This is a genomic window from Spiroplasma culicicola AES-1 (genome assembly GCF_000565175.1).
GTDB lineage: Bacteria > Bacillota_I > Bacilli_A > Mycoplasmatales > Mycoplasmataceae > Spiroplasma_A > Spiroplasma_A culicicola.
Map to the genome: position 1 here is coordinate 1,095,756 of NZ_CP006681.1, position 57,671 is coordinate 1,153,426.

The 57,671-nt window shown below is 27.2% G+C and carries 55 protein-coding genes and 1 riboswitch (2 of these 56 cut by a window edge); of the genes, 4 read left to right on the forward strand and 51 right to left on the reverse strand.

The features are described from left to right. Positions 1 to 55 carry the final stretch of an ABC transporter permease gene (locus SCULI_RS05575; RefSeq protein ID WP_025363557.1) on the forward strand. Its footprint begins 1,715 nt before the window's first position, so the window shows 55 of its 1,770 coding nt (coding positions 1,716–1,770); its start codon lies off the left edge, out of view; it ends in the stop codon at positions 53 to 55. 52 nt (positions 56 to 107) lie between these two features. On the opposite strand, the gene SCULI_RS05085 is transcribed toward SCULI_RS05575, so the two are convergent. From SCULI_RS05085 to SCULI_RS05095, 3 genes are read right to left on the reverse strand one after another with little or no spacing between them, the layout of a single operon-like run. Then, complete coding sequence (locus SCULI_RS05085; protein ID WP_025363558.1) at positions 108 to 461, reverse strand: carboxymuconolactone decarboxylase family protein; 354 nt, start codon at positions 459 to 461, stop codon at positions 108 to 110. A 57-nt stretch (positions 462 to 518) separates the two neighbouring features. Next, the gene (locus tag SCULI_RS05090) at positions 519 to 2,756 is read right to left on the reverse strand and encodes a S8 family serine peptidase (protein WP_025363559.1); all 2,238 of its coding nucleotides are present in this window, start codon (positions 2,754 to 2,756) and stop codon (positions 519 to 521) included. A gap of 2 nt (positions 2,757 to 2,758) precedes the next feature. Next, entirely contained in the window at positions 2,759 to 3,703 is a 945-nt protein-coding gene (locus tag SCULI_RS05095; RefSeq protein WP_025363560.1) for an ATP-binding protein, read from the reverse strand. 202 nt (positions 3,704 to 3,905) lie between these two features. On the opposite strand from SCULI_RS05095, the gene SCULI_RS05100 reads away from it, so the two are divergent. Next, positions 3,906 to 4,367 (forward strand): peroxiredoxin, encoded by a 462-nt coding sequence (locus SCULI_RS05100; RefSeq protein ID WP_025363561.1) that lies wholly within the window; start codon positions 3,906 to 3,908, stop codon positions 4,365 to 4,367. 55 nt (positions 4,368 to 4,422) lie between these two features. Here SCULI_RS05100 and pepF read toward each other — a convergent pair whose 3' ends face one another. The 10 genes from pepF to SCULI_RS05150 form a co-directional block, all read right to left on the reverse strand. Next, positions 4,423 to 6,195, reverse strand: coding sequence for an oligoendopeptidase F (pepF, locus tag SCULI_RS05105; protein ID WP_025363562.1), 1,773 nt, complete (start codon positions 6,193 to 6,195; stop codon positions 4,423 to 4,425). 126 nt (positions 6,196 to 6,321) lie between these two features. Then, positions 6,322 to 7,656: a M17 family metallopeptidase gene (locus SCULI_RS05110; protein WP_025363563.1), complete on the reverse strand. Its 1,335-nt coding sequence runs from the start codon at positions 7,654 to 7,656 to the stop codon at positions 6,322 to 6,324. A 48-nt stretch (positions 7,657 to 7,704) separates the two neighbouring features. Beyond that, positions 7,705 to 8,298 carry a GIY-YIG nuclease family protein gene (locus tag SCULI_RS05115; protein WP_025363564.1) on the reverse strand — a complete coding sequence of 198 codons (594 nt, stop codon included), beginning with the start codon at positions 8,296 to 8,298 and terminating at the stop codon, positions 7,705 to 7,707. Positions 8,299 to 8,341: 43 nt separating this feature from the next. Continuing rightward, positions 8,342 to 9,736 (reverse strand): hypothetical protein, encoded by a 1,395-nt coding sequence (locus tag SCULI_RS05120; RefSeq protein WP_025363565.1) that lies wholly within the window; start codon positions 9,734 to 9,736, stop codon positions 8,342 to 8,344. 1 nt (position 9,737) lies between these two features. Further along, positions 9,738 to 10,679: a hypothetical protein gene (locus SCULI_RS05125; RefSeq protein ID WP_025363566.1), complete on the reverse strand. Its 942-nt coding sequence runs from the start codon at positions 10,677 to 10,679 to the stop codon at positions 9,738 to 9,740. An 87-nt stretch (positions 10,680 to 10,766) separates the two neighbouring features. Beyond that, positions 10,767 to 11,954, reverse strand: coding sequence for an elongation factor Tu (tuf, locus tag SCULI_RS05130; protein WP_025363567.1), 1,188 nt, complete (start codon positions 11,952 to 11,954; stop codon positions 10,767 to 10,769). A 121-nt stretch (positions 11,955 to 12,075) separates the two neighbouring features. Next, positions 12,076 to 14,145, reverse strand: coding sequence for an elongation factor G (gene fusA / locus SCULI_RS05135; protein WP_025363568.1), 2,070 nt, complete (start codon positions 14,143 to 14,145; stop codon positions 12,076 to 12,078). Positions 14,146 to 14,169: 24 nt separating this feature from the next. After that, a complete protein-coding gene (gene rpsG / locus SCULI_RS05140; RefSeq protein WP_025363569.1) occupies positions 14,170 to 14,637 on the reverse strand; it encodes a 30S ribosomal protein S7 in 468 nt (155 codons plus the stop codon). A 61-nt stretch (positions 14,638 to 14,698) separates the two neighbouring features. Then, positions 14,699 to 15,118 carry a 30S ribosomal protein S12 gene (gene rpsL / locus SCULI_RS05145; protein ID WP_025363570.1) on the reverse strand — a complete coding sequence of 140 codons (420 nt, stop codon included), beginning with the start codon at positions 15,116 to 15,118 and terminating at the stop codon, positions 14,699 to 14,701. Between the two features lie 126 nt (positions 15,119 to 15,244). After that, a complete protein-coding gene (locus tag SCULI_RS05150; RefSeq protein ID WP_025363571.1) occupies positions 15,245 to 16,000 on the reverse strand; it encodes a hypothetical protein in 756 nt (251 codons plus the stop codon). Between the two features lie 80 nt (positions 16,001 to 16,080). On the opposite strand from SCULI_RS05150, the gene SCULI_RS05155 reads away from it, so the two are divergent. Beyond that, positions 16,081 to 17,220: a hypothetical protein gene (locus SCULI_RS05155; protein WP_148294476.1), complete on the forward strand. Its 1,140-nt coding sequence runs from the start codon at positions 16,081 to 16,083 to the stop codon at positions 17,218 to 17,220. 176 nt (positions 17,221 to 17,396) lie between these two features. Here SCULI_RS05155 and SCULI_RS05580 read toward each other — a convergent pair whose 3' ends face one another. From SCULI_RS05580 to SCULI_RS05175, 4 genes are all read right to left on the reverse strand, one after another. Then, entirely contained in the window at positions 17,397 to 17,714 is a 318-nt protein-coding gene (locus SCULI_RS05580; RefSeq protein ID WP_025363573.1) for an ArsR/SmtB family transcription factor, read from the reverse strand. Between the two features lie 55 nt (positions 17,715 to 17,769). After that, positions 17,770 to 17,964, reverse strand: coding sequence for a hypothetical protein (locus SCULI_RS05165; RefSeq protein WP_025363574.1), 195 nt, complete (start codon positions 17,962 to 17,964; stop codon positions 17,770 to 17,772). 120 nt (positions 17,965 to 18,084) lie between these two features. Then, positions 18,085 to 18,516, reverse strand: a complete 432-nt coding sequence (locus SCULI_RS05170) for a MepB family protein (protein ID WP_038648166.1) — start codon at positions 18,514 to 18,516, stop codon at positions 18,085 to 18,087. Continuing rightward, positions 18,516 to 18,995, reverse strand: a complete 480-nt coding sequence (locus tag SCULI_RS05175; protein ID WP_025363576.1) for a hypothetical protein — start codon at positions 18,993 to 18,995, stop codon at positions 18,516 to 18,518. The genes SCULI_RS05170 and SCULI_RS05175 overlap by 1 nt, the downstream gene beginning before the upstream one ends. 143 nt (positions 18,996 to 19,138) lie before the next feature. On the opposite strand from SCULI_RS05175, the gene SCULI_RS05180 reads away from it, so the two are divergent. Further along, positions 19,139 to 20,149: an alpha/beta hydrolase gene (locus SCULI_RS05180; protein ID WP_038648169.1), complete on the forward strand. Its 1,011-nt coding sequence runs from the start codon at positions 19,139 to 19,141 to the stop codon at positions 20,147 to 20,149. A 15-nt stretch (positions 20,150 to 20,164) separates the two neighbouring features. On the opposite strand, the gene nrdE is transcribed toward SCULI_RS05180, so the two are convergent. From nrdE to metG, 34 genes are all read right to left on the reverse strand, one after another. Next, the gene (gene nrdE, locus SCULI_RS05185) at positions 20,165 to 22,309 is read right to left on the reverse strand and encodes a class 1b ribonucleoside-diphosphate reductase subunit alpha (RefSeq protein ID WP_025363578.1); all 2,145 of its coding nucleotides are present in this window, start codon (positions 22,307 to 22,309) and stop codon (positions 20,165 to 20,167) included. 10 nt (positions 22,310 to 22,319) lie between these two features. Further along, entirely contained in the window at positions 22,320 to 22,775 is a 456-nt protein-coding gene (nrdI, locus tag SCULI_RS05190) for a class Ib ribonucleoside-diphosphate reductase assembly flavoprotein NrdI (protein WP_025363579.1), read from the reverse strand. Positions 22,776 to 22,778: 3 nt separating this feature from the next. Then, a complete protein-coding gene (nrdF, locus tag SCULI_RS05195) occupies positions 22,779 to 23,801 on the reverse strand; it encodes a class 1b ribonucleoside-diphosphate reductase subunit beta (protein ID WP_025363580.1) in 1,023 nt (340 codons plus the stop codon). Between the two features lie 143 nt (positions 23,802 to 23,944). Then, a riboswitch (cobalamin riboswitch) is annotated at positions 23,945 to 24,114 on the reverse strand. Between the two features lie 127 nt (positions 24,115 to 24,241). Then, positions 24,242 to 24,640, reverse strand: coding sequence for a MerR family transcriptional regulator (locus tag SCULI_RS05200; protein WP_053230343.1), 399 nt, complete (start codon positions 24,638 to 24,640; stop codon positions 24,242 to 24,244). Further along, positions 24,615 to 25,604: an aldo/keto reductase gene (locus tag SCULI_RS05205; protein ID WP_025363582.1), complete on the reverse strand. Its 990-nt coding sequence runs from the start codon at positions 25,602 to 25,604 to the stop codon at positions 24,615 to 24,617. The genes SCULI_RS05200 and SCULI_RS05205 overlap by 26 nt, the downstream gene beginning before the upstream one ends. Before the next feature lie 88 nt (positions 25,605 to 25,692). Further along, the gene (locus SCULI_RS05210; protein WP_148294477.1) at positions 25,693 to 26,388 is read right to left on the reverse strand and encodes a hypothetical protein; all 696 of its coding nucleotides are present in this window, start codon (positions 26,386 to 26,388) and stop codon (positions 25,693 to 25,695) included. A gap of 35 nt (positions 26,389 to 26,423) precedes the next feature. Next, complete coding sequence (locus SCULI_RS05215; RefSeq protein WP_025363584.1) at positions 26,424 to 28,955, reverse strand: hypothetical protein; 2,532 nt, start codon at positions 28,953 to 28,955, stop codon at positions 26,424 to 26,426. 17 nt (positions 28,956 to 28,972) lie between these two features. After that, on the reverse strand, positions 28,973 to 31,186 hold the full coding sequence (locus SCULI_RS05220) for a hypothetical protein (protein WP_025363585.1): 2,214 nt from the start codon (positions 31,184 to 31,186) through the stop codon (positions 28,973 to 28,975). 97 nt (positions 31,187 to 31,283) lie between these two features. Next, on the reverse strand, positions 31,284 to 31,796 hold the full coding sequence (locus tag SCULI_RS05225) for an L-threonylcarbamoyladenylate synthase (RefSeq protein ID WP_053230344.1): 513 nt from the start codon (positions 31,794 to 31,796) through the stop codon (positions 31,284 to 31,286). Between the two features lie 131 nt (positions 31,797 to 31,927). After that, positions 31,928 to 33,223, reverse strand: a complete 1,296-nt coding sequence (locus tag SCULI_RS05230; protein ID WP_025363587.1) for a hypothetical protein — start codon at positions 33,221 to 33,223, stop codon at positions 31,928 to 31,930. A gap of 11 nt (positions 33,224 to 33,234) precedes the next feature. Continuing rightward, on the reverse strand, positions 33,235 to 34,053 hold the full coding sequence (gene prmC, locus SCULI_RS05235) for a peptide chain release factor N(5)-glutamine methyltransferase (RefSeq protein ID WP_025363588.1): 819 nt from the start codon (positions 34,051 to 34,053) through the stop codon (positions 33,235 to 33,237). Then, positions 34,053 to 35,141 carry a peptide chain release factor 1 gene (prfA, locus tag SCULI_RS05240; RefSeq protein ID WP_025363589.1) on the reverse strand — a complete coding sequence of 363 codons (1,089 nt, stop codon included), beginning with the start codon at positions 35,139 to 35,141 and terminating at the stop codon, positions 34,053 to 34,055. The genes prmC and prfA overlap by 1 nt, the downstream gene beginning before the upstream one ends. Positions 35,142 to 35,151: 10 nt before the next feature. Then, the gene (locus tag SCULI_RS05245) at positions 35,152 to 35,745 is read right to left on the reverse strand and encodes a thymidine kinase (protein WP_025363590.1); all 594 of its coding nucleotides are present in this window, start codon (positions 35,743 to 35,745) and stop codon (positions 35,152 to 35,154) included. A 34-nt stretch (positions 35,746 to 35,779) separates the two neighbouring features. Further along, positions 35,780 to 36,733: a DHH family phosphoesterase gene (locus SCULI_RS05250; RefSeq protein WP_025363591.1), complete on the reverse strand. Its 954-nt coding sequence runs from the start codon at positions 36,731 to 36,733 to the stop codon at positions 35,780 to 35,782. A gap of 11 nt (positions 36,734 to 36,744) precedes the next feature. Continuing rightward, a complete protein-coding gene (locus SCULI_RS05255; RefSeq protein WP_025363592.1) occupies positions 36,745 to 38,604 on the reverse strand; it encodes a P-loop NTPase family protein in 1,860 nt (619 codons plus the stop codon). 91 nt (positions 38,605 to 38,695) lie between these two features. Beyond that, entirely contained in the window at positions 38,696 to 38,977 is a 282-nt protein-coding gene (gene rpmE, locus SCULI_RS05260; protein ID WP_025363593.1) for a 50S ribosomal protein L31, read from the reverse strand. 76 nt (positions 38,978 to 39,053) lie between these two features. Next, on the reverse strand, positions 39,054 to 39,881 hold the full coding sequence (locus SCULI_RS05265) for an SPE_1075/MLC_0560 family membrane protein (protein WP_148294478.1): 828 nt from the start codon (positions 39,879 to 39,881) through the stop codon (positions 39,054 to 39,056). Between the two features lie 46 nt (positions 39,882 to 39,927). Further along, on the reverse strand, positions 39,928 to 40,107 hold the full coding sequence (locus SCULI_RS05270) for a helix-turn-helix domain-containing protein (protein WP_025363595.1): 180 nt from the start codon (positions 40,105 to 40,107) through the stop codon (positions 39,928 to 39,930). Positions 40,108 to 40,137: 30 nt separating this feature from the next. Continuing rightward, the gene (fba, locus tag SCULI_RS05275; protein ID WP_025363596.1) at positions 40,138 to 41,028 is read right to left on the reverse strand and encodes a class II fructose-1,6-bisphosphate aldolase; all 891 of its coding nucleotides are present in this window, start codon (positions 41,026 to 41,028) and stop codon (positions 40,138 to 40,140) included. Positions 41,029 to 41,104: 76 nt separating this feature from the next. Continuing rightward, positions 41,105 to 42,412, reverse strand: coding sequence for an ATP-binding cassette domain-containing protein (locus SCULI_RS05280; RefSeq protein ID WP_025363597.1), 1,308 nt, complete (start codon positions 42,410 to 42,412; stop codon positions 41,105 to 41,107). A gap of 175 nt (positions 42,413 to 42,587) precedes the next feature. Then, positions 42,588 to 44,183, reverse strand: a complete 1,596-nt coding sequence (locus SCULI_RS05285; protein WP_025363598.1) for a CTP synthase — start codon at positions 44,181 to 44,183, stop codon at positions 42,588 to 42,590. Between the two features lie 58 nt (positions 44,184 to 44,241). Then, a complete protein-coding gene (gene rpoE, locus SCULI_RS05290; protein ID WP_025363599.1) occupies positions 44,242 to 44,679 on the reverse strand; it encodes a DNA-directed RNA polymerase subunit delta in 438 nt (145 codons plus the stop codon). Between the two features lie 19 nt (positions 44,680 to 44,698). Further along, positions 44,699 to 45,892, reverse strand: a complete 1,194-nt coding sequence (locus tag SCULI_RS05295) for an HD domain-containing protein (RefSeq protein ID WP_038648465.1) — start codon at positions 45,890 to 45,892, stop codon at positions 44,699 to 44,701. A gap of 10 nt (positions 45,893 to 45,902) precedes the next feature. Then, complete coding sequence (gene gltX, locus SCULI_RS05300) at positions 45,903 to 47,339, reverse strand: glutamate--tRNA ligase (RefSeq protein ID WP_025363601.1); 1,437 nt, start codon at positions 47,337 to 47,339, stop codon at positions 45,903 to 45,905. Between the two features lies 1 nt (position 47,340). Continuing rightward, on the reverse strand, positions 47,341 to 47,808 hold the full coding sequence (gene ispF / locus SCULI_RS05305; protein WP_025363602.1) for a 2-C-methyl-D-erythritol 2,4-cyclodiphosphate synthase: 468 nt from the start codon (positions 47,806 to 47,808) through the stop codon (positions 47,341 to 47,343). A gap of 93 nt (positions 47,809 to 47,901) precedes the next feature. After that, the gene (ychF, locus tag SCULI_RS05310) at positions 47,902 to 48,999 is read right to left on the reverse strand and encodes a redox-regulated ATPase YchF (RefSeq protein ID WP_025363603.1); all 1,098 of its coding nucleotides are present in this window, start codon (positions 48,997 to 48,999) and stop codon (positions 47,902 to 47,904) included. A 2-nt stretch (positions 49,000 to 49,001) separates the two neighbouring features. After that, positions 49,002 to 49,187: a DUF951 domain-containing protein gene (locus tag SCULI_RS05315; RefSeq protein WP_025363604.1), complete on the reverse strand. Its 186-nt coding sequence runs from the start codon at positions 49,185 to 49,187 to the stop codon at positions 49,002 to 49,004. Continuing rightward, positions 49,177 to 50,049 carry a ParB/RepB/Spo0J family partition protein gene (locus tag SCULI_RS05320; protein WP_025363605.1) on the reverse strand — a complete coding sequence of 291 codons (873 nt, stop codon included), beginning with the start codon at positions 50,047 to 50,049 and terminating at the stop codon, positions 49,177 to 49,179. The genes SCULI_RS05315 and SCULI_RS05320 overlap by 11 nt, the downstream gene beginning before the upstream one ends. Continuing rightward, entirely contained in the window at positions 50,039 to 50,809 is a 771-nt protein-coding gene (locus tag SCULI_RS05325) for a ParA family protein (protein ID WP_025363606.1), read from the reverse strand. Before SCULI_RS05325 ends, SCULI_RS05320 begins: the two co-directional genes overlap by 11 nt. 16 nt (positions 50,810 to 50,825) lie before the next feature. Further along, complete coding sequence (rsmG, locus tag SCULI_RS05330; protein WP_025363607.1) at positions 50,826 to 51,521, reverse strand: 16S rRNA (guanine(527)-N(7))-methyltransferase RsmG; 696 nt, start codon at positions 51,519 to 51,521, stop codon at positions 50,826 to 50,828. A gap of 55 nt (positions 51,522 to 51,576) precedes the next feature. Further along, positions 51,577 to 53,076 carry an APC family permease gene (locus SCULI_RS05335; protein ID WP_025363608.1) on the reverse strand — a complete coding sequence of 500 codons (1,500 nt, stop codon included), beginning with the start codon at positions 53,074 to 53,076 and terminating at the stop codon, positions 51,577 to 51,579. Then, entirely contained in the window at positions 53,060 to 54,559 is a 1,500-nt protein-coding gene (locus SCULI_RS05340) for an APC family permease (protein ID WP_025363609.1), read from the reverse strand. The genes SCULI_RS05335 and SCULI_RS05340 overlap by 17 nt, the downstream gene beginning before the upstream one ends. Beyond that, positions 54,546 to 56,432: a tRNA uridine-5-carboxymethylaminomethyl(34) synthesis enzyme MnmG gene (mnmG, locus tag SCULI_RS05345; protein ID WP_038648175.1), complete on the reverse strand. Its 1,887-nt coding sequence runs from the start codon at positions 56,430 to 56,432 to the stop codon at positions 54,546 to 54,548. Before mnmG ends, SCULI_RS05340 begins: the two co-directional genes overlap by 14 nt. Positions 56,433 to 56,457: 25 nt before the next feature. After that, positions 56,458 to 57,671, reverse strand: the 3' portion of a protein-coding gene (metG, locus tag SCULI_RS05350) for a methionine--tRNA ligase (protein ID WP_025363611.1). The gene runs 307 nt beyond the window's last position; 1,214 of the gene's 1,521 nt are visible here — the last part of the coding sequence; its start codon lies off the right edge, out of view — the gene reads right to left on this strand; the stop codon is at positions 56,458 to 56,460.

A 57,671-nucleotide genomic window follows, 5' to 3' on the forward strand; every position in this document is an offset into this window, starting at 1 on the left:
ACCAAACGAATCAGATGAAGATATTATGAAACGCAATGATGATATAAGTGTTTAGATAAATTAAAAAGGAATGTAAAATACATTCCTTTTTAATTTATCTGTTAAGTTTATTCACCATAAACTTCTTTAATACATTCTAATAAAGTTGCACTTAAATAACTCATTGAAGGTCCTCCTCCAAATTGAGTTGCAACAAAAGCAGATTCAATTAGTTCATCTTTAGTTACTCCTTTTTGAAAAGAAGTTTTAACGTGATATGCAATACAAAATTCACATCTAGAAAAAATAGCAATTCCAATTGAAATTAATTCTTTGACTTTTGCACTAACAACTCCATCACCATTAACAGCAACAGATAATTCACGTCTTAAGCGCATAATTTCTGGATGAGATTTTCTTAATTCTGCTTCTCCCTTTTGGGATCTTGATAGAAGATCTTTTACATGTGTGTGTTCTGACATATTTTTAGCACCTTTCTATTTATATTTAAACATAAAACCTTTTATTTATTTTTTTAATTAAATCTCTTGTTCAATTTCAATCGTAGTTAGAATATTAACATTAACATCAAGTATTTTACTGTTGCTTTTTTGAAATAAATCATTATTTATACTTTTCCCAATAAAATTTAGTACTAAACCAAACTTTACTGGCCTATTTATTAACTCATCTATATCAAAAAGATTTGTTCTTTTAATTTGAATTGCATATACCCAATTATCATCTTGTAATTGGTTCGTTTCATTTAAAAAATTATAACTTTTTCTTTTTGATGTGAAAAATTTCCCTTCTTGCAAATTATTTTCTTCAGTTTTATATTTTATAATAGAATTTAAAGAAACTTTCCCTTTTTCATCTTCACAGGATTTAACAAAGGAAGCTGGTGTATTTAATTTTTTTCCTGGAAAATTAAGTTCACTTTCTTGATAAAGTTCTTTTCATTTTAATGGGAATTTAACTATCTTAAAATCTAAATCAGAAGTTGAATAATTTTGACCAAGCATAGGATTTGGAGTAACTTCATAACATATAGCCATAGTAATTTTTTCTATATTTGGAAAGTTTATCTTTACATATACCGGTTTATTCTCAAAAATTTGATTTGTAGATTTTAATTCAATTTGATTAAACATTTTATTAGGATGTATATAGCCAAAATGTGATGATCTTTTAGTAGCTGTTTCTCGTAAAGCTATTGAAATTATTTTAGCTTTTGCCTCTAAAATTGAATAATTATTTTTAATTAAAAATGCCAATAATCTAGTTATTCTTGGTGTAGAAAACGATGTGCCTTTTAAATTATGACCTAATTCTTCAAGATTTTTAATTCCAGTTAATAAACTTGAAAAATCATAATTTTGTGGGCCTCCAAAATGAGAAACTTCAGGTTTAATATAATTTCCAATTCTCCCAATTGAAGAATAATCTGAATAGTTATATTGTATATCTGTACTCTTTGTTTTCATAACTGGACTTACAGAACCAACTGTTAATGAATTATATGAATCACCTGGAGAATTAAGTGATTCATTACCAAATAAATATCTGTCATTTCCTGCTGCAACCACAAAAATGCAGTTATATTTACTTGATAAATAATCCAAAAAAATTCCTAATTTTGAAATATTTAATGTTCATGGATTTTTTAATATACCTAAAGAAAGATTTCAAACTTTTATATTGTTATAATTACTAACAGCTTTTTCCAAACCTGAAATAAGATCATTATAAGAACAAGATACTTCTCCAGTAAATTTGTTTAAAGCTAACAATTCAAAATGTCTAATTTTAAAATTACCTAAACCGTCTTTAGCGTAAGGATTAAGCTCATCATTTGCTATAATGATACTTGTTACAACATTGCCATGTTCAAAATAACTTTCATTCATTCCTTCATCAATTCTTTCACTTGATTCAATGTATTTTTTAAAATCTCCCGAAAGATTTATACCGCTATCTATAACACCTATTATTGGTTCATCAAAGGGTTCTGGATTTCTTAATTCAATTTTTTGGTCTATATTTAATAATTCCTCTTCTTTATCAATTATTAATGTTGCTTTGCTATAAAGAGATGTGTTTCTAATTATCCAAGGTAATTCAATTATTAATTTCCTATATTGTTCACCATTTAAAATTATTGAATTAAGTATTTTATTAAATTTAATTGATTGTAATTCATTTGTTGAAAAAATAGTTCTAATTTTATTTTCAACAAGGCTATCAGTTAAAGAAGTTGTTTCAACTAATAATAATTCATTTTTATCTACATATTCAATTTTATTTTGATTAATTATGGGAGAAACAAATCGATCCAAAAAACTAAAATTATTTACTATTCTTTTTTCATTTGACGAAAGTAAATCTACAGATTTTTTATCTAAAATTTTTTTTACTATATTTAAAAAATCTGAATACTCTTTTTGTGTAATTTTATATGTAATAATAACTTTTCTTATTTTATTTATATCATATGTATAAAAAATATCTATTTGATCTAGATCTTTAATTGATTTCATTTTATTTCTGAATTTAAATCTATTAGTTTTAGCAACAGCTACTCCTACATATTCTATTGAAAAAATTAAAGAATCCTCTATTTTATGAAACCCCTCATATTTAAGAAAATCTAACATTTTGTTTCGTGCATTCTTTCATTTACTTTCAATTTTATCTATATTTTCAAGTCCCCTTTTATTACCAAATTTTTCATAGACATCATTTTTTAAAGAAAATACATATGTTTCATTATTCATCACTATTTAAACCCCTCTAAAATTTTTTTTAGTTTTCTTTCATTTCTAACAGATTCATTGTCTAAATCAAACTGAAATCTATCAAGGAAATATTCAACAAATATAAACCATTCCTCTTCTTCATTTCCATTAAGTTTTTCTATTAGTAAATGATCTTTGAAATTTTTAATTTCTCCAAAATTAAAATTATTATTCAATAAATGTCTTTTTAATCATTCTTGTCTTTTTTTAGTTATAAAGATTTTTTCATGCTCAAGAACTTTAAATAAATCATCAAAATTTATTTCTTCAATATGCAATTGGACATTAAATCTCCTTTTAATAGCATCATCAATAATCTCGACTAAATTGGTTGCAGCAAAAAAAATAACATTTGGCTGTAAAATATCTAAAAATTTTATAAAAGTAGCAACTATTCTTGAGTGTTCTCCTAAATCTGATGTAATCCTATTAGACACAATCGAATCAATTTCATCTAAGAAAACAATTTTTTTATTTTCACTTTCATTTAATTTATTAGCTAAATTTATAATATTTATTTGTGTTTGTCCCATTTTAGAGGATACTAAACTTGTAAAATTTATATCCTCAAATGTGATATTAGGATTTTCATCAACAACTTTCTTAACTAATGAGGTTTTACCTGTACCTGTTTTTCCATAAAATAATGCTTTTATACCTCCAAGTTTTAAAAGTGCATCATCATTTTGAATAATTCTATTAAGTCTGTTAATTTCATTAGTGTAAAATAATGAAACCCAATCAGTCTTAGAAATATCCATTTTTATTCCCAAATTTCTTGTAGCATATTCTTCCTGTATAATTTCAAGTTCTTCTTCAGAAAAATTCATTGAACATAGTAAACTATAAAAATTATTAAAATCTTTTATGCTTAATGTATTTGAAAAATCAATAATTTTTTTTATTTGTGCTTCTATTATTTTCATATTTACCTCATTACATTATTACTGATATTATTATCATTTACAAAATTTTTTTTACACTTAATGTCTAAATAATAACACTTAATTTTAAATAATAACACTTAATTTTAAAATTAAGTGTTATTATTTTAAACCAACATTAACCCTTATTTATAGTCTTTTAAAGATATTTAAAATATGGTATTATCATTTTTAGGAGGCATATATGAAACTTGAAGACAAAAAATATTTATTAGATACTGGTGAAAAAATTAATCTTTCTTCAATTATGGGTTCAAGAGGACTTGTAATGTTCTTTTATCCAAAAGCCCATACTCCAGGGTGTACTTTAGAAGTTAAAGAATTTGCAAAAAGAAAAGAAGAATTTGATTCTTTACATTACAACATTGTTGGAATAAGTGCAGATTCACCAGAAGAACAAAATAAATTTGCTTGTGACTTTGTTATTGATTATCCATTAATAGCAGACGTTGAAAAAGATCTTATAAATCAATTTAATTTATGAGGACCTATCAAAACATGAGGTGGAGAAGAAACTATTGGGATTAAAAGAAGTACTTTTGTAGTTAATCCTAATATGGAAGTAATTTTAGAATTAGATGATGTAAATCCAACTGAACACATTGAAACAATTTTAGAAAAATTGAAGGAACGTTCAACTAACTAAAAAACTGATTATCATTTATTTATATAAATGATGTGTAAATAATAAAAACGCTTGTTTAACAAGCGTTTTTCAATTCTAAAGTTAATCTTTTAATTTCTTTAATTAAAGGAGTATAAGTATTATTATCATTAAAATCAACTCCACAATCTTTTAAAATTTCAAGAGGTTCTTTATAACATCCAGATTTTAAGAAATTAATAATATTATTGTTTCCTTTTTTAAAGTCATCATATAATTTGTAACTTGCCACTAAATCAATTGCATATTTATAAACATAAAATGGTGAATGAAAGAAATGAGAAATATAAGGTCAATGATAAACTTGGCGATCTTTATCATCAAAAATGTCATAACCATATTCATTTTCTTTATCTTTAAATAATTTCATTAAATTTTCACTAGTAATTGGTTCATTATTTGCAACCATTTTATGAGCACTATATTCAAAATCTGCAAATTGAATTTGGCGATAAAAAGTTGAAACTAAATCAAAGATTCTTTGTTGTAGTAAATAGATTTTTTCATCTTTGTTTGTTGTATTTGAATATAAATAATCAAATAAGATGTGCTCATTAAAAGTTGAAGCTACTTCTGCAAGAATGATTGGATAATCATTCAAAGGATATTTTTGATTTTGATCTGAAAATAATGTATGAACAGAGTGTCCAATTTCATGAGCTAATGTATTTAAAGATGATAATTTATCATCTCAATTCATTAAAATTATGGGATCAACTCCAGTTCCTCCTGAAGAATAGGCTCCATCCACTTTAGTAGTATCTTCATAATAATCAATCATGTTATCTTGCATTGCAATTTCTAAGTTTTGACTATATTCTTTTCCTAAAACTGACAATGATTCTTTAACAATTGCAATTCCTTCATCAACACTAAATTTTTTATTATATTCTTTTGCTAATTTTAATTCACGATCTGTTGTAAAGAATTTAGTTAAACCTAATTTGTCTTTTATTAAAAGATAATAGTCCTTTAATACATCAATTGATTGTTTTGCTACGCTCAATAATTTTTCATAAATTTGAGTTGTAACTTGATCATTAAATAATGACATTTCTAAAGCACTTGTATAATTGCGTACTTTAAAATCCTCAGTTTGTTTTAATAAAATGCTCTCATAGATTTTGGCATAACTATATTTTCGATCAACAACATTTTTGAAATAAATATCTCAAACTTGTTTTCTTAGTTCTTGCTCTTTAATAGCATCACTATCTTCAAGTATTGTTTTAAATAATGTAGTATCAACTAATTGTTCAACATTATTTATCATTAATTTATGTTCTTGCTTATCTGCATATGATAAAGTATCATACAATTCTGCAGTTGCACCTCGACTTCTTTCAATTTTTGAAAGCAACTCTTCTGCATCATTTTCAAGAATATGTTTTGATTTTTTAAATATTTTTTTAAACATAAATTTATATGATTCAAATTCACTATCAGTTAAATATTGCTCAATTTGTTCTTGGTTAATCTTGATAATTTCTGGAGTTACAAAACTTAAATCAATAGCAACTTGACTCATTGCATTAGAAAATAATGCATCTAATTCTTGAAATTCACTATTTGTTTGATCAATGTCATACATATGAATATATTGATTTAATTTTGCAACAATAAAATCAATTTCTTTATCTAAAGTTAGATAGATTAAAAATTCTTTTTTATTATTAAGTTTATTTTTTAATTTACTAATTTGTTGAGCTTTATCTATAACTAAATTTAAGTCATCCTTTCACTGTTGACTGTTTTTATATAGTTTTGAAAAATCTCATTTATATTTATTATCTGCTTGATGTCTTTTCATACACTTATTATATAAAATTCATTTGGATTTTATTTTTTATTTAGTTATTACTCTAGTCTTTCAATTCCAGTCAAGTTGATAAAAAAAGTAACCAAATTATTTTGGTTACTTTTTTATTTATAACAATTATTTTAATAATTCAAACATTGTTCTTGTCATTGGTGCTCTACCACGTCTGTTAATATCTGCTGTTGCTGCGATATCTAAGTGGATGTATTCTTTTTCTTCTGCAAATGAATCTAAGAATGCAGCTGCAGTTGATGAACCAGCTTCTCTACCTGGTTCTGAGTTTGTAAGGTCTGCTACTTTTGAACATTGCATTGCTTTTAAATGTTCTTTAATTAAAGGTTGTCTTCAAACTGGTTCTTGAGCTGATTTTGCAGCTTGTTCAAATTCTGAATAGAAACCATCATGTTTTGAAAATGTTCCAGTGAATCATCTTCCTAAAGCAATTGCAATTGCCCCAGTTAATGTTGCCACAGTAATAACTCTTTCTGCTTTTTGATTTCTAATAGCATAAGTAATTCCATCAGCTAATACTAATCTTCCTTCTGCGTCAGTGTTTGTAATTTCTACAGTTTGTCCGTTCATTGAAGTAACAACAGATTCAGTTAATGTTGCTTTTCCCCCAATTCTGTTATCTGTCAATAATCCAACTGAAATAACATTACATTTTGCTTTTCTTTTTGCTAAAGCCATAACTGTTGAAGAAACAATTGCAGATCCAGACATATCAAATTTCATATTTTCTAAGAAGTTTGAAGGTTTTAAGTTATATCCCCCAGAGTCAAATGTAATTCCTTTACCTACAAGTGCAGTTCTTTTTTGACTTGGATCTCCAACATATTCTAAAACTACAAGTCTTGGTTCGATATGACTTCCAGCGTTTACTCCTAAAAATAATCCCATTTTCATATCTTCGATTTGTTTTTTATCATAGATTGTTACTTTGATTCCATCAATTTCTTTTGCTTTTTGTTCAATTCTGTTTGCAATTTCAACTGATGTACCAATATTTGGTGGTAAGTCTTGTAAATCTCTCGCAAAGTTTACAAATTCAATTTTAACTTCTGATTCTTCAAAGATTGAAGTATATTTTGCATCAAAAATTAAGTCGTATGATTTTTGTTTAACAGTTTCTTTTTTTAGTTCAACCACTTGGTGTGCTCAAAACATAAATGCTTCTGTTAATACTTGGAATGTTTCTTCTTTGTTTTCAAAGATTTCTACAAATGAATTTAAATCAACATTTAAATCGTATTTATTTGAACTAACAAAGTTTTCAACAACTTTTTTTAATCCTTCTAAATCAGTTTTTGGGTCTAAACAAATGTAAATTGTTTTATCTTCAGATACTAAAGTAGCTACCCCAGCTTCTTTAATAACAACACTGTTCACATTACTATCTTTAGTAATAGCTTTTAGTGTCAATTCGTATGAATTTTTATTACTTGTTATCATGTTTTTCCATCTCCCTTGATATATAAATAATAATACCACTTTAAAATATTAATCAATTAAAAACTTATTTTTACAAATCTTATTGCGACAAATTCCATAAATATAAAGTCTAAATTTTGCTGCATTTTTATCATAAGTTAAATAAGTTCTAGCAACTCCATGACCAAAGTCACAGCGCATTTTCCTATTGGCATATTTTTTATTAATGTTAGTGTATCAAGATTTAAAATGATAAATATAATACGTTTCTTTTTTTAGTCTTGCATTTTGATCTGGTTCAATTTTTAAAACTGTAAAACGAAGGTTTTCAATTTTACTTTCTTTTTTGCGGATCTTTGCAGACTCTTTATTTTTAATATTAAAGTTGTAAATATGTTTTTTTCATCGCTTTAAAATATCAATTGATTCACCCACATATGTAAATTTTAATTCTCCCTTTTTATTTAATGAAAATATCAGATAAACTCCCTGAATTTCATTGCCTAATTCTTTAATTGTTTCAACATCATAAATAGTATGAGTTTTGATAACTTCTAAAATTACTTTATTGCAATATTCAAGACTAGCTTGTTTATATTTTTCATCACGACTAACTTTAGCCTTATAGATGTATTTATATTTTCTTTTAAATTCTAGACTCATCTTATAAAGCTCCTTGCCTAAATTTTATAATAAAAAATGACAATTATGATAATTGTCATGTAATTATTCCCCCACTTAATATTTTAGAATTTGAATTTGATAAAATAATAAATGTATCATTTAAGTCTGCAATATAATCTTCATTAAATTCATGGTCTCTAACTTCGATTATAATATCTTCAATACTCAAAAATGATGCCTTTGCATACAATTGATTATTTATAATTTCTATTATTCTATTATAGTCATCACCAATTTTTAATTCTTCTAAAGAAAATCAACCTGAATCTAATTCAATAGCTTTTGGTTTAATCACAGAAACAGTTTTCAAATATTTAAAATCATCATTAAATCTAATATAAATATTTGAATTAAATCCTAAATATTCTTGATTATCATGTTCTGGAGAAATATTTAAACCATAAACATCAAGATCAAAATCAGATTTTTCTACTAAATATTTATCTCCAATTAACCCAATTTGTTTAAAATAAATATTAATTTTCTCTATAAAGATTAATTTTGCTTCTTCAACACTTAAACCAGCTTGAATACTTAAAAAATCTTTAATAACATTATCAAATATTTTTGATTCTATTATATTTATATTTTTTCCAAAATAACGCTCACTTTCAAATAATGCTTCAATTGTAAATATGTCATCATCAAGTGCAAGATATTCAAGATTAAATTCAATGTCTAAATCTTCTCTTTGAATTTTAATATCTAAATGTTGTTCTCAATCATTGCCAAATATTTGTTCTAACTTTTTAGATATCTCATTATATGAATCAACCATTTCTAATGAAACTTTCATTTTTGAAATATCAATTCTACTTTCAAAGACAATTATTGTTTTTGAATTAGTAATATACTTTGAATTATTGATTGCAGTGATTCTTATTGATTGGCCTTCTATAAGAGCAAAATCTTCTAGTTGCTCAATATTTTGATCATCAACATAAATTCCATAGTCATTTAAATACTCAATATTATTATTAATATTTACCATTTCAGTTTGAACAATAGTTTTTATATTTTCTTTTGTTTGATTTATTTTAAAACTCAAATTCAAACTCTCTATTGAATATCTTGATTCATTAATTACAACTCTTTTATCATTATATGGTGTTTTTGTTTTATCTAATATTTGAATAATTAAAACATCTCTATATCAAATGATTGTGTTATCATTTAATTCTTGAGTTAAACCCTCTTTTTCAATTAATAATTTATAATCACTATATTCTATATTTAAACCCTGACTTTGAATTTCTCTTCAAACTTTTGCTTTAATGATTTTTCCACTATCACCAGGTCTTATATCATTAAAATTAGGTAAATTATAATAATATGATGTTCCACATGAAACTGCAAAACTCATTACTGGACTACAAATTATATTTATAGAAGTTAAAATAACTAATAGTTTCTTCATATTATTTTACCTCCACAAATATAGAACTAGTTAAATCTATAATTTTTGAATCATAAACACTTCTTATAGAAATAAAATCTTTTTCTTGAGCAATATAGCTGTCATATTCAGAAACTTCTATTTCTTTTGAATCTCTCACAATTGCTTCAAATTTTCAATCATATAAATATTTAATTCTAGTTTCAATATTATAGTTTATTAATAAATAATTAATTAAAACACTTTTAACATTCTCTTTAATTTCTTCCATATTATCTCCAACATTTATAGTTATATTAATTTTTGAAGAAGGAATTAAAATCTTTTCAAAATTAAAAATAAAACTTATTTCACCTTTTATGTTTTCTGAATTTGGAACTGAAACTATGCTTATTATGTCTTTATCAACCAGTTCTTCTTCATAGTTACTATTATTTATTGAGTTTTCATTAACATTTATTACAATATCATCAGCTGAAAATGAATCTATGTTAGTTGATAAATAATCTATTGCTAAAGTTTGAATTTCTTCATATCTTGTAGCTGGAGAAATTTTCACAAAAATATCTTCTCCATCAAATTCTGAAATATCAATTCTTTCATCTTTTTTAGGATTAACTTTTACTTCTTTAATACCTGTAAATAATTTTGTTTCATATGAAGGCATTATAATTACAATGTCATCTTTTTTGGAAGTGTATTCTGAAGTTAATTCAAATAATTGATCGTCTTGTTCAATTACTATTAAAAAATCAGTAATACTTGCATCTAAAGAAAATTTTTTTGCTTCAAATAAAATTTTAGTTTCAATAGCATCTTGATTTTGGTCTTCAAAAATTTCAAGTTCTAGCTTTTTTAAATTATATTTTTCTATAATTTCATCAGGTTTTGTACCACAAGAAATAACACTAGCAGTATTGACTGTTAAAAATATAGACCCCAAATAATACATTATTTTTTTCATTACATCATCCTTTTTATAATTATATAATATGAAATAATAAAAAAATTCTCCTAATCAGAGAATTTTTTTATTATATTTTGTTTTTTATTATTCAACGATTGAAACAACAGTTCCAGCACCAATAGTTCTTCCACCTTCACGGATTGAGAATTTAGTACCTTGTTCAACAGCGATTGGTTTAATTAATTCAACAACTAATTCAACGTTGTCTCCAGGCATAACCATGTCTGTTCCTGCTGGTAAAACAACTTCACCAGTAACATCTGTAGTTCTAAAGTAGAATTGAGGACGGTATTTGTTAAAGAATGGTTTGTGACGTCCACCTTCTTCTTGAGTTAAAGCATAAACTGATGCGTTTAATTTTGTATGTGGTTTAATTGTTCCAGGTTTTGCAAGAACTTGACCTCTTTCGATGTCTTCTCTGTTAACCCCTCTTAATAAAGCACCAACGTTATCTCCAGCTTCAGCAAAGTCTAGTAATTTTCTAAACATTTCTAATCCTGTAACAACAACTTTTTTGCTATCTTCAACTAATCCTACGATTTCAACTTCTTCGTTTACTTTAATAACTCCTCTTTCAACTCTACCTGTTGCAACTGTACCACGTCCTGTAATTGTGAATACGTCTTCAATAGGCATTAAGAAAGTTTTGTCTGTATCTCTAGTTGGAGTTGGAATGTATTCATCAACTGCGTTCATCAATTCTTCCACTCTTTCAACTCATTTAGCTTCTCCGTTTAATGCACCAAGAGCAGATCCTCTAATAACAGGTGCTCCATCTCCATCAAAGTCATAAGCTGATAATAAGTCTCTAACTTCCATTTCAACTAAATCAATTAATTCTTCGTCGTCAACCATATCACATTTGTTTAAGAATACAACGATAGCTGGAACTCCAACTTGTCTTGATAACAAGATGTGTTCTCTAGTTTGAGGCATTGGTCCATCAGTTGCAGCAACTACTAGAATACCTCCATCCATTTGTGCAGCCCCTGTAATCATGTTTTTAACATAATCGGCGTGACCTGGACAGTCTACGTGAGCGTAGTGTCTTTTATCTGTTTTATATTCAACGTGTGATGTATTAATTGTAATACCACGTTCTCTTTCTTCAGGAGCGTTATCGATATTTGCGTAATCTTTAAATTCTGCTCCACCTTTTTCTGCCAATACTTTAGTAATAGCAGCTGTTAATGTAGTTTTACCGTGGTCAACGTGTCCAATTGTTCCAATGTTAACGTGAGGTAAACTACGGTCAAATGATTCTTTTGCCATGTTTTTTCATTCCTTTCATTTTGTGTTTACGACAAAATGTCCTTATAATTTTAAATACATTTCATCTAAAATACAATAGTTTTATACTAATGATAAATAAATAATACCCTATAAATAAAGATTATTTACCTGCTTTTTTAATAATTTCTTCAGCAATGTTTTTTGGTGCTTCATTGTAGTGACTGAAAATCATAGTGTAATTTCCACGTCCTTGAGTAAATGATCTTAACTCTGTTGCATATCCAAACATTTCTGATAGAGGAACTTTTGCTTTAACTGTTTGTGCATTTCCTCTTTGTTCTGATCCTTCGATTAGACCACGTTTTGATGAAATGTTACCCATTACATCTCCGTAGTATTCATCTGGAACTGTTACTTCAACTGACATGATTGGTTCTAATAGAACTGGATTAGTTCTTTTAGCAGCTTCTTTCAATGCCATTGATGCAGCAATTTTATATGCCATCTCGTTTGAGTCGACATCATGGTATGATCCATCAACGATTGTTGCTTTAACATCGATCATTGGATATCCTGCAACAACCCCGTTTTGTAGAGCGTTTTCTAAACCAACTCTTGCAGCATTGATGTATTCTTTTGAAATTTTTCCCCCAACAATTTTGTCAACTCATTCAAACCCTTTATCATGATTTGGTTCGAATTCAATCACAACGTGTCCATATTGTCCACGTCCTCCTGATTGTTTAACATATTTTCCTTCAGCTTTTGTAGCTTGGCGAATTGTTTCTCTATATGAAACTTGAGGTGCTCCAACATTAGTTTCAACTTTGAATTCACGTTTCAAACGATCAACTAAAATATCTAAGTGTAATTCACCCATTCCAGCAATAATTGTTTGTCCTGTTTCTTCATCAGTATAAGTTCTAAATGTTGGATCTTCTTCTGATAATTTGTTTAATGAAATCCCCATTTTTTCTTGATCCGCTTTTGTTTTTGGTTCAAGAGCTAAGTGGATAACTGGTTCAGGGAACACCATTGATTCTAAAATAATTGAATTTTTTTCATCAGTTAGTGTATCTCCAGTTGTTGTGTCTTTCAATCCAACAGCTGCTGCAATATCTCCAGCATATACTTGTTCGATTTCTTCACGGTTGTTGGCATGCATTTTTAATAAACGTCCAACTCTTTCTTTTTTATCTTTTGTTGCATTTAATACATAACTTCCTTTGTTTAATACTCCAGAATAAACTCTAAAGAATGTCAATTTCCCAACAAATGGGTCAGTCATAATTTTAAATGCTAAAGCTGAAAACGGTTCATCATCTGAAGAATGTCTAACAGCTTCTGTTCCATCAGGTAAAATTCCTTTAATAGCAGGAACGTCTAATGGAGTTGGTAAGTAATCAACAACAGCATCAAGTAATAATTTAACACCTTTGTTTTTAAATGCAGATCCAGCTAATACTGGGAAAAATTCTGCAGAGATTACTCCCTTACGAATTGCAGATTTTAATTCAGGAATAGTGATTTCTCCCCCATCCAAGAATTTCATCATTAATTCTTCATCATATTCAACAGCAGATTCAATTAATTGTCCTCTTAATTCTTCTGCAGTAGCTTTTAAGTCTGCTGGAATTTCGATTTCTTTTGCAATTTCTTCTGCTGCACCGTCAAATCCTCAAGCTTTCATTTCTACTAAGTCAATGATTCCTGAAAATTGATCTTCAGCACCAATTGGTAATTGAATTGGTGATGCTTTTGCACCCAATCTATCTCCAATTGTTTTTACTGAGTATAAAAAGTCAGCTCCAGTTTTGTCCATTTTGTTAACAAAAACAATTCTTGGAACTCTATAAGTTGTTGCTTGTCTTCAAACAGTTTCAGTTTGAGGTTCAACCCCACTTTGTCCATCTAATACCGCAACTGCTCCATCTAATACTCTTAATGATCTTTCAACTTCAACTGTGAAGTCAACGTGACCAGGAGTATCAATGATGTTAAAACGGTGGTCTTTTCAGAATGCAGTTGTTGCAGCTGAAGTAATTGTAATACCACGTTCTTGTTCTTGAGCCATTCAGTCCATTTGTGACTCACCTTCGTGAGTTTCACCAATTTTGTGAATTTTACCTGTGTGGAATAAAATACGTTCTGTTGTTGTAGTTTTTCCCGCATCAATATGAGCCATAATACCAAAGTTACGAGTCATATCTAAACTAAATTCTCTTGGCATAGTTTTTTTCTCCTATATCATCTATTATCAACGATAATGTGCAAATGCTTTATTAGCTTCTGCCATTTTGTGAGTATCTTCACGTTTTTTAACAGATCCACCAATTCCATTTGATGCATCAATAATTTCATTTGCTAATCTATCAACCATTTCTTTTTCATTTCTTAATCTTGAATAGTTAATTAATCATCTTAATGCTAATGTAACTTTTCTGTCAGTTGAAACTTCAACAGGTACTTGATAGTTGGCCCCACCAATACGACGCACTTTTAATTCTAAGTGAGGTTTGATGTTTTCAATAGCCTTGTTAAATACTTCAATAGCACTAGTTCCAGTTTTTTCTTGGATCTTTTCAAATGCTTTATAAAGAATATGTTGTGCAGTTCCACGTTTTCCGTCTAACATAATTTTGTTAACAGCTCTTGTAACTAATTTTGAGTTATAAACTGGATCTGGTAGTACATCTCTTTTTTCTGCTTGATGTTTACGCATGCTATTTCACTCCTTTCGTTTTCATTTATTTTGAATTGTTATTTAATGTGTTCTTACACTCTTATTTTTTTTCTTTAGGTCTTTTTGTTCCGTATAATGAACGAGATTGCATTCTACCGTTAACTCCAGTAGTATCAAGTGTTCCACGGATAATGTGGTAACGTACCCCAGGTAAGTCTTTTACCCTTCCCCCACGAATTAAAACAACACTATGTTCTTGTAGGTTGTGTCCTTCACCAGGAATATATGCAGTTACTTCCATACCATTTGTTAATCTTACCCTTGCATACTTACGTAAAGCAGAGTTAGGTTTTTTAGGTGTCATTGTTGCAACCCTTGTACAAACACCTCTTTTTTGAGGAGAAGAAATTCTTGTTACTTTTTTAAGCAAAGTATTTACCCCTCTGTTTAAAGCAGGCGCTTTAGTTTTTCAAGTTTTTGCTTTTCTTGGTTTTCTAACTAATTGGTTAATTGTTGCCATTTTGAGTTTCCTCCTTTCCACAATACCGAGTGTATTGTATACACACAAAATATATTATATATTAAAAAACACAAATTCCTTAGATAATTTGTGTTTTTTAAATATGTTTATTGCTAAAAATCTTGATTAATACAAGTTAATATTTGGAATTATATTATTAAATGCTTCTTGGGGCATCATATTTTCTTGCAATGGATAAATTAAAGTTAATCTTAATAAGAAAACAAATAAATATTGAGCATTCATGTATTCCATAAACATTTGCACACGTTTGTCACTCATTTCATCAACATTTAATTGTGATAATTTTTCATAACAGTTTTTGTATGATAGATTAAATTCTAAGATATTTTCCATAAATAAACTAAATGCCTGTTGAGCTTCTAAATTTTTAACTTTTGTTAATAATTTATTTAAGTTATCAAAGATAATTAAAGGATCTTTGCTTAATTCTAATTCATCAAACATTTCTGTTAACTCATTTGCTTTTACTCCTAAAGCTTGAACTCCAGTTGCAACAATTAAGTCAACTCCTCCCATTTGTTCAATTACTTTAGTTGGTAGTTTTTCATTTTCTAAGTTCTTGTCAATTGACATTAAAACAATAACTGAGTTTTGCAAAATAGCTAATAAATGGTTGATAATAATTAGCTTATCTAGATTTTCATCAATTACTTTTCAATCTCCAAATGTTTTGTCTAACTCTACTCCAAATGTTTCAATATCTTTTCTTTTTGTTAAATGATCATTTTTTTCAAAAAACTCACTAATATTTTTAGGAAATTCAAAATCCTTTTGAGAATTTTGTTTGAAATTAACATATACTTCATCAACAACATTTACAATTATATTTTCATATTCAATTGGTTTAATTTGTTTCATTTTTTTGACTCACTTTTCTATACTTATTAATAATACCTTATTTTTTTATTATAATAATAGATATATGAGTAGAGGAGAAAATGAATATGGTTTGAGGAGAATCCAATTCACGTGAGTTTTTAGATTGAGCAGATTTTTGTCGCAATAATGCTTTAAAACAACGTGGTGTCAATAATAGTGGTGGTCCAAATTTTCAAAGTGATCACTCATCAGGTGCTTATCAAAGTGCAAAAGAAACTATTTTAAATTTAATTCAAAAAAATCGCACAATTAGTGTGCAACAATTATATAACACTATGCCTCTGGATTTATTAACAAATCCCACAACAAAACATGTGATGTTACAGTTGTATTATGAGGACAATTTACAAATTCAAAGTCAACAAACAAATAATAGTGATCGTGAAACTAACTTTGTTTTGGTCTTTGTTAAACGTGCACCAAAACCACAAAGTGCACCAAAAATGCCAAATGCGCCTCAAAAGAAACAATCAAATATTGAAGATTTAATTGATAATGATTGACGTGCTTCAGGAAGAAAATTGGATTTTGATAAAAAAGAACTTCCAAAGAGAGAAGAATTAAATATTAATTTAAAAAGAAATCCTCAACCAACTTTAAATGTTCAAGGTGTTAAACCTGTAGTTGATGTTAGAGATAAAGTTAAACCTCCAAAAATTGATCAAATTCAACCAAAAGTGATTACACCAAAACCAATTGAAATTCCAGAAATTAAAAATGAAAGTATAACCTACATTGAAATTCCAAAACCAAAACCAGAAATCAAAGAAGAAATTATTCAGCCAACTGTATCACTTAACTTACAATTTAGACCTGAACCAAATAAAGTTGAAGTGGCAATTGAAGATAAAGTTTTCTATGGTTTAAGTGCTTATGAACTTTACTTTATTGAAGCATTTTTAGCAGATGCTCTTCATAAAGAAGAAAATAAAGAATACGTTAAAATCACAAAAGAAATTGTTAAAGCAAGAGCTGATGTAATTTACTTACAAAATAAGGATTCAATTAATTTCTTTTTAAAAATTTTAATTGCCCTATTATGTCTTGTAATTATAGGAATCTTTATTGCTATGGCTGTTTCAAAAAATAAAGTTAGAGCAAAAGCATTTAAAGATTATAATAAACAGTTAAAAATTGCAGGATATGTCAATATGAAATCACAATTAAAAGAAAAACACCCAAAAATTATAGAATTTTAAAAATTTCTTGTTTTTTAAATAATTAGTGTTATTATCTATATAGATAGTTATCTATATAGATAAAGATCTAAAAGGAGGAAATCAATATGATTTATATTACAGATGGATGTACATGCCAAAATTGCACATGTGAAAATTGCGATTGTAAATAATAAAAAGAGTTAGATATTTTTAATCTAACTCTTTTTATTACAATTGTCACAATTATATGGTTTTGAACGAACTACTTTAAAGAACTCTTCTAATTCTTTAAAACCCTTTTCATTTATTGAATAGAATTTTGAATTTTTATTCTTTGTTGATGTAATTAATCCTACTTCTTCAAGTAATTTTAAATGATAGCTTAAGGTTGGTTGAGTAATATTTAATTCAACCAGTATATTTTGGGCACATTTATCACATTCACAACCACAAATTCTATTTAGAATTTTTAATCTTGTTGGATCACTAAGAACTTTAAATATTTGTGCATATTCTTTAAAATTTGTTTCCATAAATATCTCCCTTTTTGATTATACTTGAATGGTGTAAATAAAAAGAAATGTATTTCTACATTTCTTGTTTTTTTCATTTACTTTTTAAGATTTTAAATTCCCCAACTAAAATTTTAATTTCATTTTTTTGATTTTTTACATCAATTTTTGCAGCTTTAATTGATTCTTTTGATTTTCCTAAAGCAACTTCTTTTTCAACTTTTTTAGCTTTTAATTCAGCAACTTTTGCTTTGTATTCTTCTTTTGTCATGTTGTTATTTCTCCTTAAATAGATTTTTCAAATACATTATTAAGTTTATACTTTTTTAAAATATAGTCAAACTCTTCAAAATTAAACATTTTAAGTCTAAAAATAAAATCCTCTTTAAATCTATTCAAAATTAACAAAATATTTTGTTTGTCATAACTTATTCTTTTTTGCTGTTTTATTTAAATTATTATTTCATGGTGCATAGACTCTAAAACCCATTTTGCCACAATTTTCTTTATTTTTTAATATTCCTTGTTTTAATAAAATTTCTTTATTAAATTTAAAATATCCCCCTATTTTGTCATCTAAAACAAAAATAATTAATTCATCAATGTTTTCATCAGATGAAAAAGGTTCATTTATACCTTCATTATTTTTTTTATAAAAAACAACAAAATAGCCATTCTTAGTTGGTGTTTTTTTAGCTAATCTACTTTTGTAAGTTTTGTTTTCATAAATAAATTCTGTGCCTTCATAATGTTCATTGTCTTTTTCTATATTTATTTCAACTTTAGAAGAAAATATAGAATTTAATCTATCAATTGTTTTCATTACAAGTCCTTAAAATTAAACTTAAATTCATCTGATATTTTTTTATAAGCAATTGTTTGTCCGTCATCTAAAGTTTTATCATACATAAAAACTCCATAAAATTGATATTGTGATTTTTTAGTACCTTTAAAAGTTTGTTTAAAAACAATAAACTGGGTTTTTGTAGCTATAAGTTTATCAATATCTTTTAACCTCTTTTGAAGATCTTTTTGAGCATTAAAATTATAAATATATAAACCATCATTTGATACTCAGTTGTAGTATCCCTCACTTAATTTTTGGTCTAAATCATATTCTTCATCCACATTTAAACATCAAATTTGTTCCACTTCATTTAGGTTATAACCTTTTTGTAATTGACTTATTCCATTGTAATCTGTAAATAAGCGTGCAATTACATCAGCTATTTTTTCAAAATAAATTTCATCACTTGTAGTTATTTTCTTTTCATTTAATATTTTTGAAAAAACTTGTTCCATTGTTTATCGTCTCCTTATTTTTATATTATATTAATTAATCTTCTTTTTTTATAAGAATAAATTAATATAATAAAACAATTTGAATATTGACAAACTTGTTTTTTATTTTAAATGTTTGATAAAATAATACCAAGGTGATTAAAATGAATTACAAAAAAAGTTTAAAGAAATTAAGACAATATCATTATAAGTGATGAAACGTAACGATCATTGTAATTTTCTTTCCACTAGTTTGACTAATGAGTTGGCTTTGTTCAAAAATATTCCTTGGATATTTATTTAATTACAAACGTAGTGGAACTACAAAAAAAGGAATTGAATTAAATAGTTATGAACATTTATTAGATGATCTTGCCAATAAAAAAGTTTCTGAATTTGATATTGAAAAAGATCAAATTCGTGAATTTAACATTGGAAAACTAAGTGAACAAATCAGTGCTCTGATTGTTAGAAATAAAAAATCAACTAAATGAGTAATTGGTTTGCATGGTTTTAAAAGAAATAAGTATATTGGTTTAAGAAATGTTTATCATTTTTATAAACAAGGATATAACATTATAACTTTTGATGGTTATGCTCATGGAAAAAGTTATGGAGTTAAATCTGACTTTGGAGTAACTAATGCAAAACTTTTAAATGAAGTTATTTCTTGAGTTAAAAATAGTTTTGAAGTTAGTGAAATTGGAGTATTAGGTGTAAGTATGGGAGCTGCAAGTTCATTGCAATTTGTAAATACTTATTATAAAGATAATAAAATTGATTGATTAATAGCAGATTGTGGTTTTTCAAATGCTGTTCATCAAATTAGATTTTTCTTACAAAAATATTTATTAATTCCTTGATGATTAATGTCATTAGGTATAAACAAAAATATGAGAAAGAAAACAAAAACCAACATTAAAGAAGTTAACTTATTAAAATTGGATCAATCAATTTCCGATTTAAGAATTTTGTTTATTCATGGAAAACAAGATGACTTTATTATGTATCACAATTCTGTTGTGATGTATTACTTAAAAACAAATCAAGAACCTGAACATAAAAGTTATATTAAAATTTATGATAATGCAAAACATTCAAGCTCAATGCATATGAACTTAAATGATTACCATAAACTAACACTAAACTTTATAAATAAAAAAATGGTTAGCTAACCATTTTTTTATTTATTAAATTACACATGCATCACATTCATAATTTTCACTATCTTCTAAAACTTCTTGTCTTACTCTAACATAATAAATTGAGGCACATCCTTTTTTGAATGCACGAATGTATGCTTTGTTTAAATCTCTTGTTGTTACTTTATCTGTCATAAATAAAGTTAATGAGATTGCTTGATCAACGTGTTGCTGAGCTGCAGCTGCAATATCTATAATTGGATCTGGTCCAACTTCATAAGCGCCAAGAGAATAATAACCAATATTGTCAAAATTCATTTTATATGCAGGCACATATACTCTTCCAAGTTTTCCTTCTTTTCTAACTTCAACTGGTGCAACCACTGGTTGAAGACTTGGTGTACAAGATGATAAATAACTAATTGAACCAGTTGGTGCAACAGCAAGTAAGTGAGAGTTCGCTAGTCCTGTTTTTTTAATTTCACTTACTAAATTAATTCAATCTTGTTTTGAAGGAATTGAAATATTATATTTAGTGAATATATTCTTAACTTTTTCAAATTCAGGTGTCCATTTATTTTCATCACAAGTTGTATATTTGTCAAAATAAGTTCCATCAGCAAATTTTGTTTTTTCAAAATTTTTGAATTTACCAAATTTAATTGCTAATTTATTTGAAGCTTTAAATGAATTGTAAGCCATTGCATAGAAAAACATATTTGTAAAATCAACTGCTTCAGGGGCATTATAATATATTTCATTAGTTGCAAGAAAACCATGTAGGTTCATTGCACCAAGTCCAACAGCATGATTATTTTTATTTCCATTTTCAATTGAAGGTGCACTTGATAAACTTGAAGTTCTTGAAACATGATCAAGTGCTTTAATTGATTCAAAAATCATATTTTCAAATTCACTTCCTGCTTCCATTGCTTTTGCAATGTTGATACTTCCTAAGTTACAACAAATATCTTCTCCAACTTTTTTAAAACTTAAATCTTCATTAAATTCACTTGGAGTTGAAACTTGAACAATCTCACTACACAAGTTACTCATAACAATTCTTCCTGGATGTGCATTTCTATTATTAACAGTGTCATCAAATAAAATATAAGGATATCCACTTTCAAAATGTAATTCTGCAATTACTTGAAATAATTTTCTTGCATTGATAAAAGTTTTTTTAATTTCTTTATTGTTAATCATGTTGTCATATTCTTCTGTAATTGAAATATCTGACATTGGTTTTTTATAAACTCTTTCAACATCATAAGGACTGAATAAAGCCATCTCTTTATTTTCTTTTGCAAGTTCAAAAGTAATATCTGGAATTACTAATCCAAGTGAAAGAGATTTGATTCGAATTTTTTCATCAGCATTTTCTCTTTTTGTATCTAAAAATTGTAAAACATCTGGGTGGTGAGCATTTAAATAAACTGCACCAGCTCCCTGACGTTGTCCAAGTTGATTTGCATATGAAAATGAATCTTCCAAAATTTTCATAACAGGAATTACACCTGTTGCTTGGTTTTCAATATTTTTAATTGGTGCGCCAAACTCTCTGATGTTTGTCAAACATAATGCAACTCCCCCACCTCTTTTTGAAAGTTGGAGTGAAGTTGTTACTGCTCTACCAATTGATTCCATATTATCTTCAACTCTTAATAAATAACAAGAAATATATTCTCCTCGTTGTTGTTTTCCTGCATTTAAAAATGTTGGCGTAGCTGGTTGAAATCTTCCAAGCATAATTTCTTTTGAAATATTTTTAGCTTCTTCAATATCTCCTCCACCAAAGAAAATCGAATTCATAAAAACTCTATCTTCATAATTTTCTAAATAAAGTTTTTGATCAAAACTTTTTAATGCATATGCATTATAAAATTTTAATGCTCCCATGAAACTTGGAAACTCATGATTATATTCATTTAATTGTTCTCTTAATGAAATTAAATCTTGTAAATTATATTTTCCAATTAATTCTTTATCTCAATAATCATTTTGTGTTAAATAATTTATTTTTTCTTCAAAGTTTTTGAACTTCATTCTTTTAACTTCAATTTCATTATCAATATATTTTTTTGCAGCTTGACGATCAATTTCAAAATTTGATCCATTTTTTTCAAATATTTTTACACGCGCATTCAACGCAATGTACTCGTCTAAACTATTTTTATTTAAATTGTTGCTCATTTATTTTTACCTACTTTTCTCAAAACTCTTTTAAAATTTGTTTTACTTGTTCAACATCTCCTGCTGTACCAAGTAATTCAAATTGGTATAACAATGGAACGTTTAATTTTTTTGAAATGATTGGTCCAGCAATTGCAAAAGTATCACCAAAATTTGTATTACCCGAAGCAATTACTCCTTTACAATAATTTCTATTAACCTCATTATTTAAAAAATTAATTACTGGTTTAGGAACTGCTCCCTCAATTTTGTTTCCCCCAGCTGCATAAGTTGGAGTTATTAAAACATAATCCCTATCCATTCTTAATTTATTTTCAACTTCCATTGGTATTCTTGAATTATCGATTGCTAATTTTTCTATAAATCTATGTGTATTATTTGATCTTGATGAGAAATATACGACATGAATATTTCCACTTGGTTTAATAACTACATCAGAAGAAACCATCACTATATCTTTGTGCATGGTTTAAAAATCTCAGTCATCATCATCTGTCTCTTCAGTTACTCCCATAATGTATGAAGATCCATTACCTGAAAAGAAATCATGATTTTCATCTGCTCTTGCAGATAATTGTGTAAATATTTCTGGTTCTATTTTTGTTTCTTCTAATGTAAATGGTGATTCATATCCTAAGTTTTGTAAAAATTTTCCTGCGTTGTAAACACTAAAGCGAATTGCATCTTCTGCTAATCCAAATCCATCATACAACTCATGTAAATATTTTTTTTCTAAATCAATTAATTTGTACAATAAATCAAAAACAAATTCTTTCATTTCTTTTTGTTTTTCAGCACTTAGTTTTTCAACTTTTCTTTGATACTTATACCCACTGTAATAATTGTGAATCACTTTGTCTCTTAAAATTAAGCGAATGATATCTGAAGTATTTGGCAATTTACCTCTTGCAGATAAATAGAATGGTAAATAAAATCCACCATACAATAAAAATCCAGGCATTAAAGCCGCAGCCACTTTTGATTTAAGTGGATCTTTATCTACATAATAAGGAATTAATTCTTTTGCTCTATCTTGAAGTGATTGAGTATCAATAACTCATTGATGTGCTTCTTCAATTTGGTCACTGTTACATAAAGTTGAAAAGATTGTTCCATAACTTCTTGCATGAACTGCAACCATAAAAGCAAAGTTTGTATAAATTACTTGTTCGTGATCTGTTAAAGAGTGATCAACTTGTGCTACATCTCCAACAGTTGCTTGAATTGAATCAAGTAAAGTTAATCCTGTAAAAGTTCTTGTAACTAATTGTTGCCATTCTGGTGTTAAAGTTTTTCATGAAACTAAATCATTTGATACAGGAATTTTTTCTGGTAATCAAAAATTTTGTGTAACCCTATTTCATACTTCTAAATCTTTTTCATCATTCATCACATTTCAGTTTACACTTCTCATTTTGCCCTGAAAATTATTCATTGCATATTCGATTGGTGAAACTGACTCATTATAATACTTATTTTTCACGTTTTTCATATAATCTCCTTTATTGTTTATAAATAAGGACAACTAAAAAGCATCTCTATAAAGGGATGCTGAATAAATATAAGAAAATTATTTTATTATATACCAAAAAATGGTATTCAAAATAACTCTGTTAATTCATCCCCAGGAATAACATAATTGTGAAAATAGCAGACCGGTCTTCTGGCTTAGCTTCATTTTACTAACTACCCTTCTCAAAACAAATTGTTTCAATGGTTACTTGTAGTTTTCATCAGCATTACAGTTGCTGGGACAGCAAGAGACTTTCACTCTTTTCCCGTACATCTATATTTTCAAGGCTATTTAGTTGTAAAGTTATATTACTATACCCCTAGTAAAATATCTATAACTTTTTTTATAATTATAAAAAATATTTTTTAGACCAATAAATATGCTAATAAAAACTCTCAACCTAAAATTGAGAGTTTTTATTACTTACTATTTGCAATTTTATCTTTATAAAATTGTTTTTTATAATTTATAAAGTCTTTTTGAGCAGCAAGTTCTCTTTCCTTTTTTAAAACATTCTTTTCTTGTTTTAAAATCATTTGAAAACGTTCTTCTAGAGAAGAATCTCCAAGTTGGACTAAATCTAAATAATGTTTTATATCAACTAAATTCATACCTGTATCTTTTAAACACAAAATTGTGCGAATATGTTCTAACCCTTCTTCAGTTGCATAACGACGATTGTTATTGTCTCTTTGCATTCTTGGAAATAAGCCCTTGTCATCATAATAGCGAATTGCAGATTGACTAATATCTAGTAACTTTGAAATTTCTGTTAAATAATATTTTGTCATATTATGATTTATCAATCTGTTTTTCATTGATTTCACTATAGCGATGACCAAGAAGTTCGATACTATCAAGTTGATCTTTAATTTGTTTTAATTCTTCTTGTGTAAATTTTAAATTGACAGCCTCATTATTTTCTTGGATTCTTTCAATTTTTTTAGTTCCAGGAATAGGAACTATTCATTCTTTTTGATTTAATAACCATCCTAAAGCAACTGCTGCTGGAGTTGAATTTTTCTTTTCAGCTATCTCTTTTACAATTTCAACAAGTTTCATGTTTGCTTCTAAATATTGAGGATTATTAAATCTTGGAATTGTATTTCTAAAATCATTTTCTTCAAATACCATGCCTGGTTTAACTGTTCCTGTTAAAAATCCTTTTCCTAGAGGACTAAATGGTACAAAACCAATATTTAACTCTTCTAAAGTTGTTAATAATTCTTTTTCAGGTTCTCTTCAAAACATTGAATATTCACTTTGCACAGCTGTGACTGGACAAATTGCATGAGCTTTTCTAATTGTATTAACTGATGCCTCACTTAAACCTCAATGTTTAATCTTTCCTTGTTCAATTAATTCTTTCATTACAGTTGCTACTTCTTCAATTGGAGTATTTGGATCAACTCTGTGTTGATAATACAAATCAATATAATCAGTTTGTAATCGTTCAAGAGAACCTTCAAGTGCTCGTAAAATGTTTTGGCGACTACTATCTAAACCAACAGCTTTACCATTTTCATATTTAAATCCAAATTTTGTTGCAATTACTACTTTATCTCTCATATCTTTAAATGCTTCACCAAGTAGTGATTCATTAGTAAATGGTCCATAAATTTCTGCAGTATCAAAAAAAGTAATTCCTTTTTCATATGCTGCTCTTAAAACTTTAATGCCTTCTTCAATTGGGGGAAAGGGAGGAAATGACATTGATAATCCCATTGATCCAAATCCCAATTCAGAAACTTCTAAATCTTTTCCTAAAATTCTTTTTTTCATTTTATACCTCATTCTATTGTAAGATTTATAACCTACAATTAAATTATATTTAGTTCAAGTAACTTTAAGTCAAGCAATATTTTAAAAATTAATAAAATAATGAAATCATTTTATTTTCAATCTTTTTTGCTGGTTTATTATAATTCATATAAACTTGTTCAACTCGTGGATTTAAAACAAAACTGTCTTTAATAGAAAGTTGGTTAGTGTTTTCAACTAAAAGTTTATTTAAATATAAAGATCCATTATATTTTTCACTAAAATTGACTTTACTAGTTTTTAATTCTAATTGGTAAACTCCACTTGGAGTTTCAAAAATTAAATCAACTTGTCCAATAAATTTCATTGCATGATTTAAATAGATAAAAACTTTATCATAGTGAATTTTAGAAACTTTATATTTATAAATAAAAGAATTTAATTCACTTATAAAACGTGTAGCAATTGCTTGATGATTTGCATTTTTACAATCATTTTGAGCTAATTTAATTTTTGGACCAGTTTTTAAAGCTATGCTTTTAAAAACAAGACTTTTTATACATTCTATTTGTTGAATAGAATTGCTAACAACTTGTTCTTTTAAATTATTAATAAAGGGATATGTTTCTAAAAGAATTTCATAACTATTGGTAATATTAATTGTCTTATCTTCATTTTGATTTTGTTTAATTTCTTCTAAGTAAATATTTTTAGCCTTATCTATTTCTTTTATCAAAACAAATTTTTGAATTTCACTATCCCATTTTACATATTGACTTACATCATTTAAAGTTAAATTATTCATAACTATATAATATAAAAAAATAATGGCTTTGACCATTATTTTTGATTATAAGCATATTTAGTTGTTAATGAGTCAATAATTGCTCTTGGATTTTTTGCTTCCATTTCATTAACAGTTCTTGTAATTGACTCAAGTTGTTGAGCAATTGCTTGAAATTGTTGTTGTAAAGCTTCAGTATTTGAGTTTCCCAATGAACTAATAGCAGATTCTAATCTTGCCATTCTATCTTCCATCTCATTTAGTTTTTGATTATCAACAGCTGGAGCAGCAATTGGTGCTGGAGCTGGAGCTGGAGCTTCAAAACTTGGAGCTGGTGCAACTGGTGCACTTGGGATTGGTGCTTCAAAACTTGGAGTTGGAGCACTTGGTGCAGTAGATTGAGTTGAAGGCATTTCTCCAAATTTCATTTCCTCTACATTTTCAACAACTCTATTATCTTGTAGCATTTCATCAAATGTCATTCCCCCAAAAGTTGGTGGAGCAGAAACTGTTGCAACAGCTGTTGTACCATTAGCAGCAGCTCTCTTCTCACGTTCTTTTTGTTTTGCAGCTGCTTTCATAGCAACTTGGAATAACAAGTCTGGTTGTTTAAAACTCAAGTCTGTATAGATCAATGTTTTATCAGCATTTGCTGGTTCTGCAATTGCTGGTAATTGATTTACATCCATATTAATAGCATATGCTAGTCTTGCTTGTAACTCAGCATCTAATTGACTTTTTGAAACAGTTGTAGTTCCGTGAACTTTAGTTTGAGGTGCCACAAATGTTTCTGGTAATTTCATTTCTTCAATGTTTTCAACAATTCTATCATCTTGTAAAACTTCATCAAATGTCATTCCCCCAAAAGTTGGTGGAGCAGAAACTGTTGCAACAGCTGTTGTACCATTAGCAGCAGCTCTCTTCTCACGTTCTTTTTGTTTTGCAGCTGCTTTCATAGCAACTTGGAATAACAAGTCTGGTTGTTTAAAGTTCATATCAGCATAGATTGCATTTTTATCTGTATCAGGTGCTTGACTAGATGCAGGCAGCTGACTTGGATCCATGTTAATTGCAAATGCTAATTTAGCTTGCAATTGTGCATCCAATTCTTGTTTAGATACTCTAGTTCCATGAACTGTAGTTTGAGGTGCCACAAATGTTTGAGGTACGCCTGGTTTGTTTCCACCACTATATCTTTCATGCAAGTCTTCAATATTTGGATCAACAGCAGTTGAAGATTGACCTCCAAATGCAGCTGTTGCTTCATCAATTGAACCTGTTTGGAAATTTGCTTCCATTGTAGGAGCTGATGGTGTTGGTGTTACTGGTGCAACTTGTGGTTGACTAGTTTGTTGTTGTACATTGTTTTGAACAGTTTGTCCTGATCCCTCTAATACTAGATAGGCAATGTTAAACTCTTCTGGTAATTTTAATTTTTTGCTTAAACCATTAACTTTCATAACTTTAAAGTTAAATTTGTTTGTAGCTTTTTCTTTTTGAACTGAAGTCATTCATGCAGCTTTAGATTGTAAATCTGCTCTTAATGCTTCTAATTGATCTCTATAAGTTTTTCATTGTAAATAAGCTTTTTTAGCTTTTGGATTGTTAAATTGTGGTTCTGCTTGCGCTGATCCTGATTGAGCTGTTTGTACACTTGTATTTGGTAACACTAAGTATGGAATTTTATGAGATTTGTTTAATCCCAATATTCATCCAAAGAAATTTAACTTCTTAACTTTAGCATTGAATTTTTTAGTGTATTCTGCTTTTTGTTCAGGAGTTAGAGTTGGGGCTTTCATTTGTAGCCCTAATCTAAATTTTGCTAATTCGGCTTTATAGCCATTGTATTTTTCATATTTAGCTTGTCATTTTGGTGACTTTGATTTTTTTGGCAACGCAGAATTATCATTTATTTTTGCTTTCCCATTTTGGTCCAGCATATTTTTTTGATTTCCCTGATTTGTAGTTTCCGAATCTACGTTGCCAGTTAACTTTCCCTCTTTACTTACCTCTTTTTCGAATTTTCTTTCTTCTTTGTAAATTGAGATTAAGTTTCTTTCTTCAGCATAATTATTCAATGCTTCTGAATCGAATAATACAGCTTCTAATAATACTCATGCAACTAATAAACATCCAGATACGATTAAGATAATATTTTGTCCGTATAATAATCCGAATGCTGGTACTAATACTAATAATGATTTAATAAATGGTTTTGAAATTTTTTGACGTTTTTTTGCTCTAACTAATTCCATTACTGCAACAGTAATTAATCCCGCTGATAAAGCAACCATTAATCCTGCAGTAACGAATAAGTGTCATTGTGGAATTGCTCCACCTTTTATCATCATTAATAAAGTAGGTGTAATAACTCAGTTGTTTGGTGCTCCACCTGCTCCTGCACCAAATCATGGAATTGAATATGGTTGAGATGACATTCAATCAAATAATTTAAATAAAAAGTTTTGTGTTCCAGCTGCTTTTTCAAATCATAATGTTGCAGTTAATGATAATGCTGCAAATGTTAATAAGAACAATGCTGCAACCATTACTATTGATCATGCAAGAACTATAAGTAATATAAACATAATGAATCCTCCTTGTTTTATTTGTTATTGATGTTAGTCCAGTTTCCTGGAACATCTATTAAGTTTTGATTTTTATTTTCTTTGACTGCAAATGATTCTTGAATATTGATACCAGCTTTTGACTGATGTTCTTTTGTTAATTCATTCAATTTTCCCTTTATGGTTTCAAAGTCCCTTGGGTCTTCAATTTTTTTGTGTTCCATAATGGTTGCTTTATTTACATCCAAAGGATCGTTTACTCTTTTTGGTTGTGTAAACATATTGTTAGTTTTGGAATCTGCAAGAATTGCTGGGTTGAACCCATGTCCACCCATTCTTTCAATTCTCTCTTGTTCCTCTTTTTTCTCGCGTTCCTCTTGTTCTTCTTGCTTTTTTTGCAAGTTTAAGTCAACACGAATTCTGACATTGTTATCCAGTCCTGAATCATATTCCTCTTCTGGTTCTTCTTCTTCAAGTTCTAAACTACTGGGAAATCCAAAACTCATTCCCGGTGGCATATCTGTTGATGATGCACCCATTGGTTCAAAACCCCCTGGGGCAGCCATCATACTTGGTCCAGTTTCTGGTTGAAAACTTGGACTAAAACTTGGTTCACTTATACTAGCACCAATGTCTGGCATTGGACTAGGTTCAGGTATACTAGGTATTTGAGTTTCAAATGTTGAACTTGGATTATTCATTTGTGGAGCACTCATTGGTGGTGCTTGTTCAAATGATGGTATTGGTTGTTCAGGCATAGCTGAAGCAAATGTTGTATCGCTTTGTGGCAATGGATTATTTACTGGCTCAAAACTATTGTTTGATGTTTGAGACATTTCTTGACCATATATAATATAGCCATTAATTTGACTCAACATTGCTCCTCCAGCATCAGTTGCTTGTGCTCCAATTACAAATGATTCACTAAATTCAAAGACGAATTTAAGATTTATTAATTGATTAAATAATTGGTTTATAAATTGAACTGTTTTAGTAGTTTGAGTTAATTCTAAGGTATTAAATCCTCTTAACATTATCAATAATTGTTTTGCATTTAAACCATACGCTTCAAACACTTGCATGAATTCTTGTTGAATTCTTTCAATTGGATTTTCAATTGCAAAGTCTTCTAAGATTTCGTCAACTTCAGATCCTGTTTTACCATAATCTGTTGCGGCTAATAATAATGATGTTTTTTCTCACAATACTCTTTTATCATCCAAATTAATTACTGGTAAGATATTAACTATTTGTTTTAATAAGAACAAGAATGGAGCACCATATAAATGGGCTTCTTCTGTATCAATTAGATTTTTTTGCTCTTGGGATAGTTGACTTACAAATGAATCTGAAATTGTTTGTAAGTTTGTATCTCCTCCCATTAAAACAAATAGTTTACCTTGAACATTATTTTGATTCAACATTGAAATAAATGTTGCAGTTGTAACTTGATTTGGTTTTAAATTAGATTCTTGAATCGGTTGCATTATTGGTTCACTCATCTGAGGAGCACTAATTGGTGGTGCTTGTTCAAACGAAGGTACACTTGGAACTGATTCCATTGGCATACTTGCTCCAAAATTTGGAGCTGGACCACTATCAAATGATGGGGGTACTTGAGTAGCAATTGTTTCATTCATTAGCGGTGCTTGTTCAAATGAAGGTGCATTACCTGATGAACTAAAACTTGGGGCTGGACCAGAGTCCACTACTGAACCAAAGTTTGGTACAGTTGAACTACTCTCAAACATTGGTTGTTGTGTTGGAGAAATCACTGGTTCACTCATCTGAGGAGCACTCATTGGTGGTGCTTGTTCAAACGAAGGTACACTTGGAACTGATTCCATTGGCATACTTGCTCCAAAACTTGGAGCTGGACCACTATCAAATGAAGGCATACTTCCTGGTGTTTCAAAACTTGTTGGTAATGGAGTTGCCTCCATTGATGAACTAAAACTTGGGGCTGGACCAGAGTCCATTGGAGCTCCTGCAAAAGGATCTCCTCCCATTCCTCCAAAAGGACCTGCTCCTGAATCATCAGAACCAACTCCCATTCCAAATGGAGGGACTTTTGTTTGATTAGTTTCACCTATTAAACTTTTAATAAAGGATGGCATAACACCTTTTTCTTGTGTTAATCCCATTTGTGCTCCTAATCTTGCATATTTTTCACGTTCTCTAACAGCTTCTTCTTGAAGTTTTTCTGCTTCTTCACGTTTTTTTCTCATTCTTTCAAATGGATTTACATACACGAATATTCCCCCCTTAACTATATTAATTATAGCATAAAAATTGAAAGTTTTTCACTAAAATTGTTGCATTGCTATATTTACTTTGGTATTATATATGCTACCTTTTTTTCTTGTTATTTATGAAATCTACAATAATTGAAGGCTTATTTTTAAGTTCTTCTGTAAAAAAACAACTTACATTTTCACTGAAGCTTTTTAACTGTTCATGTGTTATTAAAAAATCTTTACCAGTTTTATTTACACTTGTAGAAAAAATTGGACCAGTTACATCAATTATTTGTTTCAAATCTTTTCTTTGAATCAAACGTATAGCATAACTTAATGTCCCTTTTTGTTTTTGATAGATTACTGTTGTTGGTTCTTGAGATTGTAGTGCTTCAATAATTTGATCATTTAAATCTATAAATTCTTGAGCTTGATCTAAATTAGAAACTAAAATAATTAGTCTTTTATTTTCAGAACTACCTTTTAAATCGTTAATTCTTAATTCATTTTCTTGACTAACAAGTGAGCTCAATCCATAGATTGTATCTGTTGGTAGAATCACTATTTGATTGTTTAATAAACATTCAATAGCTAAATCAATCTCTTTTTTATCTAACAGTTTCATATATACCCCTTAGTACATAGATATTATAGCACAATTTTTTTGAAAAGTATAATATAATACACTACTATATTGCTAATTGCAAATTTTTAATGAAATAAAATAAAATAAAAACCCCTATAATAAAGGGGTTTTTAAAATTTTTCAAATTTTTTTAAAATTTTAGTTCCCAAAATTGTAAAAACAATAACTGTAAATGCTGTTGAAATTACGGTTTGAGAAACATATTGCATACCATTTAATCATAAATAATTAATTTTATTTTGGTCTTTTCAAACATCATTACCAAAAATATTAATTAAGTTTTGTACATCCTCTTTACCATTTAAAATTTTTGCTATATTATTTTCATTTCAAAGTTCTGTAATAGCATTTATTTCATAAATTGAATATGTATTAATTGCAATGATTGTTAGCATTTCAATTAATAATAAAACAAATTGTAAAATAAAGAAGTTCTTATTAATTTGTATTCCCTTAATATAAATCAATGCAAAAATACTAATAGTTCCAAATAAAAAGCTTGAAGCAATAATTGGTAAATTTGCAATTGCAAAGTAGGTTCCTTGATTAGAAATTTCACTTAACTCTGCTATATCAAGTAAATCTGGCGCAATAAAAGTTCAATTTAATAGTGAAGATATATTAGCTGAAGGAATTGACAATGCAATTACATATGCAAATTGGGGCATAAATATAATTATTGCCACAATTAACATTCAAATAATTAAATTTTTATCATTATTAATTGAAATTTTATTTAACAATAAAGCAATCTTACTTTGATCAATATTCTTTTTAGAAATCAAATTTACATTAATTTCTTCATTTTGACCAATATGATCTGTACTTAAATTTGAATTAAATACAGAAAAACTTATCATAGTAATTAAGATTTGAATTAAGCTTATTCATCATGTTAGTGCTTCACTACTTCATTCATAATTTTGATTTGCTTGATAATTTTTTGCAAACTCATTTGCAAAATCTGATTCAAAAATCATATTTGCATTATTTGCCCCAATAAAATTATATAAAGTATAAAATGTTGAATAATTGTATTGTGCAAACGCCATTAGAATTAAAGATATTAAGAATGTAGCAATTGTTGTTGCAGTAAAAAAGTTTTTTATTAATGGATGTTTAATTTTATTTCTAATAATAAATGGATAAAAAGATAAAATTATAAATCCCACTATTAGAAATGAAACAGAACTCCAAATTAATGACATAAATAAAATTTTAGTTGGTAAAAAATAATTTGGAAACTGTAGTTTTATATCTGCAAAATTATTTAAGTAAATTTTTATATTTGGATTTATATAAAAAATCATAATAAAAGTTAACGAAGGTAAGAAAATTAAAAAAAGAACTATAAATATATTTATAAGTTTACTTACATATATTTTTTTATCGCTGTTCTTTTTCATAAATTAAACTCCTAATTGTTTTTTATAATAAAATAACGCCAATTATTTGAATAGTCTTTTTTAAACTCTATATTATATTTTAAACCTTTATCATTAAAAATTGAATTGAGAATTTGTTTTTGCTCAAAACCAAATTCACAAATAATTATTAAATCAGGATTTAGATCAAAAAGTTTTTCTAAGTTATTAAATAAAATTTTATAAAAATATAATCCATTATCTTGGGCAAATAATGCAAGATGAGGTTCATAATTTAAAGTCTGCTTTGCTAAATTTATGTCTCCATGTTCAATGTATGGAGGATTAATGACAATATAATCTGGTACAATTTTATTTTCAAAGATTACATTTAAAAAATCTGCTTGATGAACTTGTGCTTCCACTTGCATTTTCATTAAATTAATTTTTGTAACTTCAAGTGCATCATTACTAATATCTGATAAATATAAATCAATTGATGGTTCTTTTAACTTTAAACTAATTCCTAGACAGCCACTACCACAGCAAATATCAATTACAGTTTTATTTTTTAAATCATAATTTAATAATTGCTCAACTAATAATTCAGATTCTATTCTTGGGATTAAAACATTTTCATTAACATAAAAAGTGTTTTCAAAAAAGTATTTTTTATTTAAAATATAGGCCAATGGTTTATTTGATTTCAATTGTAAAATTATTTCAAAAAAAAGCTCCATTTCATCTTTATTAAGTAAGAGATTAATAAAGTCTTGAATGGAGTCATCTTTCTTAATATGAATTAAGATTTCATTAAATGAATTTCTATCAAGAACATCTTGATATTGTTCAAAAAGTTTTTGAGCTATCATTATTTACCTTCAATTTGTTGGGCAATTAATTCTTTCTGTTCATTATTAATTAATTCAGTAATAATTTCATCAATGTTACCTTCTATAACTTGGTCTAATTTATTTAAAGTTAAGTTAACTCTGTGATCTGTAACACGATTTTGAGCATAATTATAAGTTCTAATTTTTTCGCTTCGAGCCCCAGTTCCTACAGCACTTTTTCTCATACTTGCAGCTTCAGATTGTTGTTTTTCAAGTTCAGCTTCATAAATTCTTGCTCTCAACATTGTCATTGCTTTATCTTTATTATCATGTTGACTTCTTCCATCTTGAGAAGCAGCAACTACTCCTGTAGGAATATGTGTAATTCTAACAGCAGAATCTGTTGTATTAACATGTTGTCCCCCAGCTCCACTAGAACGATATGTATCAATTCTTAAATCTGCTGGTTTGATATCAACTTCAACATCACTAATTTCTGGCAATACTGCAACAGTTGCTGTTGAAGTTTGAATTCTTCCTTTTGATTCAGTTTTTGGAACCCTTTGAACTCTGTGACTTCCAGATTCAAATTTCATTTTTGAATAAACGCTTTCACCTTTAACCATGAAAGAAATTTGACTAAATCCTCCTGCAGCTGATTCATTTTGATCCAATACATCAATTTTTCAATTATTTTTTTCTGCAAATTTTGCATACATTCTAAATAAATCACCTGCAAAAATATTTGCTTCATCTCCCCCAGCAGCTCCTCTGATTTCAAAAATAACATTTTTATCATCATTTGGATCCTTTGGAAGTAACAACAATTCAATTTCTGCTTCCACTTTTTCAATGGCTTCCTCAGATTCATCTAAAGTCATTTTAGCCAATTCTCTCATTTCTGGATCCTTTTCATTTTCTAAAATTTCTTTAGCATCTTTTAAATCTGATTCTATTCTTTTGAACTCAAGATATTTATTTGCTGTTTCATCTAAACTAGATCTTTCTTTATTCAAGTCAGTCATTAGTTTGATATCTTTTAAAGTTTCTTCTTTTAAAAGTTCATCATCAATAGTTTGTACTCTTTTAAGAATAACCTCTAATGCTTCTTGTGTTTTTTTGTTCATAACTTTACTCCTAACTTGGTTTTATATAACAGTGACGACAACGCGCTTCATACTTTTCATTTGCAGAAATTACAACTAAAGGTTCATTTGCTTTAGCTGGAACTCCATTTACAATTCTTTGTGTTCTGCTGGCATTTCCCCCACAGATGAAACAAATAGAAGTTAGTTTATCAACATATTCTGCTTGTACTAATAGCTTGTCAACATTTTGAAATGGATCGTTACGATAATCTTTGTCTAAACCATTTGCAATAACGATGATCCCTTCATCTGCAAATTTTGATAATACTTCAACGATATCTGTATCAAAAAATTGTACTTCATCGATTCCAATAATATCTATGTTTTTAGTTTTAGCAACTACATCTTTAATTTCTTGCGAATTTTTTGCAGGGATTGATGCAATACTCATTCCTGAATGTGAAAAAACATCAGTTTCAGAATAGCGATCATCAATTTTTGGTTTAAAAACTAATACCTCTTGTTGTGCATATTTATATCTTTTAAGTCTACGGATAAATTCTTCTGTTTTTCCAGCAAACATACATCCAGTGATTAACTCAATTCACCCACGTTTTGATTTTGGATTGATTCTATAGCTCATTTTATTATTTTCCTCTTTTACTTTACAAAAATTATTATAAGTTATTATCTACAAGTTTTTTCAAATCATTTACAAGATTATCAACATCTTTAAAATCTTTTACTTTTGCACCTGCAGCATACATATGACCTCCACCTGAATACACGGCAGCCACTTTATTAACTTCATATTGTCTTGAACGCATTGAAACTTTAACAGCATCATGAACTTTACTTTCATAAGCAATAAATCAAATTAAAATTTCTTGAATTCCAGATAATGTTCCCAAAGATAATTTAACTTCTTCTTCTGTTAAAGAAAGGTCTTGTCAATCTTCATCTTTAATTTCAATATAAGCTATTGGATAGCCCTCTACAAATTTAGCTTTATTAAATGCTCTATTTTTTCATTTAGCAACAACTAATGGTTGAGAATAAAGATTTTCATAAACTTCATTAATATCAACACCACATTCTATTAATTTAATTGCAGTTTTAAATGTAATTTCATTTGTTTTTCTAAATAAAAATCTTCCTGAATCTGTAATTAAACCATAATACAAATAAGTGGCAGCTTCTTTTGAAATTTTTCAATTGTTTTGTTCACAAATACTTACAACAGTTTGTGTACAAGCAATTGAAGCAACATCAACAATGCTATTATCTGCATAATCATCTACATTTGGATGATGATCTATTTTAAAAATCTCTTTAACATTATCTTTAAATGAAAAATCAATTCGCTCAAAGTTAGCAACATCAACTGTAATCATTAATGATTCTTTAATAATATCTTCTGTTAATACTTGTTCATCTTCAAATAAACCTGCGCTCATTAATTTATTTCCAACAACATAAACATTTTTATTTTTAAAATTATTAACAATAATTTCTTTTAGTCCTAATGCACTACCTTGTGCATCTCAATCTGGTGCAATGTGCTTTGCAATAATAATATTTTGATATTCATTAATTTTTTCTACAAGTAATTTTGCATTTTCGTATTTCATATATACTCCTTTTAAATCTTTTTAAGAATTGAATCTTCACAAATATAGATTGTCATTTTTGATTTATGTTCTAATTTTTTATCTGAATAGAAAAATAATCTTGTTCCATTTTTTAAAATAAGTTCATAAACTTTATCATCTTTAAAGTCATCAGTTTCCTTAACAATTACATCAGCTTCTAAAATTATATTTTTCAAATTCTTTTTGTTAGTGTAAATTTTAAATGGATCAATTAATAAAAATCCTTCACTACTATAATCTCCATCTAAAACTTTAACTTTTTGGTTTACTAATTGTAAGTTTTTACCATCAAACTCATATGCAATTCTATTTTTATTATAAAAGATTTGACTTCCATATGTGTTTCATTCATTTTTTAGTAAATCACTAAATTTTGTTTCTTTTATATTTCCATTTTCAATTACAACAACTTCTTTTGTTAAATCGTGAATATTTTCAATTTTGCTCTCTAAAAAAATAGCACAAAATCTTTTATCAATTTTTTGTAAATTATTTACAATCTTAATTAATTGTTGACAATCTTCTTTTGATAATTTTGCAAGAACATTGTAAAAGATTATATTGTGTTTTTTCATATAAATTGATTCTAGTAATTTAAAGTAAACTGTATTGATTGCTGTAAATTTAAAAGTACTTTGAATAAAATCAAATGACATTTCTAATTGATCTGCTGTGGAGTTAATTCAACCACTTGCTTGTGAATAGACAGTTGTAATTGCTTTTCTATATTTTTGTTTTTCATCCCTAAACTCTTTCATATTTCCATCTTTGACAGTGTCGTGTAATACTTTTTGATGATATTGATGCATTACTTCAACAATTTTTCCTCTTAAAATTGTTGCTTCATCAAATAGAGCTTCAAAAAACATTTTTTCTTGTTTTTGTCTAAATTCAAAGCGTTGATCATATGCAAGTTGTCTTCAATTAAATAAATGGTCAATTTCTTTAATACGTTTTGCTTTTATAGATGAAGATTTAGAAACTTCAAATTTAATTTGTTTTTCTAAACTTTTAATAATAAATTTATTTTTTGAAATTTTTCTTTTAATAGTATTAATTTTTAAATCTATAATTTTTAATTGTTTTCTAACAACGAAGTTTTGTTCTGTAAATGCTAAATATTTTGCTTTCTTTTTCACAAATTTATCTTTTGATTTTTTAGCATTATATTCACATGTACATAATGAACTTAATTCCAAGAATGAATAAACTTTATCTCATAAACTTTGTAAGAAAGTTTGTAATAGTTCAAGGTTATGATTTTTTTCAATTAAATAATAATAGTCTTTAACAATAATACGAATATGTTCATCTAAAGTACCATAATTTTTCTCTAATTTAACATCATTAAACTCAACAATTTGTTCTAAGAATTGATCTAATCATTGTTCTTCAACTTCTGTTGAGTTAACAATAAATTTTGATATCATTTCTTCAACTTTATCTCTCATATCTAAATCAGTTTTATTATTATTTGAAGTTGAAAATGATAAGTAAGAATATTTAGTATTAATATAATTAATCTTTGCATTAGTATAAAAATTCTTATTTAAAAGTAGTGATCAATACAATCAAAATTTTTCAGGTCATCTTCTAATTAATTTATTTCCTGGTTTAATAACAGCAACTTTTCTTTTTGTTCATTGTTTATTAACTTTATCAAAACCATCAATTTTGAATTGACCATTTTTAACTAAGTATTTTCCAGCAAGAATATTTTTAAAAGTACTTTTAACTTTTTCTTCACCAATAACAACCGAAATTACTTCTCCTGAATTTAGTTCAAAATTTACTTTTTGAGGATAGACTTTTTTATTAACAAATTCTGCATTTTTTATTTTAAAACTCATATTCTATACCTCCATATTTATTATTTTAACTTAATATCTAATTAAAAATAAAAAAACCAGATAACTGGTCATTATTAATATAAACTACTTGTTATTTTTTCTCTTTTTTAGCGTTTTCTGCTTTTTGAGCATCACTTGCAGCTTTTTGTTCAGCTACTTTAACATCTTTTTTTGCAAATTTTTCTTTGAATTTTTCAACTCTTCCTTCAGCATTTGCAAATGACTGTTTTCCTGTGTAATATGGGTGACAGTTTGAGCAAGTATCAATTCTTACTTCTTCACCTCTTGTTGATCCTGACATAAATTCATTACTACATGTTGTACATACGAATTTTGCTTCAAAATATTTTGGATGTATATCTGCTTTTGGCATATCAATCACCTCTCCTTTTTTCTATAAAATAACATTAAGTCCAATACAAAACTAATAATAACATATATTTTAAAAGTTATGCATTAATTTTATCTATTTTATCTCAATCAAATATTTTCTTTAAACCTTTAATAATTAAATTTACAAAGGGACCAGTTAAAAAAGTAAAAGCAATTGTTCCAATTCCAAGATTTGTTAATAAGAATTGTGTTTTTTGATTTCAATCTCCAGGAATAAAAGGAAATAAAATTAAACCAGGAACAAATATCAAGAGATCCATTAAAACTCTAGATATAGCATAGTTTAAACCAGTTAGATTTTGAAATGAACTTGCATAACTATTATATGGTCCTAAACTCATATTGGCATGAACTCACATTGCAACTCCAATACAAAACATAACAAAACCTCCAATAAATATTAGATTTCTAATATTTTGAGAAGTGGACTCACTCATAATTTGTTCAACTGCAACCACTTGTTTTAGATATAATTGCATTAATAAAGGTGCTAAAAAAACAATAATAATATCACAAATTAAATTAATAGTCATTTGAATTGTACTTACACTATTTTTTTCTTTTAAATCTTTAATAATTTTGGGAAGTGAAAAAGCAATACTTAAAATAACAAACAAGGCCAATATCAGATTGTAAATTAAAATATAAATTCCTTGAATAACTTCACTTGTCATAGAACCATTACTCATATCATAACCATCAATCATGGCACTGATTACATAAATTGTAAAGTCCATTTGGCTCGCTCCAATTTTTGTTGTTGTATAAAATGCTATTCCTAATGTACTTATTGCAAATCCAAAAATAAATAAAAAGAATCTTACAAGTAAACTTCTTCACCTTAACTTAACATTTTCTTTCATTTGCTCATAATATAATTTCAATTCAATCACCTTTGTTAATTATATAAAAAAATAGACTCTTAAAAGTCTATTTTTCATATTTAGTTTTTAATGCTTCTTTCCCACCTGAATTGTATTTTTTAATTCAGTTTCTTAATGACACAACACTGACATTTCTAGTAGGGGCAAAATTAGATGCAGATACACCTGATTTTTTAAAATCCTCTATTATTTTAATTTTTTCATCAGCGGTTAAATGTACTTTCATTCATTTCTCCGACCTTCATTATTCTTTTAATTAAGCTTTTCCGTAGCAACCAAACATTTTAGTTAATTCATTAAATGTTTCTTTTAAAGCGTTAAATCCTGGTGCTAATAATTTTCTAGGATCAAATCCTTTAGCCTCATCATCTAAGTCTTTTTTGTCTTCTACGTATTTTCTTGTTGCATCTCTAAATGCTAATTGTAATTCAGTATTTACATTAATTTTTGAAATTCCCAATTCGATAGCTTTTTTAACTTGATCTTGAGGAATTCCAGATCCTCCATGTAGTACCATTGGTAAACTACATGCTGATTGTAATTCTTCTAATGTTTCAAATGATAATGTTTTTCATCATTCTGGGTATTTTCCGTGAATATTTCCAATTCCAGCTGCCAACATTGAAATTCCTGTTGTAGCCATTTCAGCTGCTTGTTTTGGATCACCAAGTTCACCTTCACCAACAACTCCATCTTCTTCACCACCAATTGAACCAATTTCTGCTTCAACTGATACTTCATGTTCATTTGCAAAGTCCATTAATTCTTTAACTTTTGCAATATTTTCTTCATATGGTAAGTGAGATCCATCAAACATTACTGATGAATATCCAGCTTCGATACATTTTTTAGCCATTTCTAATGATTGACCATGATCTAAATGTAAAGCAACAGGAACAGTGATATTTAAATCTTCTAATAACCCGTTAACCATTCCTACAATTGTTTTTAATCCACCCATATATTTAATTGCTCCTTCTGAAGTTGCAATAATTGTAGGTGTATTTGATTCTTGAGCAGCTAGTAAAATCGCTTTTGCTCACTCAAGGTTATTAATGTTAAAGTGACCAATTGCATATTTACCTGCATGAGCATCTTTAACCATTTGGCTAGCATTAACTAGTCTTGCATGATATTTTTTTGACATAAAAATATTCCTCCCAAGTCTTATTATACAACCTTTATAGTGTATATTTAAGGGAATATGAAAAAATCGAATAAACTTATAAGTTTTGATCTTTTATGATTTGACCATCTTCAAATTCAATAATTCTATTGCAATAACTTTTAATCATATCAAGATCATGATTTATGATAAAAATTACTCGATATTTGTTCTTATACTCTTTAATCTTTTCACCAATTTGCTTTTCTCATTTATTGTCTAAAAAATTAAATGGCTCATCTAAGATTAAAATATCATTGTTGAATATTTCTAATAACATGAATTTAAATCTTTGTTGTTGACCTGGTGACATTTTTGAATAACAATGGTTTTTATAATTGTGCAACTTGTAATCTTTAAAAAGTTTTAGTAAATCAATATCACTTTTTGCATTATTTTTAAGCATATCTGCTATATCAAAATTTTTGAGCATCCCTAAATTTGTTATTTGTTGTAAAACATCATATTTATATTCATTTGGTTTAGAAATGTTTTTAGTGTCTAAATATAAATATAAGCATTTCATAAATGTTGATTTTCCTGATCCATTTTCTCCAACAATTCCAATTACATCATTTTTATTTAATTTTAAATGATTAACTTCTAATGTAAAAAATGAAGATACTTTTAACTTTATATTTATTTCATCAATTGAATTATTTTGTTTTTTTGAATATAAAAATAGAAATAAAAATACACAAATTGTTATTAATGTTAATAAAATTACTATTCAAAAATGGGGATTTAATGAATTTAATAAATAAATATTAATTATAGGAATAAAACTGACAATCAAATATACTATATAGCTATCTACCATTGTAGATATAAGTAGAGATATTTGAAAATAATTAAATGCTATATTTGCACAAATAAATATAATTGATAAATCACGTTTAGCAGGTAATTTATAAAATAAAAACATTAAAATAAATATTATAAAAATAATGTTATCAAATAAATAATCATACATAAATAAAATAACTCCATAATCATGTATTTGATTATGATAATAAAATAATTTTCAAAAAAATTGAATAAAAACATTAAAAAAACAAATGATCAGGCCAGTTAACATATAGCTAAATATTATTTTTCTAGGCTTTATATTTGTACTTGTAGTATAAGTTCATAGTCCATTTAAATAATCATTATATAGATAAATGACCATTATTAATATAATTAACAAATTTCCTACGTTTAATTGTATATTGCTTCAAATTGGTGTGATATTAGATAAAAATTTTTCTTCAGAAAATGTTAATATATCAGCAAATAATGGAAAGTATGTAAAAAGTAAAATAGGTGCAATGATATATCATCTATTTAATAATCTTTTATAATTTAACTTCAAAATTTTTTTCATTTTTTTCACTCTTCTTAATGTTTATATTATATACCCCAGAATTTATATAAAAAGTAATAAAAAATAACACATAATAATTTTTGATTTCAAAATTAGTTACATTGCCAAAAGCTATTACTTGTAAAAGTAAAATGCAGTGGTATTTATAAATACCACTGCATTTTCATTATTTTTCTTATTTATTTTTACTTGCAGCTTGTACAAATCCTTTAAATAAAGCATTTGGTTTATTTGGTCTTGAAGTAAATTCAGGGTGATATTGAGCTGCAATAAAGAATTTATGTTCTGGCAATTCAATAATTTCTACAAGGTCTTTTTCTTGGTATATTCCAGAAAACTTCATTCCTGCTTTTTCAAACATTTCTTTATAGTCATTATTAAATTCATAACGATGTCTATGTCTTTCAATTGCTTGATTTGTACCATATAATTCTTTGGCAAGAGTCCCTTCAACTAAATCAGTTACATATCTTCCCAATCTTAAAGTTCCCCCAATATTTTCACGATCTTTTCCTTCCATAATATCAATGATAGGATTTTTTGTATTAGGATCTAACTCTGTTGTATGAGCATCACTTAAATTTAAAACATTTCTAGCAAATTCAATACATGCAATTTGCATTCCTAAACAAATTCCCAAATAAGGAATATTATTAACACGAGCATAATTTGCTGCCAAGATTTTTCCTTCAACTCCAGATTCACCAAACCCACCAGGAACTAAAATAGCGATTGCTCCTTCTAAATTTGCTTGAATATTTTCTTTTGTCAAATGACGAGCATTAACTCATTCAAATTTAATTTTTTTATTAATATCATATCCAGCAATTTTTAAAGATTCCATTACTGATAAATATGCATCACTTAGTTCAACATATTTTCCAACAATATGAATTTTAATTTCTTCTTTTGAAGCATCAATATTTTCAACAAATTTTTGTCAATCTGAAATATTTAAAGTATTTAATTTTAATTGCAATTGTTTTGCCACAATATCATGAAGATTTGTTTCTTTTAAAATTAATGGTACTTTATAAATTGAATCTGCATCAGGACAAACTATTACATTTTCATTTGGAATATTACAGAATAAAGAAATTTTATCTTTTAATCGATCTTCAATAATTCCTTCAGTTCTTGCAACAATTACATCAGGTTGAATTCCTAAACTTAGCATTTCTTTTACTGAATGTTGAATTGGTTTAGTTTTATATTCTCCTGACACTCTTAAATATGGTAAAAGTGCTACGTGAATAAACATAACATTTTCATGGCCTTTTTCCATTCTTACTTGACGAATTGCTTCAATAAAAGGTTGAGATTCAATATCTCCAACAGTTCCCCCAATTTCACTAATAATAACGTCTGCTCCGCTTTTTTCTCCAGCTTTATAAATTTTTTCTTTAATTAAATTTGTAATATGAGGAATAACTTGAACTGTTTTCCCTTCATATTTACCAAGTCTTTCTGTTTCTAAAGCTTCTGAATAAATTTTTCCTGCACTTGTTGATGAAACTTTAAATAAGTTTTCATCAATAAATCTTTCGTAGTGTCCTAAATCTAGGTCAGTTTCTCCACCATCGTCTGTTACAAAAACTTCTCCATGTTCAATGGGATTCATTGTACCTGGATCTATATTTAAATATGGATCAAATTTTTGCATGAAAACTTTAACCCCAGAATTCTTTAATAATACTCCTAAAGAACTTCCAGTAATTCCTTTTCCAAGTCCAGAAACCACTCCACCAGTAATAAATATATATTTTGTCATCTTTTTATCCTCCTAAAAATAAAAAGTAGTCGTTAAAAACTACTTTATTATAAGTTGATTAATCGTCGTAATCATCATCCATGTCGATTGAAATATCATCTTCAGTATCTGTTTCTTCATCGTCATCGTCGTCATTACTTGAATCTAACATTATTTTTGCTTTACCTAATTTTCCAGTAATATCTGAGTCATCAAAAACATATGAATCAATATCTTCAAATTCTTCTGTTGTTTCGAATTTGTCAACATAATCATATTGTTTTTTAATGTCATCAAACTTTAAATAATCTCTTAATCCCCATTTACCATCAGAAGTTAGTGCGAATCTATTATCTAAAACTAAATCACTGTATAATTCAGCAATAATCTCATTTTTATCTTCATTTGAACCAACAATATCTTTTGATATTGAGTTTCAAATATCTTCAAAACTTGCATCACCTTTATTTTTTTGTAAATATTCGAAAGCTAAATCGATTGTAGGTATATTTGCCATATGTTTTCCCCCATAGAATTTATTTTACATTATCATTGATAAAAACAAACACATTTTTTTCAATATTTTTTGGTGAAATCTCTAATATTTCAGAAATTTGAGTTATTTCAAATAATTGCTCATTTTTTAATAAATAGATCTTTTCATCTTTTTTTGCATCATTTGATTTATAAATATTGAATTTTTCATTTTTAATAATAGTAAAATAGTATTTTTGTTCTTCTATACTATAATTTTCTTTTAATTTTTCAAATTGTTCGTTTGAAAGCTCACTTGAAATTTTTAAAAATTTTCTATTAATTAACATTTGTGATAATTTTGCAAGGATATCATCTTGTTCATCTATTGATGATTTAATAAACTCAATCATTGTGTAATCATCTAAACGATTATATTTATTTAAATCACAAGTTTTTTCTTCAATTAAATCAATTAAAGTGTCAATCATAAATTGATTTTTAAATTTAAATCCTGATCAATACAAGTCTTTTAATCTTGTAAATCAATTAGTAAATGTAATATCAAATGCTTGTGAAACTTTATGATTATAAATTTGTTTAAACATATAATATCTTCCTAATAAATAGTGTTCTAAAGCATTTAAAGTTTTTATTTTGAATACCATTTTATTTTCAAAGATACTTGCATTTCTAATAATTCACTCAATATCTAAGTTTGCATAATCAACTCCAGTATTGATTGAATCACGTAATAAATAATCTAATCTATCTGCATCCAATTGAGAAGAAACTAATAGATTTAAAATGTTATTTTTATGTTTTCCTTCAATTATTGAAGCCACTTCTTGAGGATCAATATTGTGACTTTTTAAAACTTGATTGATTTGTGTGTTTCCAATAATAATATCAATTGTATATTGTTCATGTGCTTGACTTGAAATTGATTCAAATGTATGTGAAAAGGGACCATGACCAATATCGTGAAGTAATCCAGCAATTTGAACTACTAAAGCCTCTTTTTCACTAATAGCATTTGAAATTTTTTCATTAGCTAAAAACTTATTAATAACACAGTATACTCCAATACAATGTGAAAACCTTGTATGGTTTGCTCCTGGAAAAACAAATTGTCCTCCACCAAGTTGAATAATTCTTCTTAATCTTTGAAATTCCTTAGTATCAATTAATTCTTTTATCACAGAATCTTTAATGTGAATGTCGCCATGTACATTATCTCTAATAAATTTGTCCATTAAATCACCTCTATAAGATTGAATTGATATTTTCAATTACTTTTTCTTTTCCTAATAATGAAATTGTTTTTGCTAATTCAGGACCATGTTCAGATTTTGTTGTAAATATTCTAACTGGCATAAATAATTCTTTTCCTTTTTTAGAATGATCTATTCCTAATTGTTTAATTAATTCTTTTAAATTTTCTTCATCAAAATTTTGTAATGATTCAATTTTTACTTTTAAATCTTCAATCATTTCCTTAATATCTTTAAATTGTTCTAATGTTATTTTTGTTTCTTGTGAAAGCTCAAAATTATTAAAGAACATATCTAAGTGATCATTAATTTGAGCTCCAAATTCTAATTCTTTTTTATAAAGCATCAAAACATTTTTTAATCATTCAGTTGATTTTGAATCTATATCAAATCTTGATGTATCAATAAATTTCTTTGTAAAATCAAAATATTCATCTTCACTAAGTTTTTTCATTCACTGACTATTAATTCATTTCATTTTTACCATATCAAAAGTACTTGGAGATTTTGAGAAGCGTTTTTCATCAAACATTTCAATGAATTGTTCAATAGTAAATATTTCTTGTTCAACTTTTGGACTTCAACCAAGTAAAGCAATGTAATTAAATAATGCCTCAGGCAAATAACCTTGTTCACGATATTGAGAAATAAAAAATACTGCATTTCCACTTCTTTTTGATAATTTCTTTTTAGTATCATCAACTATTAAAGTTAAGTGACAAAAAGCTGGTTCATCTCATCCAAATGCTTCATAAATCATACATTGTCTTGGGGTATTTGAAATATGTTCTTCACCACGAACTACATGAGTGATTTGCATATCAACATCATCAACAACAACTGCAAAATTATATGTTGCAATAGCATTTGATTTTAAAATTACAAAATCTCCAATTTCTTTTGAATTAAACTCAACTTCACCACGAACAATATCATTTATTTTATAAATTTTATTTTCTGGCACTAAAAATCTAATATTAAATGGCTTGTCACTATTATTTAAATCATCTTGATTATTTAAACATTTACGATTATATTGTGGTGCAACAATTCCTTTTGCCAATTGTCTTTCTCTATCCTCTTCAAGTTCTTCAGGAGTACATCAACATTTGTAAGCCTTTTTTTCTGCTATTAATTGATTTGCCAATTGTTGATAACGTTCAAACTTCATTGATTGCATATATGCTCCAAATTCTGCTTTTGGTTTTAAATATGATTCATCTGCATTAATACCTAATCAATCCATATTATCAAATTGAGATTCTAATGCACCTTCAACATTTCTTTCTTGATCTGTATCTTCAATTCTTACAATAAAATCTCCATTATAATGCTTTGCAAATAAGAAGTTCATTAATGCTGTTCTTGTATTTCCAATATGCAAATAACCTGTCGGAGATGGCGCATATCTTAGTCTATATCTTTTCATTTTAATTCTCTCCTTTATAAATTAATACATTTGAAATAACTTCAATAACATCAGTGGCTGTGTTTTCACTTGTAGTTGCTTTAATTGATATTTGATTTAATGCTAAATCAAATATATTTGCAACTGATTGTTTTAAAAGTTCTTTATGTTTTTTTAAATTGGGTTTATCCAAAATTATAATAGTATCTATATTTGAAATCTTATAATTTGCTTCTTGTAAATGTTGAATTACATCTTGTGCAATTTCTAAAGAACTAAAACCTTGTGGTTTTGTTTTTGAATTGTAATAAGTTCCTAAGTCACTTAAACCAAGTGCACCAAGTAATGCTTCACAAATTGCATGAAGTAAAACATCTCCGTCACTATAGGCATCTACTTTAAATTCACATTTAATATTTTGATTTGCTAAAGTAATATAATTACCCTCAATTAATTTATGAATATCTTTTGAAATTCCCGTTCTAAACATATTACACCTCTAACAAAAAGATTATAACCCATTTGTGCATAATTACTTGATTTATTGCTTTTGCAAAATAAAAACTGTCATAGACAGTTTAATTTAGTTATTAAATTTGAAAAAACACACATCTCCATCTTGAACAACATATCCTTTACCTTCAAGTCTAACTTTACCAGCATTTTTAAGTTGTTGTTCACTTCCATATTCAAACATATCTTCACAACGATAAACATCAGCTTTGATAAATCCCTTTTCAAAATCTGTATGAATAATTCCAGCACATTGAGGAGCAGTGTAACCATCCTTGAATTGTCAACCTCTTGCTTCTTGAGGACCACAAGTGAAATAAGTTTTTAAGCCTAAAGTTTTATAAGCCGCATTAATTAAAACTTCTAATCCAGGTTCTTCAATACCTGCATCTTGTAAGAAAACTTCTTTTTCCTCTGGATCAAGTTCACTTAATTCTTCTTCAATACGAGCACTAATTTTTACAACTTCACAATTATTTTGTGCAGCATACTCTCTTAATTTAAGAACATGATCATTATCTTTTGTTACTTCATCTTCTGCTACATTTGCAACATAAATTATTTTTTTTGTTGTCAATAATTGAAATGATTTTATTAAAATCATTTCTTCTTCATCAAATTCCAGCTTATTTAATAATTTACCTTCACTCAATTGTTCTTCACATTTTTTTAATAAATTATATTCTGCAATAATAGTTTTATCTTTTGAAGATTTAAATTTAGGTTCAACTTTTGCCAATCTTTTCTTAACACTAGCTTCATCTGCAAGAATTAATTCCAGTTCAATGATTTCAATATCTCTAATTGGATCAACACTACCTTCAACGTGAGTTATATCTTTTGATTCAAAACATCTAACAACTTCACAAATTGCATCTGTCTCTCTAATGTTTGCAAGAAAAGCATTTCCTAATCCTTCACCTTTACTTGCCCCAGCAATTAAACCAGCAATATCTACAAATTCAATTGTTGTATAAATTGTTTTTTTACTATTAAAGATTGCAGCTAACTTATCTAATCTTTTATCTGGTACTTCAACAACTCCAACGTTTGGTTCAATTGTTGCAAAAGGATAATTTGCAGCTTCAACTTTTGAATTAGTAATTGCATTAAATAATGTTGATTTTCCAACATTTGGCAATCCTACAATTCCAACTTGTAATCCCATAATTATTTTTCACTTTCTATATTTTTAATTTGTTTAATAAGTTTTTCTTTTTCAAATTCTAAAATAACTTTAGGATTTGAAACTGATTGCAATTTATAAATTGAACCAATTCGAATTACATGCCATACCTTAGTTTGGCTTGGATGTTCTTTTTTTAAAATTATTTTGTCTCCAATATTAATCTTCATCAATTAATCCCATTACTTCTAAAATACGATTTAGATCTGAATCATCTGCATATCTAATAGTCAGTTTTCCATTATCAATAGTAACTTTTGTTCCCAAAGTTCTCATCAATTTATTTTCAATATAAATTGTGTTAGCTTTTTTAGTTGGCTTAGAATTATTTGATGATGAAGGTTGATTTTGATTTTTAATTAAGCCTTCTACTTCTCTTGCTGTTAAATCCTCTTTTAAAATTCTTTCAAAAACTAAATCCAATAGCTTTTCATTATTTAAAATTGATAACAAAGGTTTTGCTTGACCCATTGTTATTTTTTTCTCCAACATTGCTTCTTGAACTTTTTCTGGCAAATTCAATAATCTCATAATATTTGCAATATGTGATCTTGACTTTCCAACTCTAGAAGCAATTTCCTCTTGTTTCAGTTTTAAATTTGTAGACAATTTTTTATAAGCAACAGCTTCTTCAATATCTAACAAATCAACACGTTGGATGTTTTCAATAATAGCAAACTCTTCCATTTGTTGATCTGTTACATTTAGAACAATTACAGGAACTTCTTTTAATCCTGCAATTTTAGAAGCACGTGTTCTTCTTTCACCAGCAATAATTTCATTATTTGAATTAATAATAATTGGTTGAATTAATCCATGAATTTTAATTGACTCTGCTAATTCATTTAATTCTTCTTGTTCAAATATTTTTCTTGGTTGGTGTGGATTTGGTTTTAAAAGATTTATATCTATCATTTTTGTATTTTCTGTTTTCAAGTTTTTGTCATTTTCAATAACGCCAACTATATCACTAACAGATTCCCCAAAAATATCATCTAATCCTTTAAAATTATATTTTTTCTTAGCGGCCATTTTCTTTCAACACCTCTTTTACAAATTCAATGTATGCAACTGAACCTGGTCCATTCTTGTCATATTCAAAAATTGATTTACCTTCAATTGAAGATTCAGAAACTTTAATATTTCTTGGAATAACTGATTTATAAACTTTTGGTCCAAATGTTTTCATAATTTCTTCTAAAACATCATGTGCCAATCTTGTTCTTGAATCGAACATAGTTACAAGAACTCCTTCAATTGTTAAATTCTTGTTAAGAGTTTCTTTTACTTTTTTAATTGTTCTTAAAAGTTGAGCCACCCCGTGCATGGCATAGTGTTCTGCTTGAATTGGAATTAAAACAGTATCTGAAATTGCCAATCCGTTTCTATTAATTAATCCTAAACTTGGCGGACAATCAATTACAATGAAATCATAATTATCTTTAATTTCTTCAATTTGGTCTTTTAAAACATTTTGATTGTTATTTTTTTGTTCAAGTAAAATTAAGTCAACTGCTGCAACATCAATTGAGCTTGGTGCTAAATCAACATTTGGTTTAATATCTTTAATAATTACTTCTTGTAAAGTTTTGTCACCAACAAAAACATGGTACATACTTAAAGTTTCATTATCAATTTCATAGCCTACTCCTGTAGTTGCATTAAATTGTGGATCCATATCTATTAGTAATACTTTTTGGTTTGCAAGTGCTAAACCACAAGCTAAGTTAATTGATGTTGTAGTTTTTCCAACACCACCCTTTTGATTTGATACTGATATTATTTTTGCCATTTCAATTTCTCCATCCTTATTTACCTAATGGTTTCTTTTTAATTTGTGAATATAATCTTGGATAATTATTATTTGTTGAATTTATTTTTTTATAAAATAAATTAACTCTTTCACCAACATTTTCTATATTTAGTTTTTGTTCCACATATAATTTTAATCCAATATCACTCTCTTTGTTATTTAATTCTAAAATTTCATTAACAACATTTTTTGATTTTAAACAGATGAATTGTCCTCCAACTTTTAAGAATTGAACTCCCAATTCAAGTAAAACATTTAGTGGTGCCATTGCTCTTGAAACAACTATATCAAATTGTTCTTTTTTTTCAATTGATAATTCTTCTGCACGAGCACTAACAGCATAAATATTTTTTAAACCCAATTCATGAATAACTAGATTTAAGAAATTTATTTTTTTACCATTTGATTCAATTAAATAAATGGTTGTATCTGGATAAATTATTTTTAGAACAATCCCTGGAAAACCAGCACCAGTACCAATATCTATGATACTTTGATTTGTAATTTCGATTTTCTGAGTAAATAATAAAGAATCTAAAAAATGTTTATAAAAGACTTCTTGATCATCAATAATCCTTGTAAGATTATGAATCTTATTTTGCTCTTGCAATATTTTCATATATTTTAATAATTGCTCTTTCTGTAGGGAAGTAATTTTAGTAATGTTTTCTTCAAAAATATCTCAATTCATTGATAAGCCTCCCAAATAAAAAAAGCGAATATACGCTTTTTTAATTTTACCAATTTTACTTAATATTTGGATTAAAAGTTGATTTTTTTATTAATTCTTCATTAATGAAATATCAAATTGCAATTGGAACAATTACTATCAATGATGAAATTGATGTTAATAATCCAATAAAATCCAATCTAATAAATGGCATTATGAAAAATTCAAAATTAACATATCCAAGAACAATAATTAACAATATTGCAGTGATAATTCCAATCACATAAGCACCTTTAACTTTTCTTACATTAACTTTATTTGTATGTCGATTACGAATTTGACCAATTATTAATGCTAAATAAATTAAGAAACAGTAAATAACTGTTGTACTTGATAATGTATCTGCAATTAACATATGATTTGGTGTTTCATTTCTAACAATACCAATAATAATTGAAATTGAAGTTGTAAATATATAAATTACATCTGTAATAATTGCTCCTAAGAAAGAAGCTGATTTATGTGAAATATTTTCATATCTCTTTCCTAAATATATGAATTTTTCATCTGCAGCAGATTTAATCGTTCTAGGAATTAAGGTTGTATATCCATTAATAACTGTCAAGATTGTTAAAGTAATTATTATTTTAAACAATAAACTAATCCCTGGAGCGTTTTCATTAAACATACTATCAAATAAATTAAAAATATTGCCATCATTTGCTCCAATAAAAATTGAAATGGTAATAATAATATAAAATGCTGTTACTCCAATAATTGCTGTTAACATTGCTGGTTCAACAACTTCTTTGTGCTCAACGTCTTTTTGTAAAGTTGAAGCATGAATAAAGCCATCAAATGCAAATAAAATTGGAATCGCTGTTGCAAAGAATGTTCCTAAACTTCATTGACCACTTGATTTATCAAATGAATTACTTTCGCCATCAACATTTCCTGTTAAAAAAAGAACAAATCCCCCAATAACTACTGCAAATAATGGAATAAACTTTACAAATGTAAATATTGTTTGAATTCATTTACTTGGTTTTGATGTATATGAATTCATAATTTGAAAGCTAATCAATAAAATAGTTGATAGTGTTATTTTTATTGAAAGAAAACTTGCAGTTGATAATGTTTCATGTAATGCAGTTTTACCTGTTGCTGCTAAAAATGGTTCAATTCCATATGTGAATAACACATCAACAGTGAACAATGCCCCAATTGAAGCTAAAACTGGCATATAAAAACCTACATAAAATATTGAAAATAAACTTGCAGATTGTCTATTTAAAAATTTATTTGATCAAGATTGCACAGTATTATGATCATCTTTTTCAATTGATGAAGCAATTTCTATAAAAGAAATCATCATTAATGTACAAACTACACCAATAAAGGCTCATACTACTAAAGCTAAATATGGATTTTGCCCCGCAGTTTCAAGTACACCACCACTACTTCTATTTTTCAAATAAATTCCTGAACCAACAACAATTCCAAAAGCCATTGAAAAAATGGTTAGAAATTCAAAAATTTTATTCCTCGCTTTATTTTTTTTATTTACTTTTATCAATTTTATTCACTTCCTTATTTTTTAATAAAAAGTCATTTACCAACCATGTACTAATTATTATTGTTAAAAATCCAAATCACATTGAAGGAATGATTAATTTATCAGCTCCTCCAAATTTAATAAAATCAACTATGTTTTGGACAATACTTACATAATGCATATAAGATACCATAAATACTAATATCAACAAAGTAATTATACCAATAGCATAACTACCTTTAAACTGTTTTGTTTGATATTTTTTTGTTCTTCTATTGTCTAATAATCCAGCCATTATTAATCCATAAATTATAAAAACAAATAAAATTCCTGTATCTGCAGAATAATATGATACTAAAAAGTAATCTAATGATCCTTTATCTGTTATTAACAATGAGATTGTTACAAAAATAACTGCCATTGTCATAGTTATAATTCCACTCATTAAACAGGCTTTTTTATAATCTAATTTTTTAGAATTATCTTTTGAATAGATGTATCCTTCATCAATTGAACCTTGAATCATTCTTGGAAATAATGCAGTATATGCATTAACTGTAGCAAGTAATGTAACCACAATTATTAAATTAAATACTAATGATAACTGCGGACTGACATTATCAAACATGCTCAATACATTTCCATCATCTGATGCAACAAATATTGAAATAGTTATAATTAAATAAAATATTGAAACTGCGATAATTCCTGTCAACATTGCTGGAGCAACAACTTCTTTATGCTCAATATCTTTTTGAATTGCAATTGAATCCACAAATCCATCAAATGCAAATAAAATTGGGATTAAAGCCATAAATATATGATTTACTTTAAATGGTTCATAATCAGTTTCAAATGAATTTTCTGAAATTTTTCCACTAAAAAATAATGTAAATCCCCCAATTAATACCATCAACAATGGTACAAATTTTAAAACTGAAAGTATAATTTGAACTCATTTACCTTCTTTTGTATAAAATGTATTAAATAATTGAAATCCTAATAAAATAACTGATCCAAGTATTAATTCAACTGTAATTCTTACAGTTTCTCCACCCATTAAATCATTTAAAGTATGTGCTTCATTAGAAGTTGCAAATACAAATGCATCAACTGCACTAAATAGTGCATTTACAGTAAATAGTCCCCCAATTATAGTTAGTACTGGTCAATAGATAACAATATAAAATATTGAAAATATTGTTCCAAATCTTCTTCCTAAAAAGGTTGCCCCAATTGTAGGCATAGTATTATGTTCATCTTTTTTTGATATTGATGAAGCTTCAATAAATGAAAGCATCATCATACAAGCAAATACTCCAACAAAGACTCAGACAGCTATTGCAACTCATGGGTTTTGCCCAGCAGCTGCAAGAACTCCATCTTTACTAGAGTTTTTTAAATAAATCCCTGAACCAACAACAATTCCAAATGTAAGTGAAAATATCGTTAGAAATTCAAAAGTTTTATTCATTGCCTTATTTTTTTTATTAACCTTTATCATCTTTTACCTCGTTATATTTTTTCTTTAAATAGAACAACAGCATTTGAATATCTGCAGGATTAACTCCAGTTATTCTTGAAGCTTGACCAATTGATTTTGGTCTTACTCTTTCAAGTTTTTGTTTTGCTTCAACTGCTATGTTTTCTACATCATCATAATTTATATCAGTTGGTATTTGTTTCCTTTCCAATTTAATAAATTTTTCGATTATTTCATTTTCTTTTTTAATATAACCTTCAAATCTAATTTCTATTAAAATTATTTGCAATTGTTGATCTGTTAAAGCACTCAAAAAATCAATATGTCTTTTTAAAACATCCATTTCAACTTTTGGTTGTTTTAAAATTTCATATGCACTTAAACCTTGAGTTAATTCTGCTTGTTCTAATTCTTTAAGTTCTTTTGCCAAATCAGTTTTTGGTGAAAACCGAATATCTTTTAATTTTAAAATTGTTTCATTAATTTCATCTTTGAATTTTGTAAATTGAATAAATTCTTCATCTGAAATCAATCCAATTTCATGACCATATTGTTTCAATCGCATTTCTGCATTATCATTTCTTAAAGTTAAACGATTTTCTGCACGACTTGTAAGTAGCCGATATGGTTCTACAACACCTTTATTAATTAAGTCATCAATCATAACTCCAATGTATGATTCATTTCTTTTTAAAATTAAAGGATTAAGTCCATTAATTTTTCTAACAGCATTTATTCCAGCAATTAATCCTTGTCCCGCAGCTTCTTCATAGCCACTAGTTCCATTAATTTGTCCTGCTGTAAATAATCCGTTAAATCCTTTCAATTCAAGTGATAAATTTAATTGTTGAGGATCTATACAATCATATTCAATTGCATAAGCTCATTTATCAACAATCACATTTTCAAAACCAGGTAAACTTCTCAACATTAAGTCTTGAACTTCAATTGGCATTGAAGTTGAAAATCCTTGCACATAAAAAGTATCTAATTGCTTAGATTCTGGTTCTAAAAAAATTTGATGTGTTTCTTTTTTATTAAATCTTACAATTTTATCTTCAAAACTTGGACAATATCTTGGTCCAACAGATTGAATTTCTCCAGAATACATTGCAGATCTATTTAAATTATCCTCAATAATTTTTTTAGTTTCTAAAGTTGAATGAATCAAATAACAATCCATTTGTTTTGAAAACTCTATTGGATTTTTGGTAGAAGATGAAAATGCTAAAGGCATATTTGTTCCAGGTTCAATGACAGCTTTTGATAAATCTATTGAATCCTTTTTTACTCTTGGTGGTGTTCCAGTTTTAAATCTAAAAGTTTTAATATTATTTTTAATTAGAGTTGCGCTTAAACTTTTTGTAGTGATCTCATCATTAGGACCACTTTCAAATTTTTCTTCACCTCTATAAATTAAACTTGATAGATATGTTCCAGTTGTTAATACAACTGCTTTACATGAAATTGTTTTTCCACTTTTTAGTATTACACCTTGAACATTATTTTGATTATCTAAAATAATATCTTCAACAGCATCCACAACTAAAGTTAAATTTTTTTGTTCTTTAACTTTATTTTGCATATACTTTGAATATTCAATTTTATCTGACTGAGCGCGTAGTGCTCAAACTCCAGGTCCTCTTGATGAATTTAATAATTTCATTTGCAAAGCAGTTGCATCAGCTGCTTTTGCCATTTCTCCACCAAGTGCATCAATTTCTCTTACAACAATTCCTTTTGCAGGACCTCCAACAGAAGGGTTACATGGCATGGTTGCAATTTTATCTTCGTATAGATTTATTAAAATTGTTTTTTTGTTTAATCTAGCGCTTGCAAGTGCAGCTTCAACACCAGCATGTCCAGCTCCAACTACAATAATATCTGCTTCCATGAATAAACACCTTCTTTCATTTTAATTATTTAATTCTTTCAAACAATACAAGTTTATTTTCAATTTTGTTAAAATTAAAATTATTTGATTCTAAATTTTTGAAATTTACTTCTTTAGGGTCAACACCCATTTGACCAACCATTAGTGGATAAGAATTTACCAAGATTGGTTTTAATAAGAAAGAAATTATCATAATATTTTTTTGTAAAATTGAAAGCACAAGATTTAGATCATCTATTTTTTGTTCTTTTTCAAGAGCTCATGGTTTTGTGTCTTCAATAAATTTATTACATTCTTGTCCAAGTTTTAAAATCACTTGACAAGCTTCTGACATATTATATTGATCCATTAATTTTTGATATTCTTTAATAGTTTCATTTCCAAGTTTTACTAAAAAATGAGATTCATCAATTTTTGTTTCTAAAAGTTTTCCATCAAAATATTTCATAATCATATTTGAAACTCTTGATAATAAATTTCCAACATTATTTGCAAGATTAGTATTAAATGATTCAATAAATAATTCATCAGTAAAGTTACCATCTTTGTCTGTTGGTAAATTATTTATGATATAAAATCTCAATGCATCACTTGAATATTTTTCAATTAACTCTATTGGATCAATTACATTTCCAAGTGATTTAGACATTTTAGTATCTTTACTTAAAATTCATCCATGACTTAATAACTTATCAGGTGCTTTTAAATCTAATGACTTTAACATAACTGGTCAATAAATTGAATGGAAACGAGTGATTTCTTTTCCAACTAATTGAAGTACTTCACTATCATGCGATCAAAATTTTTGTAACATTGATTCATCATTACTACCTCAACCTAATGCTGTAATGTAATTTGATAAAGCATCCAGTCATACATAAATAACATGATTTGGATTTTCCAAAACTTCAATTCCTCATTTAAAACTAACTCTAGTTACTGATAAATCTTCTAAGTCATTATTAATAAAATTATTTAACATTTCCTTTTTTCGATTTGCAGGTTCTAAAAAGTCAGTTGCAAATAATTCTTGCAAATAATCTTTGAAATTTGAAACTCTTAGCATATATGTTTCTTCTTCAAAATCAACTGCTTTGTTTTTACAAACATTATGAATAAAGTCTTCATCCATTTGCTCACGAGTTAAAAATTCTTCACAGCTAATACAATATTTTCCACTGTACTTTGAAGGATAAATCAAATCTTTAGACAATAAAAGACTGAACATTTTTTGAACAG